This is a genomic window from Paenibacillus sp. MER 180 (genome assembly GCF_023713665.1).
Classification (GTDB): domain Bacteria; phylum Bacillota; class Bacilli; order Paenibacillales; family Paenibacillaceae; genus Paenibacillus_B; species Paenibacillus_B suaedae.
In genome coordinates this window covers 115,343-173,013 of the sequence record NZ_JAMAVT010000011.1, presented here as the reverse complement: position 1 = coordinate 173,013, position 57,671 = coordinate 115,343, and the positions used below count along the sequence as shown (strand labels likewise).

Annotated in this window: 51 protein-coding genes and 2 pseudogenes (2 of these 53 running past the window's edge); 14 read left to right on the top strand and 39 right to left on the bottom strand. The window is 46.9% G+C overall.

Features of this window, described 5'->3' with window-relative positions; genetic code table 11:
- From M3661_RS18870 to M3661_RS18860, 3 genes are all read left to right on the top strand, one after another.
- Positions 1-1,094 carry the 3' portion of an MFS transporter gene (locus tag M3661_RS18870; RefSeq protein ID WP_251487541.1) on the top strand. The gene continues 355 nt to the left of window position 1, outside the view, so only the last 1,094 of its 1,449 coding nucleotides appear in the window; the start codon falls outside the window, past its left edge; the stop codon is at positions 1,092-1,094.
- A 24-nt stretch (positions 1,095-1,118) separates the two neighbouring features.
- Positions 1,119-2,348 (top strand): macrolide family glycosyltransferase, encoded by a 1,230-nt coding sequence (locus M3661_RS18865; RefSeq protein WP_251487539.1) that lies wholly within the window; start codon positions 1,119-1,121, stop codon positions 2,346-2,348.
- A gap of 165 nt (positions 2,349-2,513) precedes the next feature.
- Positions 2,514-2,939, top strand: a complete 426-nt coding sequence (locus M3661_RS18860) for a MarR family winged helix-turn-helix transcriptional regulator (protein ID WP_028532002.1) — start codon at positions 2,514-2,516, stop codon at positions 2,937-2,939.
- A gap of 125 nt (positions 2,940-3,064) precedes the next feature.
- Here the strand turns inward: M3661_RS18860 and wsfD are convergent, their stop codons facing one another.
- The 5 genes from wsfD to M3661_RS18835 form a co-directional block, all read right to left on the bottom strand.
- Positions 3,065-4,486 carry a glycan biosynthesis hexose transferase WsfD gene (wsfD, locus tag M3661_RS18855; protein WP_251487537.1) on the bottom strand — a complete coding sequence of 474 codons (1,422 nt, stop codon included), beginning with the start codon at positions 4,484-4,486 and terminating at the stop codon, positions 3,065-3,067.
- 67 nt (positions 4,487-4,553) lie between these two features.
- Positions 4,554-5,081 (bottom strand): GtrA family protein, encoded by a 528-nt coding sequence (locus M3661_RS18850; RefSeq protein WP_142546296.1) that lies wholly within the window; start codon positions 5,079-5,081, stop codon positions 4,554-4,556.
- Positions 5,078-6,094, bottom strand: coding sequence for a glycosyltransferase family 2 protein (locus tag M3661_RS18845; RefSeq protein WP_021255317.1), 1,017 nt, complete (start codon positions 6,092-6,094; stop codon positions 5,078-5,080). Before M3661_RS18845 ends, M3661_RS18850 begins: the two co-directional genes overlap by 4 nt.
- Positions 6,095-6,319: 225 nt before the next feature.
- Positions 6,320-7,417, bottom strand: coding sequence for a serine hydrolase domain-containing protein (locus tag M3661_RS18840; RefSeq protein ID WP_251487534.1), 1,098 nt, complete (start codon positions 7,415-7,417; stop codon positions 6,320-6,322).
- A 105-nt stretch (positions 7,418-7,522) separates the two neighbouring features.
- On the bottom strand, positions 7,523-8,713 hold the full coding sequence (locus M3661_RS18835; RefSeq protein ID WP_251487531.1) for an anhydro-N-acetylmuramic acid kinase: 1,191 nt from the start codon (positions 8,711-8,713) through the stop codon (positions 7,523-7,525).
- Between the two features lie 397 nt (positions 8,714-9,110).
- Here M3661_RS18835 and M3661_RS18830 point away from each other — a divergent pair, with 397 nt between their 5' ends.
- The gene (locus tag M3661_RS18830) at positions 9,111-9,548 is read left to right on the top strand and encodes a hypothetical protein (RefSeq protein ID WP_065291835.1); all 438 of its coding nucleotides are present in this window, start codon (positions 9,111-9,113) and stop codon (positions 9,546-9,548) included.
- 78 nt (positions 9,549-9,626) lie between these two features.
- On the opposite strand, the gene M3661_RS18825 is transcribed toward M3661_RS18830, so the two are convergent.
- From M3661_RS18825 to M3661_RS18800, 6 genes and pseudogenes are all read right to left on the bottom strand, one after another.
- On the bottom strand, positions 9,627-10,814 hold the full coding sequence (locus tag M3661_RS18825; protein WP_065291834.1) for a trans-sulfuration enzyme family protein: 1,188 nt from the start codon (positions 10,812-10,814) through the stop codon (positions 9,627-9,629).
- Between the two features lie 160 nt (positions 10,815-10,974).
- Positions 10,975-11,649 (bottom strand): serine/threonine-protein kinase, encoded by a 675-nt coding sequence (locus tag M3661_RS18820; RefSeq protein WP_065291833.1) that lies wholly within the window; start codon positions 11,647-11,649, stop codon positions 10,975-10,977.
- 268 nt (positions 11,650-11,917) lie between these two features.
- A complete protein-coding gene (locus M3661_RS18815; RefSeq protein WP_065291832.1) occupies positions 11,918-12,190 on the bottom strand; it encodes a transcriptional repressor in 273 nt (90 codons plus the stop codon).
- 50 nt (positions 12,191-12,240) lie between these two features.
- Positions 12,241-13,711: pseudogene (locus M3661_RS18810) on the bottom strand (catalase).
- Between the two features lie 395 nt (positions 13,712-14,106).
- Positions 14,107-15,963: an ABC transporter ATP-binding protein gene (locus M3661_RS18805; protein WP_251487528.1), complete on the bottom strand. Its 1,857-nt coding sequence runs from the start codon at positions 15,961-15,963 to the stop codon at positions 14,107-14,109.
- On the bottom strand, positions 15,956-17,701 hold the full coding sequence (locus tag M3661_RS18800) for an ABC transporter ATP-binding protein (protein ID WP_251487526.1): 1,746 nt from the start codon (positions 17,699-17,701) through the stop codon (positions 15,956-15,958). Before M3661_RS18800 ends, M3661_RS18805 begins: the two co-directional genes overlap by 8 nt.
- Positions 17,702-18,201: 500 nt before the next feature.
- Here M3661_RS18800 and M3661_RS18795 point away from each other — a divergent pair.
- Positions 18,202-18,366, top strand: a pseudogene (locus M3661_RS18795) (DUF438 domain-containing protein); the annotation flags it as partial.
- Between the two features lie 175 nt (positions 18,367-18,541).
- Here M3661_RS18795 and M3661_RS18790 read toward each other — a convergent pair.
- Complete coding sequence (locus M3661_RS18790; protein ID WP_251487523.1) at positions 18,542-19,390, bottom strand: EcsC family protein; 849 nt, start codon at positions 19,388-19,390, stop codon at positions 18,542-18,544.
- A gap of 505 nt (positions 19,391-19,895) precedes the next feature.
- Between M3661_RS18790 and M3661_RS18785 the strand changes: the two genes are divergently transcribed.
- The gene (locus tag M3661_RS18785; RefSeq protein ID WP_028531994.1) at positions 19,896-20,834 is read left to right on the top strand and encodes a hypothetical protein; all 939 of its coding nucleotides are present in this window, start codon (positions 19,896-19,898) and stop codon (positions 20,832-20,834) included.
- Between the two features lie 66 nt (positions 20,835-20,900).
- Positions 20,901-21,143 carry an NHLP leader peptide family RiPP precursor gene (locus tag M3661_RS18780; RefSeq protein WP_021255329.1) on the top strand — a complete coding sequence of 81 codons (243 nt, stop codon included), beginning with the start codon at positions 20,901-20,903 and terminating at the stop codon, positions 21,141-21,143.
- Between the two features lie 79 nt (positions 21,144-21,222).
- Here the strand turns inward: M3661_RS18780 and M3661_RS18775 are convergent, their stop codons facing one another.
- The gene (locus tag M3661_RS18775) at positions 21,223-23,154 is read right to left on the bottom strand and encodes an ATP-binding protein (protein ID WP_251487520.1); all 1,932 of its coding nucleotides are present in this window, start codon (positions 23,152-23,154) and stop codon (positions 21,223-21,225) included.
- Between the two features lie 427 nt (positions 23,155-23,581).
- Here M3661_RS18775 and M3661_RS18770 point away from each other — a divergent pair, with 427 nt between their 5' ends.
- Positions 23,582-24,187: a pentapeptide repeat-containing protein gene (locus M3661_RS18770; protein WP_065291294.1), complete on the top strand. Its 606-nt coding sequence runs from the start codon at positions 23,582-23,584 to the stop codon at positions 24,185-24,187.
- Between the two features lie 68 nt (positions 24,188-24,255).
- Here the strand turns inward: M3661_RS18770 and M3661_RS18765 are convergent, their stop codons facing one another.
- Both M3661_RS18765 and M3661_RS18760 read right to left on the bottom strand, forming a co-directional pair.
- Entirely contained in the window at positions 24,256-25,395 is a 1,140-nt protein-coding gene (locus M3661_RS18765; RefSeq protein ID WP_285853103.1) for a phosphodiester glycosidase family protein, read from the bottom strand.
- Between the two features lie 198 nt (positions 25,396-25,593).
- Positions 25,594-26,349: an acyl-[acyl-carrier-protein] thioesterase gene (locus M3661_RS18760; protein ID WP_021255333.1), complete on the bottom strand. Its 756-nt coding sequence runs from the start codon at positions 26,347-26,349 to the stop codon at positions 25,594-25,596.
- Positions 26,350-26,725: 376 nt separating this feature from the next.
- On the opposite strand from M3661_RS18760, the gene M3661_RS18755 reads away from it, so the two are divergent.
- The 3 genes from M3661_RS18755 (at position 26,726) to M3661_RS18745 (ending at position 29,950) form a co-directional block, all read left to right on the top strand.
- Positions 26,726-27,451, top strand: a complete 726-nt coding sequence (locus M3661_RS18755; protein WP_397376532.1) for a futalosine hydrolase — start codon at positions 26,726-26,728, stop codon at positions 27,449-27,451.
- Between the two features lie 2 nt (positions 27,452-27,453).
- Positions 27,454-28,296, top strand: a complete 843-nt coding sequence (locus M3661_RS18750) for a 1,4-dihydroxy-6-naphtoate synthase (protein WP_251487511.1) — start codon at positions 27,454-27,456, stop codon at positions 28,294-28,296.
- A 442-nt stretch (positions 28,297-28,738) separates the two neighbouring features.
- Positions 28,739-29,950 carry an MFS transporter gene (locus M3661_RS18745; RefSeq protein WP_065291297.1) on the top strand — a complete coding sequence of 404 codons (1,212 nt, stop codon included), beginning with the start codon at positions 28,739-28,741 and terminating at the stop codon, positions 29,948-29,950.
- A 153-nt stretch (positions 29,951-30,103) separates the two neighbouring features.
- Here M3661_RS18745 and M3661_RS18740 read toward each other — a convergent pair whose 3' ends face one another.
- From M3661_RS18740 to M3661_RS18685, 12 genes are all read right to left on the bottom strand, one after another.
- Entirely contained in the window at positions 30,104-31,393 is a 1,290-nt protein-coding gene (locus M3661_RS18740; RefSeq protein ID WP_251487509.1) for a Gfo/Idh/MocA family protein, read from the bottom strand.
- A 303-nt stretch (positions 31,394-31,696) separates the two neighbouring features.
- Positions 31,697-32,608 carry an ABC transporter permease gene (locus M3661_RS18735; protein ID WP_251487506.1) on the bottom strand — a complete coding sequence of 304 codons (912 nt, stop codon included), beginning with the start codon at positions 32,606-32,608 and terminating at the stop codon, positions 31,697-31,699.
- A gap of 4 nt (positions 32,609-32,612) precedes the next feature.
- On the bottom strand, positions 32,613-33,524 hold the full coding sequence (locus tag M3661_RS18730) for an ABC transporter permease subunit (protein WP_251487503.1): 912 nt from the start codon (positions 33,522-33,524) through the stop codon (positions 32,613-32,615).
- A 259-nt stretch (positions 33,525-33,783) separates the two neighbouring features.
- Positions 33,784-34,851 (bottom strand): sensor histidine kinase, encoded by a 1,068-nt coding sequence (locus M3661_RS18725; protein WP_251487500.1) that lies wholly within the window; start codon positions 34,849-34,851, stop codon positions 33,784-33,786.
- Positions 34,844-35,554: a response regulator transcription factor gene (locus M3661_RS18720; RefSeq protein ID WP_065291301.1), complete on the bottom strand. Its 711-nt coding sequence runs from the start codon at positions 35,552-35,554 to the stop codon at positions 34,844-34,846. The genes M3661_RS18725 and M3661_RS18720 overlap by 8 nt, the downstream gene beginning before the upstream one ends.
- Positions 35,555-35,679: 125 nt before the next feature.
- Positions 35,680-36,258: a class I SAM-dependent methyltransferase gene (locus M3661_RS18715; RefSeq protein ID WP_175400500.1), complete on the bottom strand. Its 579-nt coding sequence runs from the start codon at positions 36,256-36,258 to the stop codon at positions 35,680-35,682.
- A gap of 240 nt (positions 36,259-36,498) precedes the next feature.
- The gene (locus M3661_RS18710) at positions 36,499-37,260 is read right to left on the bottom strand and encodes a restriction endonuclease (RefSeq protein ID WP_251487475.1); all 762 of its coding nucleotides are present in this window, start codon (positions 37,258-37,260) and stop codon (positions 36,499-36,501) included.
- A gap of 231 nt (positions 37,261-37,491) precedes the next feature.
- Positions 37,492-38,367: a radical SAM/SPASM domain-containing protein gene (locus M3661_RS18705; protein ID WP_065291302.1), complete on the bottom strand. Its 876-nt coding sequence runs from the start codon at positions 38,365-38,367 to the stop codon at positions 37,492-37,494.
- A 366-nt stretch (positions 38,368-38,733) separates the two neighbouring features.
- Complete coding sequence (locus tag M3661_RS18700) at positions 38,734-39,372, bottom strand: DUF1349 domain-containing protein (protein ID WP_251487464.1); 639 nt, start codon at positions 39,370-39,372, stop codon at positions 38,734-38,736.
- Between the two features lie 94 nt (positions 39,373-39,466).
- A complete protein-coding gene (locus M3661_RS18695) occupies positions 39,467-39,931 on the bottom strand; it encodes an OsmC family protein (protein ID WP_251487458.1) in 465 nt (154 codons plus the stop codon).
- A gap of 151 nt (positions 39,932-40,082) precedes the next feature.
- Positions 40,083-41,606, bottom strand: a complete 1,524-nt coding sequence (locus tag M3661_RS18690; protein ID WP_251487455.1) for an ABC-F family ATP-binding cassette domain-containing protein — start codon at positions 41,604-41,606, stop codon at positions 40,083-40,085.
- Between the two features lie 499 nt (positions 41,607-42,105).
- Entirely contained in the window at positions 42,106-42,903 is a 798-nt protein-coding gene (locus M3661_RS18685; RefSeq protein WP_251487451.1) for a DUF6612 family protein, read from the bottom strand.
- 463 nt (positions 42,904-43,366) lie between these two features.
- On the opposite strand from M3661_RS18685, the gene M3661_RS18680 reads away from it, so the two are divergent.
- Both M3661_RS18680 and M3661_RS18675 read left to right on the top strand, forming a co-directional pair.
- A complete protein-coding gene (locus M3661_RS18680; RefSeq protein ID WP_251487448.1) occupies positions 43,367-43,807 on the top strand; it encodes a helix-turn-helix domain-containing protein in 441 nt (146 codons plus the stop codon).
- Positions 43,804-44,985 carry a macrolide family glycosyltransferase gene (locus tag M3661_RS18675; RefSeq protein WP_251487444.1) on the top strand — a complete coding sequence of 394 codons (1,182 nt, stop codon included), beginning with the start codon at positions 43,804-43,806 and terminating at the stop codon, positions 44,983-44,985. Before M3661_RS18680 ends, M3661_RS18675 begins: the two co-directional genes overlap by 4 nt.
- A gap of 145 nt (positions 44,986-45,130) precedes the next feature.
- On the opposite strand, the gene M3661_RS18670 is transcribed toward M3661_RS18675, so the two are convergent.
- Positions 45,131-45,904: a DUF6612 family protein gene (locus tag M3661_RS18670; protein ID WP_251487441.1), complete on the bottom strand. Its 774-nt coding sequence runs from the start codon at positions 45,902-45,904 to the stop codon at positions 45,131-45,133.
- Positions 45,905-46,074: 170 nt separating this feature from the next.
- A complete protein-coding gene (locus M3661_RS18665) occupies positions 46,075-46,935 on the bottom strand; it encodes a DUF6612 family protein (protein WP_251487438.1) in 861 nt (286 codons plus the stop codon).
- 198 nt (positions 46,936-47,133) lie between these two features.
- Between M3661_RS18665 and M3661_RS18660 the strand changes: the two genes are divergently transcribed.
- A complete protein-coding gene (locus M3661_RS18660) occupies positions 47,134-47,694 on the top strand; it encodes an SLOG family protein (protein WP_251487435.1) in 561 nt (186 codons plus the stop codon).
- 185 nt (positions 47,695-47,879) lie between these two features.
- Here the strand turns inward: M3661_RS18660 and M3661_RS18655 are convergent, their stop codons facing one another.
- From M3661_RS18655 to M3661_RS18610, 10 genes are all read right to left on the bottom strand, one after another.
- Entirely contained in the window at positions 47,880-48,452 is a 573-nt protein-coding gene (locus M3661_RS18655; RefSeq protein WP_251487433.1) for a GNAT family N-acetyltransferase, read from the bottom strand.
- A gap of 221 nt (positions 48,453-48,673) precedes the next feature.
- On the bottom strand, positions 48,674-49,102 hold the full coding sequence (locus tag M3661_RS18650) for an NUDIX domain-containing protein (protein WP_251487430.1): 429 nt from the start codon (positions 49,100-49,102) through the stop codon (positions 48,674-48,676).
- Positions 49,103-49,221: 119 nt separating this feature from the next.
- Positions 49,222-49,821, bottom strand: coding sequence for a response regulator transcription factor (locus M3661_RS18645; protein ID WP_021261013.1), 600 nt, complete (start codon positions 49,819-49,821; stop codon positions 49,222-49,224).
- Positions 49,818-50,948, bottom strand: a complete 1,131-nt coding sequence (locus M3661_RS18640; RefSeq protein ID WP_065291312.1) for a sensor histidine kinase — start codon at positions 50,946-50,948, stop codon at positions 49,818-49,820. The genes M3661_RS18645 and M3661_RS18640 overlap by 4 nt, the downstream gene beginning before the upstream one ends.
- Before the next feature lie 68 nt (positions 50,949-51,016).
- Positions 51,017-52,075 carry a Delta(5) desaturase DesA gene (gene desA / locus M3661_RS18635; RefSeq protein WP_065291313.1) on the bottom strand — a complete coding sequence of 353 codons (1,059 nt, stop codon included), beginning with the start codon at positions 52,073-52,075 and terminating at the stop codon, positions 51,017-51,019.
- A gap of 228 nt (positions 52,076-52,303) precedes the next feature.
- The gene (locus tag M3661_RS18630; protein WP_065291314.1) at positions 52,304-53,125 is read right to left on the bottom strand and encodes an alpha/beta hydrolase; all 822 of its coding nucleotides are present in this window, start codon (positions 53,123-53,125) and stop codon (positions 52,304-52,306) included.
- A gap of 78 nt (positions 53,126-53,203) precedes the next feature.
- Positions 53,204-54,226, bottom strand: a complete 1,023-nt coding sequence (locus M3661_RS18625; protein ID WP_142546356.1) for a FecCD family ABC transporter permease — start codon at positions 54,224-54,226, stop codon at positions 53,204-53,206.
- On the bottom strand, positions 54,219-55,226 hold the full coding sequence (locus M3661_RS18620) for a FecCD family ABC transporter permease (RefSeq protein WP_142546358.1): 1,008 nt from the start codon (positions 55,224-55,226) through the stop codon (positions 54,219-54,221). Before M3661_RS18620 ends, M3661_RS18625 begins: the two co-directional genes overlap by 8 nt.
- Before the next feature lie 38 nt (positions 55,227-55,264).
- Positions 55,265-56,287, bottom strand: coding sequence for an ABC transporter substrate-binding protein (locus tag M3661_RS18615; RefSeq protein WP_065291316.1), 1,023 nt, complete (start codon positions 56,285-56,287; stop codon positions 55,265-55,267).
- Positions 56,288-56,388: 101 nt separating this feature from the next.
- Positions 56,389-57,671, bottom strand: the 3' portion of a protein-coding gene (locus tag M3661_RS18610) for an ABC transporter substrate-binding protein (RefSeq protein ID WP_251487426.1). Its footprint extends 349 nt past the window's final position; only the last 1,283 of its 1,632 coding nucleotides appear in the window; its start codon lies off the right edge, out of view; its stop codon occupies positions 56,389-56,391.

Genomic DNA, 57,671 nt, shown 5'->3' with positions numbered 1-57,671 from the left:
TGTATATGCTCATTGCAGGAAGAGCATTGCAGGGTTTTGGTGCTGGCTCCCTTGTCACCTGTGTTTATTACATTGTAACGGTTCGATACCCGGATTCGCTGCGCACCTCTATATTGGCAGCTTTCTCAGCTGCTTATGTTCTTCCTGCATTAATCGGACCTTATGTCGCAGGCCTCATCTCGATCTATTTATCGTGGCGATTCGTGTTTTGGCTCGTGCTCCCTCTTATCGTACTCGCACTCTGTATGACACTGCCTTCTTTCCGGAGCATACAGAAATCAAGCAGTTCTGAGGTCAGAGGCGGACGCAAAGAGTTATATGCGATACTGCTCGCTATCGGAACAGGATTGCTTCTGACTGGGTTAGGCCGAATTACGGATTGGTTGGGCGTAGTACTCACCGGAACTGGGATTGCCATTATGGTACATCCGCTCCGTCGTCTTCTGCCTCAGGGGACATTCACAGTAACGCGTGGTCTCCCTGCCATCATCGTAACACGAGCACTCTACATCGCCTGCTATTTCGCAACGGAGAGCTATGTCGTTCTCGGATTAACAAAGGTAAGAGGAATAACTGAGGATCTCGCGGGACTAATCGTAGCCGCTGGGGCATTAAGTTGGTCTGGCGCCGCATGGGTGCAAGCTCGCCTTGACCGGCGCGACCTAAGCAAAGGTCGACAAAGGAGAATCCGAGTTGGCTTATGCATCATGATTGTGGGTGTCTCGCTTGTGCTCACTTCCATTGCACTGTCAGGCGGCGGCGTTGCTCTCGCCTTGATCTCGCAGGTCATTACCGGATTCGGGGTCGGGCTAGCTACCCCAACAATTGGGGCAGTTGCTTTGCAACTGGCTGAGGAAGGCAAGGAGGGCGAGGTATCCGCCACACTCCAATTCATCGATTCTTTCAGCATAGCTATAAGCATAGGGATAAGTGGGGCTCTTGTAGCTCTAAGTGAAAGCCTGCAATTGGGAATCTTCACGGGTGTCATGATGGCATTGGTTCTACAACTCTGCTTCGTTGTTCTCAGTTTCGTTACGTCTTTCCGCATTACGATGAAAGCCCGCAGTATTGTACAGTCACATTCATCAATGTAGTATCCATTTTTGGAGGTGGACGATTTGGCACGTGCATTGGTTGTCATTACTCCTGCTGAAGGACATGTGAATCCATCGTTGGGTTTGGTTCAGCAGCTTGTAAAGTGTGGCGAGGAAGTCACTTATGTGTGCACCGAGGAATATCGCAAACGGATTGAAGCCACAGGTGCAAAGGTCATTACTTACACGTACGCTCGGGGATCATTTGCGGATGATCCGATATTGAAGCCGAAAATTTACAAGCATCATTACCAATTTATTCATTTCATCCTGCGCGGCATGATTGAACCTATCATTCCAGAGGTTCTTGCTCTCACTGAGCAGGGCTCTTACGACTATTTGATTTATGATTACTTATTAGGCGGCTGGGGCGGACAAATGATAGCAGAGCGTCTTGGCATCCCTGCTGTATGCTCCATCACTTCGTTCGTATTCGTGAAACCGCTCGGAGCAGAACAACTGATGACCGAGCAGGAGGAGCAGGAAATTCAGACAATCTATGATTCCTCGATGGAGATCGCAAGGCAATTAGCGGATCGCTATCAACTATCCGCCCCTGACATGTCTGATATTTTCAACGCATATGGAGAGCTGAAGGTCGTGCATCTCAGCCGTGATTTGCAGCCAAATGCAGAATTGCTGGACGACAGCTATGTGTTCACTGGCTCATCCATCGTACCGCGCATGGATGCCCCAACCTTTACATTGGATCGAAGCCAGCTTCCTCATGCACATACCGTCTATATCTCGTTAGGCAGCATTTTGAACAACAACATTGAATTTTACAAGCTATGCTTTGAGGCTTTTCGCAATGAAACCATTACATTCATTTTAGCCTGTGGCAAAGAGACAAATATGGAGCCGCTTGCTGACTTGATTCCAGACAATTTCATTATTAAACCCTACTTGCCGCAATTGGAAGTGCTGCAGCAAGTGGATGTCTTCATTACACATGCCGGCATGAACAGCACAAGTGAAGCCTTATACTACGATGTGCCGCTCGTCATGATCCCATTAACGTCCGATCAGCCTATGGTTGCAATGCAAGTGAAGAACCGGGGAGCTGGAGTTATCGTGGATCATCAAGGTCTCACGCCAGAAGTGCTGCGGAGCGCACTACTCGAAGTGCTGCATACCCCTTCCTATAAGCAGCAAGCCCATGCCATCGGCAAGTCTCTTCGCGAAGCAGGAGGATATGAACGGGCTGCCGAGATCGTCATGAGCGTTGTTGGGAAGGCAGCAGCACAGCCTTGAGGACACGGAAGTAACCCGGATTCGTCGCTCAATCGATAACTGTCCCGCTTCATTGACACGTTATTTGTCCTTACCTATAATGGTCATAACAACGATAGGGGCTGTTCAAAGCATGCGTATTTGAACAACTATAATAACGATGTGAATGAATCTGGGGGTCCGCATTTGGAATTAGAAAAGTATATCGGAGTCATTGTTCATCGGGCAGATTTGAAGCTTACGAATTATTATCAGAAGGTTGTAAATCCTTTCGACATCACTGTCGACCAATGGGAAATCTTAGTGGTGTTGTGGGAGCAGGAAGGAATCACACAGAAGGAACTCGCTGAGCGGCTGCATAAAGACCAGACGAATGTAGCTCGCATGCTGTTCAAGCTCGAGAAAAAAGGCTTTATCTATCGAGTAACGCATGAATCGGATCGCAGATCACTTCGTGTATACTTGACTGTCAAAGGCCGAGAAATCAAAGAAGACATACTTGCTCCATCCATTGAAGCTTACCAGAAAACGATTGAAGGATTAACAGAGGAAGAAGTGGAAACGTTCCGCAGAATCTTGTCCATTATGCATAACAATGTTAAGGATCTATAACAGATTAGGCAGTATAAAAATCCCCTCGGAGTTCCGTAGCTGCATCATCGATATCTTACGATGTGCAGCTGCGGCCCGAGGGGATTTCCCATATGCGCAGCTATATCATAGCTGTATTTCGCCCGCTATTCCAACTCCGGCGAACGGTCGAATATCCGGCGCACCTGTGACACGATCCAAATGACCGTAAATACGATCATAATATCGAAGCTCACATTGAACAGGAATAGATGCTTGCCCAAATCGGCTTCCCCATCGCCGACAAGTGGCACTGCGACGGAGATAATCGCTATTAAGGCTACGATGAGCGTGACATCCAGCATCTGACGCTTATATTTATTCCGAATATACTCCTTCAGCACGATGCCAATGTATAGTACAAAGAAGATGAAGAAAAAGGTAAAGTTCTTCGGAATTAGTTTCTTCTTGCCCTCACTCCAAGTACTGTAGGTATACGATAATGCACCGCGTGGCTCACCCAATTCCTTCTCATAGCTCCCTAGGTAATAAGGACGAATGAATGTCGCCTGCGAAGCGGCAGCCTCAAGTTTGTCAATGATCCGAACTGGATGACGCAAGTAGTAGCCAACAATGTCCATATGTCCAAGTCTGGAGTAAACATGTTCCGTAAGCTCAGGCGCATCCTGCTTAATCGGGACATCGGATTGAAAATAGTTCGTTCCAGCGAGAACCGCATATTTCTGAGGGATGCCTAGTGCATCCAAGTCCTCTGACACATGCGGAGAATCTTTTAAAATTCCGAAGAAGATCGTCTGATACAAATTGATTTGCTTCAGCTCTTTAGGCGCGAACACATAGATGAGCGCTGTTGTCGCGATCATGAAGGCTGCTCCCCCAGCTATCACCCGCTTCCAAGCTCGATCCGGCCGCTTTTTGTACAATCGAAGCCCATATAAAGCAAACACCAAGCCAACCGGCGCATTTTGAATCTTGGAGGCTGCCAATATAAACGCGCAGACAAACAATAGGACTAGCCAAGTGAGTGAAGGATGCTGCTGCCTTGCCAAAGTAACCGCAATCGCCGTGGACAACAATAGAAACAGCAGGGAAACCGACTCACCGAAAAAGGAATGAAAATAACCGACATATCCAATATCGAAAAACATGAACAGTACACAGAGCGCTGCTGTGATTTGCAGCCACCGCTTGCCTGCACAAGCGTAGCGGACAATGACAAACAGTGTGCTTAATAGCAGCAATGAATATACAATGCCCATTGCCTGCATCGGGAAATAGGATGGATTGAGCACCCGTCCAAGCAGCCCTGCAATGAAGACAAACAACACCTGCGAAGACGCATAATTGACGGCAAATGGGCCGTAATCATATTTGGAATGACTAAATCCGAAATATTTGTCCTCATATGTAAACGTGTCATTAAGCGGCGATATCCCCCCGCTCCGCACGATACGATCAAAGTCTCCGTTATCTGCTACTCCGATATAAGGCGAAGTAAACAAAATGCATGTTAAAATGATAGCACCGATTAGAACGGAACCCCAAGATACCCAATCTTTTCGTTTCATGCCAAGAATCACTCTCCTAACTAAAAAGAATAGCACTTCCCCGAGAGGGGGAAGCGCCTCATTTCATTTATTGGCGTTCAGCACTGCGGTAGTTGTCATAGTCCTCTCCGAGTTGTCCGTCGCTCGCTCGCGCCGCACGGGATGAAGGCTCAGATGCTGACGATGGTGCGGCGAAGGTAATCAGTCGATGGAGCACAAACGAAGTTACGGTGTAAGCACCCGCTTCGCATAACACAATCAGCGATTGCTGCCATGATTGCGGCAGCGAGCCTAGCAGCCCCGTAACCAGCGCCGAGAATGCAGGATGAAGCAGCACGTAGGCTGCTGCATAGCAGAGCAAGGAAATAACAAGGAACCGAATGAAGCTGCTGAGCTGCGCCCCCTCGTATTGGAACGTAAAGCGGCGATTGAGCACATAACTGCACAGCACCCCTATGGTGTTCCCGACAAATGTCGATGCGAAGTGATCCCATCCAGCAAGGTGCATCAGTGCATAAATAAGCCCAAGTCCAATGCATGTGTTAATCACGCCGACAACCGCATAGCGGCTGAACAATCCCAGCCAGCCCTTCCTAGCCGCTTGCTCACGGCTCATCGGTTCACCTCTGCACGCTGGGCACCCGGCCAGGAAGGCTGCGCCTCATTCTGTGCCACGTATGCGTCAGACAGCACCGTCTCCACAATATAGGGTGGTCTGCGTTTTACTTCATTATATATCTTCCCGATGTACTCTCCGATCACACCTAACGCCAGCAGCTGAATGCTGCCGATGAACCATAGCGAGAACATCAATGAAGCCCAGCCGGACACGGTATGTCCTGTCAGCTTGGAAATAAGCGTGTAGCCTCCGGCAATAATACTCGCTCCCAGGCTGATGAAGCCAAGCATTGTAACAAAGCGCATAGGTTTGATGCTGAACGACGTAATGCCATCCCATGCAAAAGACAGCATCTTGCGAAGCGGATACTTCGATTCACCTGCAACACGCTCCATACGGTCATAGGCAACTGTTGTAGAACGGAATCCGATCAGCGGTACGATTCCTCGCAAGAACAAGTTCACTTCATGGAATTCGCTCAAGTGTTCTACAGCCCTCCGGCTCATAAGGCGATAATCTGCATGGTTGTATACCAATGGGATACCCATCTTGCGCATCACTTTATAGAAGGATTCAGCACTCCAGCGCTTGAACCATGTATCTGTTGCTCTGCTGTTGCGAACACCGTATACGACCTCGTATCCCTCATGAAACTTGCGTACGAATTCTCGAATGGCTCCGGTATCGTCTTGAAGATCGGCGTCTAGCGACACGATGCAGTCCGCATGCTCCTTCGCGTACATAAGTCCGGCTAACAGCGCCTTCTGATGGCCGGCATTGCGAGCAAGCTTCAATCCGCAAATAACAGGGTGAGCAGCGCGGGCCTTCTCGATCTGCTGCCACGTTCCATCTCGGCTCCCATCATCTACAAGCACGATACGGCTGTCGGCTGATACGAGCTGATCCCGTTCGAGTCCCTTCAGCAATTCGATGAGTACGGGTGTCGTAATTGGCAAGGCCTCCTCCTCGTTATAACAAGGAATGACCATATAAAGAATCGGTAATGTCATCGTAGTACCCCTTTTACATTGAAAATACGACATATTTCCACATACAGCTGATTTCCATTATATCCTATATCATGAAATATGCATAACCAAAATGATAACTTGGCTCATCTATTATAGCGAAAGACAAAACCGCCTGCCGATCGCTCAAAGCGAACAGCAGGCGGTTTTAGACGAAAATCGTAATAAAGGGACGTGAATTCTCCGTTTCATGCCGACAAATCAACTTTATTCTGTGATTGCTGCTAGGACGGCTTCATGAAATTGGCGTCGCAGTTCTGATATACTCTTATCCCGTCCATAATGCACGCGATTGGTAAGCAGCACCACTACGATATCCCTTTCAGGATCGATCCATATGCTTGTACCCGTAAAGCCTGTATGACCGAAGCTGGAGGCTGACCATCCTGTTCCAGCAAAATCAGCGGTATCTCCTTGCAGCACCCAACCGAGTCCTCGCTTTGCATTGGGTATATTGGAAGTCTGACAACGGAGCGCCTCTTGAATGACGCGGTTAGACAGCAAATTGCCCTCCGCTCCATCCAGCTCAGCCTTGTTTACCCACAAGCGGGCATAGTGCGCCAGATCGCGTGCCGAAGCGAACAGCCCTGCGTTTCCGGCGACGCCGCCCAACGCAGCTGCATTCTCATCATGGACCCTTCCCCAGCAATGCTCCTCTAGCCGCGAATCATATTCCGTAGCCGCTATTCGTGAACGAGCCTCCTGCGGAGGATTGAAGCTGCTGTCCACCATGCCGAGCGGCTTCAGCAGCATGCGTTCCGCCGCTGTAGCCAGTGATTCTCCGCATACGCGCTCTATAAGTCTGCCGAGCACAATATAGCCGAGACAACTATACTGACAGCCTGCACCCGGCGGATACTCTACTTCCATTTGATCCAGATGGCGAGCAATCTCATCAGGTGACCATCCATGTGAATACAAATCCCGATGAGGAGGCAGGCCTGAAGTATGTGCAAGCAACTGTCGAATCGTAATCGAATCTTTTCCATTGCCGCTGAACTCGGGCATGTGCATGACCACAGGATCATCCAAGTTAAGCTTATTTGATTCAACAAGCATTAATAGTAACGGAAGTGTCACTACAACCTTCGTCAAGGAAGCACAATCGTATATGGTATCAACCGTGACTGGTATCCTATACATATCTGTATCCACTGCATGGCCCCTAGCATACTCGAACGCATGACCACCGTACCAAATAAGCGAGACGGCCCCTGGAATATCTCTGCTCGTTATTGCATCATCAATCAGCGCGCAAGCATCCTGAAGCCGTGCGTTGTTCGCAGCAAGACGACCTTCCGGCATCGCCCAATCCCCCCACAGCATTGTGATGAATCTTAGAACGCAATCGTAAGTCCTATTACCGAGAAATTCTCATCTACTTCATAGCAATCATAGCTATGGATTGGATTATGGCATGGCCAGCTTGCCCATAATGGTTGGACGCACAGCTCCGGTAACACGAGGCAAATTATTCGGAACCCCGTGTATAAAATCATTTGCAAGCAGGGCAAATGCGATCGCTTCCTTCGCATCTCCCGGCAATCCCATCTCATCAGAGGCTGTCACCTTCTGTTCCGGCAGCTCTTCCGCAAGCCAGCGCATCAGTGTTGCATTGCGTGCTCCCCCTCCGCTGACAATAACATCTCGTATGCGGTGTTGAGGAAATACAAACTGCCGATAGGCATCCGCAATCGTGCGGGCCGTCAATGCGGTGAATGTCGCAACGATATCCTCAGCCGACAGCCCCAGCATTCTGCCATGCTCGATCCAATGCAGCGCATAATCCGTACCGAACATCTCACGTCCAGTCGTCTTCACTGGCGGCTCGGCGTAGTATGGATGTGCAAGCAATTCATCCAGCAGCTTGGTATTCACCTGGCCGCGTGACGCCCATTCCCCATTGCGGTCATACCCATATGCCCCACCCGATAATTGATAGATGGCTTGATCGATCAGCATATTGCCGGGACCAGTATCGAAGGCGGTCACAGTACTCTGATCCCCGCCAGCAGGAAGAATCGTACAATTGCCAATTCCGCCAATGTTCTGCGCAATTCTGCCCACTTCCGAGTCTCGCAGCAACAGATAGTCCGCATACGGCGTTAATGGTGCTCCCTGTCCGCCAACTGCCATATCCGCCGGCCGATAATCTCCGATAACGGGGACACCCGTATGCTTGGCAATGATTGAGATATCCCCAATTTGTAGAGTGGAAGGAACCGCACATCGATCTGCCTTATCTACGACAGGCTGGTGCCAGATTGTCTGGCCGTGGGAGCTGATGAAATCGACGTCCTCCATCGAGATTCCAGCATTGCTTGCCGCCTCGCGCGCCGCCTGTGCCAGCATTTCCCCCATATAGGCATTCATGATACATATTTCTTCTGTACTCGTTCCGCCTCTTGTACACAATCTTTTCAGTCGCTCTCGAAGCTCATCATCATATTCCTTGCAATGAAAGGCGATCATATCTGCCCGAGACTCTACTCCCGCCCCCTGAATGGAAACGACTGCGGCGTCAATCCCGTCGAGTGAAGTACCTGACATTAGTCCGATGATAATATGTTCCGATTTTACAGCTAATGATCGTGTGCGCAACCTTTCTCCTCCTTAGAAACTCCAATTCACTACATGATATGTAAACGCCTTCATGAATAATTGCTGCTGAATCCATTAAGCCCTATTTTCTGCGAGAACATGTCATTTTTGTCCTCTAATCTTATTATACGCTTCTGAAATTTTATTTCAATTTATGATATAATAATAGAATTATCATTCCACACGAATCTCATAGGGATGGGCTCACGCAGTCGAAAAGAGCCATGTTGAAGAGTAATTTCAACAATTATTAAAACATTCTGCTTCAGCTCGTACATTTCTCATGTAACCAATTGCTCTTCGTAACACAATTGACACATTGTATTTCTGATCCTGACAGATTATAATCTATCCAAATCAATCCAAGAGATTTTTATCACACTAAGGAGCTGATTGTATGAATTTCCCTTCTCTTCAGGAAATTGAGTCCCTTGAGAGAGACGAACAAATTGATGCCATAAAGAAGCTGCGTCTAAGCAATCGTATTCATGAGATGGCAGAAGGCTTCGGGTTCAAGAGCTCTTCGATGTATTACAATTGGTTGAAGAAGCTGCAAATTTATGAGGATCTGTGCGGAAAAAAAAGTGTGTTCAATCCGATTGTGCCTCGATCATCCAACGAGTCGCTGCTTGCAAACGCAAGCTATACGCTCCGAGATGAATCGGGCAGCTTCTCTCCGGCTTCTCACCAAGTTGTACTATCACAAGAAGAGATGAAGTTCAAATATGACTTAGCAGCTTCAGGATCACAGGCCGCTGCCTTGCTGCGCAAGATTGCAGCCTACATCGAAGATGAGGAGAGTGAGTTCAGCATTACCCTCTGTATCGAAAAATAATGGCTGCAACGCAAAAATAACTGGACGCGTCTATCTGCGCAGCCAGTTCTTTTGTGTTTATCCTATATACCTCTAATTCTACGATAATCCCAATTGTTCGAAGGAGCGGCGCATATCCTGAATGAGCAGTTCAGGATCTTCAAGTCCTGCGTACAGCCGTACGAGGACAAGCTCTTTTCCCTCTTGCCCTGCTAGTGGGCGAACAACTTGCACTAAGCTCTCATAGCCACCCCAGCTGACCCCGATTCGGAACATTTGCAGCCGATCTGCCCATGTCAGCACCTGCTCAAGCGGAAGCGCCATCTCGAAGGAGAACAAACTCCCGTACCCGCTCATTTGCTGCTTCGCCAACTCATGCTGCGGATAAGTAGTCAGTCCGGGATGGTTCACTCGCGCAATGTACGGAAGCTCATCCAAATACGCAGCCACAGCAAGACCATTCTGCTGCAGCCGCTCCATACGCAGTGGGAGCGTGCGCAGTCCGCGCATCGCAAGACATGCTGTCTGCGGCGTCATGATTCCGCCGTATAACAGAAATTCTTGGCGTCCGATTTCTTGCAGCCGTTCATGTGAACCGATAATAACCCCAGCCATAATATCACTATGTCCGCCAATATATTTCGTCAAGGAATGAACCACCAAGTCAATACCGAGTTCCAGCGGATTCTGGAATATCGGAGTCGCCCACGTATTATCAATGATCGTTGTCGCTCCGATTCGCTTGGCGAGCTCCGCACATGCACGCAGATCCTGAAGTCGAATCGTCATGCTTGTCGGGCTCTCGAGATATAACATTGAAGTATTCGGCCGAACAGCGGCTTCTATACTCTCAATCGATTCCCCATTCACGAATGTCGTCTCAATCCCGAAGCGGTGCAGGTAATTGCCAAGCATTTCACGAGTTGGCCCATAGACATGATCCACACAGATGACGTGATCACCGGCCTTCACTGCTGACATAATGGCCGCAGAGATCGCCGCCATTCCTGAAGCGAAGCAGCGTGCTGCTTCCCCTCCCTCCAGCAGAGCCAACCGACGCTCTAATTCATTGACGCTCGGATTGTTGCCGCGCGAGTAGAGATGGTGCTCTAGCGGAGAATCCAGTGCCTCATAAAATTCCTTATGGCATGAAAAGGTAAACAGACTGTTCTGATACATCGGCATTGTAACTGCGCCGAAATGCCGTTCATCGTGACAATCATGCACGACTACTGTTTGCTTGTCCCACTTCTTGTCTGAAGACAGGCCTTGTCTCTCGGTTGACATGATCTTATCGTTCCCTTCGCGGCAATAATGACTATATTTATATTGCACCATACTGCGGCATGCCAGCCCTATCTGACACCGTGTATGGACATTGCTAAATATGAATCCCCTAGTACTATGACCTTCTACTGCCCATGTATTTTCCTTCCCGCTCGCATAGTCAGTTCTTATCGCAGCCCGTCGCAGCCGCGCGTCTACGGTAAATCTGGTAGCTTTTGCGAAGCAGCTCAAGCAGCCACTCCGGAACCGGCACTCCCCACTTCAAGCCTAGCGGTTTGTACAACAAGCGATATGCTCGCTTGAAGTCCCCCCACATGCGGTCAGGCTGCGGGATCAGAAAATCGGATACATCCACGACATACCCTTTGCCACAATCATTGGTGACATTTTTGCCATGGATGTCTCTTGGGGTCAACCCTCGTGCGGATGCATACTCCAGCGCTTCATCAATATCGTCCAATACCGATTGTGGTATCGATACCCCATGCCGGAGGCAGTGATACAGCGTTACCCCGGGTAGCCGCTTCAATATCAAATATCCTTGCCCGACGTAATAACATTCCGAATAGGCAGGATGCTTGCCCAGACGTCGATATACTTCCGCTTCGTCGTCCAAGCCCCTCCTACCTGCTGCATACACTTTTATCGCAACAGAGGCATATTGCTTATGGCTGAAGACGACTGCATAATTCCCTGCGCCAATAACCTCCCAATCCACCGGTATATTGGACACTTGAACGGGGTCGTCCCCATTCAGACTGCGAATGTCTGCTGCAGGCAGCAGAACAAGCTCAATCTGCTCTATTAGCGACTGAAGCTGCTCTGGATTAAGCATCAATACCCATTTCTCCTTCTAATCATTGACCATGTGGCAACCCAAGCGAAACGCATTTCTCCCCTTAATATACCATATCGCCGGTCTTCGAGCGCTATCATCAGATGCCCCAGATCCAAAAAATGAGAGCCTCTTTTTGCAATCTAATTGGGAGCAGCCAAGGAATACATCAGGGTATGGTCACGCAAAAAAGGATAGGGACTCAGATATAATCTGAGCCTCTATCCTTCCTCATGTAAATGATGAGATCCATCAAGGATTCAAGTACTTATTTGGCAATGCATTCATACCGCTTCGAGGTGTGATCTTCATTCAGTTCACGCACGATACCGTTCTTAACAAAATATTTCAAGCTGCAATATACCGTAGAGAGTGAAATGCGCTTCGTGGTCGCACGCATTCCAAGATAAATTTCAATCGCGGTTGCGGGGGACTCGGCTTGATTAACGAACGATAAGACCGCTTCTCTCTGCTGTGTTAAATGTACGGGTTCTCGCTTACTGTCAGATTGTACGAATGAGATCATCGAATTGCGATTCATGGGGGTCCCTGCCTTTCTTATCGTTGTTTTCATCGTTACTTAAGAGCATGTTATGAGTTCATATGCTTCGTGTGCGCACTTACGTCAATCCCAAGGCCAGCCGCAATTCGGGCACCATAGCCCGCATCGGCACGGAAGAAGTTGCACAATGCGCGCATTTGAACCTCAGGTCTAACCTGCTTGAGGTCGTTCACCAAGTTCGCAATCAATCGCGATTGCTCCTCTGGGGTTAAGCTGCGATACTTATCGCCAGCCTGCCCGAAGTCATTCGTCTTGCTAATCGTACGCCGCATCGTCGTGCCGTCGAGGAGCATTTCGCTCTCTGCGAACTGCCCTCCTGCTTCAACATATGCGCCGGGATGACTGTTCGGTTCATAGTTAATTGGAGACGGATCCTGATTCACATTCATGGCTCCATCGCGCTGATGGTTCCGAACTTGGGCAAACGGGCAATTGACTGGTATTTGCAAATAATTTGGCCCTAGACGGTGGCGCTGTGTATCCGGATACGAGAACAAGCGGCCTTGCAGCAGCTTATCTTCCGATGGCTCAATGCCAGGTACCAGTACGCTTGGCGAGAAGGCAGACTGTTCTACGCTCGCGAAGAAGTTCGCCGGGTTCTCGTTCAACGTCATCCGTCCTACCTTCATCATCGGCACTAGCTCTTCCGGCCATACCTTCGTAGGATCAAGCGGATCGAAATCAAAATCATCCCCTTGAGATGGCTCCATCATTTGCACATACAAGTCCCATTCTGGGAAGTCTTCTGCTTCGATCGATTCATATAGGTCACGAGTAGCGTGGTTGAAATCCTTCGCTTGAATATGCTCCGCTTCTTCTGCAGTCAGGCTGCGCACACCTTGAAGTGATTTCCATGTATATTTCACATAAACAACCTTGCCTTCATCATTCACCCATTTGAAGGCGTGTACGCTAAATCCGTCCATTTCTCGATAATTCGCCGGGATACCCAGGTCTGAGAATAACCATGTCAACATATTGGTCGATTCAGGAGACAGCGACATGAAGTCCCAGTAATGATCTGGTGTTTGGATATTCGTATGTGGAGCCGGCTTCAGCGAGTGCACCATATCCGGGAACTTAATCGCATCCCGAATAAAGAACACAGGCAGGTTATTGCCTACTAAGTCATAATTGCCTTCGGTTGTATAGAACTTCACAGCGAATCCGCGTGGATCGCGAAGCGTCTCAGGAGATGTCCCTCCATGGATGACCGTAGAGAAACGCACGAATACCTTCGTTTCAATGGAAGGATCCTGCAAGAAGGCTGCCTTTGTATATTTAGACATGCCTTTGATACGGACGAAACACACCGAACGCCCCTGCACCGCGAGCATGGACGACACGCTCAGGAATACGTTCTCGATCGAAATGCGCAAGCTTCTCAATGAGATGGTAATCCTCCAACAACACTGGACCGCGCTGTCCAGCTGTTTTCGAGTTTTGATTATCAGCTACTGGGGCGCCTTGATTCGTTGTCAATTTCGTCGGGTTACTCAATAATATCGCCTCCGCATGTTTTTATTTTATGTTTTAAATAATAATAATTATTATTAAGTGTGTTATTAATTTAGCACACTGAGATACATTTATCAATAATAATTATAATCTAATATTTAATTTAGATAAAATAACAGAGTAATTGTGAGTACCGGCACATGATATACGGCCAAGGATTGAATAGTGAATGAGAGGATAATACTGACGCTGGATATCGCGAGAGAACTGAAACTTGATGATATAAGCCATCCTGTGCTACTTCTTTGGCGGAAATTAGAATAAAGTCGCGGGTGCTAGAACTAGTGGATAAGCTGAAATGAAAATACACCTTACCTCCCATTCTAGCTCTGTACTGCTATTAGGAGATAAGATGCATTGTAGTAAGCAGATTATTGTTACTCGGCTGTTCTTGGGTACGAACGCGAATGATGGATCAGCTCTGCATAATATCCATTCTGTGCAATAAGGGACTCGTTCGTCCCTTCCTCTGCAACGCGGCCATGCCGCATGACGATAATACGATCAGCATGCTGAATGGTCGATAAACGGTGAGCAATCACGAGCGTCGTTCTACCCTCTGAGACCACTTCAAGCGCTTGCTGAATGAGCTGTTCGGTATGAGAATCCAAATGTGCCGTCGCCTCATCCAAGATGAGAATGCGGGGCTGGAACACGAGAATCCGAGCGAAAGAAATCAGCTGCCGCTCTCCCGCCGATAGACCGCTCCCGCGATCAGACAGCCTTGTATCATAGCCATGCTTCAAGCGCTTGATCAGGCCGTGCGCCCCAACCGCCTTGCAGGCCCAGATCACTTCTTCCCGCGATACGGTATCCTGGAATAGGCGAACATTATCAAGAATGGATCCCGAGTACAGAAATGGATCCTGCTGCACTAGTCCGACAATCTGATGCAGCGTATGCTGCGGCAGTCGGCGGATATCAACCCCATCAATCTCAACACTTCCCCGCTTGACGTCATAGAAGCGTGCGAGCAGGTTCACAAGTGAGCTCTTGCCAGCTCCCGTCGTGCCTACGATGCCTATGAACTCACCTGGCTTGATGTGCAAATCCAGATCATGCAGCACGTCGCGATCATCAACATAAGCGAAGCGAATATGATTGAAGTCGACTTGGCCCTGCACTTCAGAGGCAACTACATTATGCTCCTGCTCTGGCTTCGGATCCTGTACTTCAGGTTGAATGCGGAAGATGCGCCACAAGCGATCCATGGATACGATTGTGGATTGGAGTGTATTCCACTGCTGGGTAATATGGTTGATTGGCTGGAAAAACTGACGAATGTAATTGATGAATGCATACAGAACCCCGAACGCCAATGACGTATCCCATACAGCCATGCCGCCAAGCCACACGATGAATGCGACTGACACATTGCCGAGCACATCGAACGAGCGGTTGAACATGATGCTTGTTCGCACCTCGCGCAGATTCTCTTGCAAATACTTCCGATTCTGCGCCGTGAAGCGCTCTGTCTGCTCCTTTTCCTGATGGAACGCCTGGATGAGGCCCATACCCGACAGATTCTCCGCCAAAAATCCGATAAGCCTTGACAGCTCACCCCGTGCGCGCTGATAAGCAGATCGCAGCGCCTTCCGGAAAGCGACCGCAATCGCAAAAATAATTGGGAACAAGATAAGGCAGAACATCGCAAGCCTCGCATGGAGCGAAAACATAAACGCCACGACCAAGAGAAGCGACATGCCGTCCCTTACTACGCTTAACAGCACTTGAGTAAAGAACTGGTTGATCGTCTCGGTGTCACTGGACACATTCGTTACGAGGCTGCCCATTGAATGGCGATCGAAGAATGACATCGATTGCTTCGTTATATGACTGAACAGATCCTTCCGCAACTGGCCGACAATGCCCTGCCCCACCTTCTGAAGCAGGTTCGCCTGAATATAGGTGAACAGCAAGCTAAGCAGTGCGAGAAGCAAATAGCTGCCGCCAAGCAGAAATAATGTGTCCACGCCGTGCTTCCCGGCCAAAACATGATCGTCAATCGCGATCTTCACGAGATAAGGCTGCAGCAAATCCGCTCCAATTGCAAGGAATGTACATAAAAATATGGCGAGAAACGTCAAGCGATACGGCTTCGCATAAGCGAACATAGCGCGAAACGATTGCCTGCGCTCCTCGGGAGAAGCCCCTGCCATGCGTGAGCCTATCTCCTTGGACTGTGCAGGATGATGATTGTTCCTGCCCTTCACGTTCGCTGTCGGTTCAGGCATTTCTCTTCCCCTCCTCTTGAATCGTATTGAGCGAGGCATAATAGCCGCCTGATTGGATCAGTTCTTCATGTGTTCCACGTTCCACAATGCTCCCATGATCAAGGACAATAATTTCATCAGCGTGGCGTACAGCGCTTATCCGGTGTGCGATAATGATGTTCGTCTTGCCCTTTCGAACTTCCCGGAGATTGTTCAATATCGTCGTCTCTGTTACAACATCAACCGCACTTACACTATCATCCAAAATGAGAATGGGCGCGTTCTTAATCATTCCCCGTGCCAAGCTCGTTCGTTGACGCTGGCCGCCGGACAAGGTAAGGCCGCGCTCTCCCAGCTTCGTAAAGAACTGATCGGGAAATCCCATAATATTGTCCCATACGTCCGCTTGCTTCGCCGCCTCCTCAACCGCTTCGTCTGCAGCATTTCGGTTATAGAATGCAATATTATCTCGAATAGTCGTACTGAATAGGAATCCATCCTGCGGCACATACCCAATTTGGGTACGCAGGCTCTCTAGCGTAACTTCACAGATGTCTTGGCCTCCGATCCGAATTGTCCCCTTCGGAGGATCGTAGACGCGAAGCAGCAGCTTCACTAGTGTCGACTTGCCGCTGCCCGTCTTGCCAACAATGCCGAGCGTCTTGCCTGCTGATATCTGAATATTCACATCAGCTAATGATTCTCTACTTTCCTCTGGATAGGCAAATGTCAGGTTCCTGATCTCGATCACAGCATCGTCCGCCGAGATTGGCTGAGCACCCGCATATTCACGGATGTCCGGCTCTTCATTCAACAGCCGGTTCAAGCGATCAAGAGAAGCTCGTGAGCGGAGCATCACATTGATGACATTGCCGATTTGCTGCAGGGGTGTCATAATCATGCGCAAATACAGGGTTAACATAACGAAGCTTCCAAGGGATAATTGTCCCTGCATCGACAGCACACCCCCATACGTTATTGCGATAACGAGGGAAAGTGAGCCAGCAAACGGAATGAGCGCTTGGAAGAGAGATGTCATCCGCACAAGTCCTAATTGATTGCTGCAAATCTGATCCACTGTTGCGCCGAAGCGTTCTTCTGCCACATGCTCAACTGCGAATGTCTTCGTCACCTTCATGCCACCGAATTGCTCTTCTGCGGACTCCGTCATCGCCGCAAGGGAATCCTGCACTGCACGAGAACGAGTGCGAATGCGCGGGCCGAAATAAATGACAAACAGCGGAATCGTAAGCAGTGGAAGCACGCACACGAATACCAAATATAGCGGAATGCCACTTACCCCCATCATAATGATGACTGACAGGAGCAGGATCGTCGCATTCGTCGTCTGGTTCACTCCGTTGGCAATCGTTTCTCTAACCGAGGTAACATCATTCATGAAATAGCTGAGCAGCTTGCCTACACCGTGATTCGAATAATAGTGCTCACTTAATCTTGTAAATTGAGTAAACAGCTTCTGTCTCGTGTTGAATTCAAACTTACGTCCTAGGCGATGATTCAAATATTGTCCAATTCCAAACAAGGAGCCATATCCGATAGCAACTCCAAGCAGCCATAAGCTGTAATGAATCACGGACTCCTTCGTCAGCCCCCGCATCTGCAGCTCATCAGTGAAACGCCCTAGCAAGGTGGGGAATACGGAGTAAATGATATTGGCTAACGCCATGCAGCCTACAGCTGTCACATAGAGCGGCAGATGAGCACGGACATGACTAAACAGCAATGTCTTTCCCTTCATGAATAGCATCACATCCCGTCTCATATTCGTTTAACCAGCACCGTGCACTGGGCCATGTCGGCATCGACTGACTCTTCATCAGCCGCATGTGGGCCCGCCTGTCTACGGCACTCCTGTACCTTGATATCCACTTCATTTCTACATCGCACTGTGTATATCCGTACATAAATAGTAATTGAAATACCTGCCATTAACAAACCATATTTTTACATACATAACACCTATGCTTCCTCACTCTTCTTTACAAAATGGGAACACACCTATCCCCACACACAAATGAAGTGCCTAGCCAGCACAAATAAGCCGTACTGTTCCAAGATTGGGTACGGAAATGCAATTCGTTCAAAGAAATGCGTCAGAAATTATGCAAAGCAAAATGTGATCTCAATCAAATCGTCCCGTATTGTTCTTTGCTATCATCTAAGCATGCATTGAATTATTGATAATGAATCTCAATGACAAAGGAGACATACGATGAGCGAACTTATTAATAATCGCGAAAAAAAGATGTCGAGGATTTCTGGATCCCGTTCAAGGATAAGTTCGTCTATATTTGCTATTTCGCTGTTCGGGACGAGTCGGGGAAATATATGGGGACGTTAGAATTTACGCAAAATGTAAGCGAGATTCGAGCACTAGAGGGACAGAAGCGCATCATGTCCTAGAGCGTCTCCTGATCTCCATCATCGCCCTCTCTGGTACGCGGCCTGCTTAACGTGAATTGTGCCGCAGGCCGCTGCCGCTGGGCCGAACTCATTACATCTAACCACTGCCCCTTTGAGCCCCTTGCCATTCAAGGATCGGTTCGGAGGGGCAGCAAGCAATATCTGCAACTAGCGCTTAGCAGCAGTCATCCAGCGCATTGAGACGTTCCAGCACTGCCCGCTTGCGGTATAGCATCTGCGCTGTCTCTGCCATGTCATGAATCATAGAACGGTTCATAAACGAACCGAATATCATGCCGATAACCGGCACGGATTGGAACAGCTTCTTCCAGCCAAAATTATCGGTAAAGGACACCATCGTCTCCCGCCATCCCTGTACTTCAGACACCGAGTCTCGAAGTCTATTCGGGTTGTCGTAGTCGCCAATGTCTTGCAGCACTGCCTGCTTGCCTACTATGTCGGACATCGTAAACTGCATACACTTCACAATAAAGAGCCGCTCTCTGGGATCATCCGGATCGAAGCCGTAGCAGATCGCCGTCTCCTGAAGCACCTTAAGCGCGATCCCAAGAACCGCAGGTATATCCACCGCTAACGTAAATATGCCGCCAAATCCCGTCGTTGCCCCTTGAGCAAATGCTACCTTCTTATTGGATTCCCGCACCGAATCCGCAACTGTGTTGCTCAGAGCTAAAGGCATCTGCTTCACAGCCAGCAGATCCAGTGGATTCCCCTGCGCAGTAGAGGCCGCCAGGGAAACAGGATCTTCTTCTGCCCACTTTGCACGAAGCTTTTGTAATATGCTTTTCTTCTGGACGAGGTAGCTTCCTCCTGTATGGAGATAGCCTCCCAACTCATCTAGCAATTCAGCAATCTTATTCTGTATCCCCTTGGGAGTGAAGCGATCCAGCAGCGCGAATGGCAGCCGTCCTATCTTCTCGAATATGGATAAGTCCTTCTGCTCTCGTTCCCATTCCTCTATCGCTTGCAGCATCTGTTGAAGCTCGTCTCTCGATTCTCCCATTCCTCTTGATCTCTCCGTCTCCGCATTAGATTAAACCATGTATTTCTATACCAATACGGAATGGCTTCATGTAGGTTGCGTCCCTTTTCCCGGATTGAGATCCCGTTCCTTGATAGCTCTAAGAGAGCGACGAGGTAGAAACGAAATGAGCATAGCGAGATGTGACTTCTTTAGACAGACTTCTGTAGACAGACTTCTCCAGATGGACTTCTGCATGTAGTCAGCAATGTTCTTGTCGATTTAACCAATCTTCCTCTATACTGGTGGTAACTGACTTCAACTTCCTAGCTTCCTACTTCCTACTTCCTACTTCCTACTTCCTATTTCCTATTCAAGCTATCCTATCAACATCTGCATCTGTTTCGCACTCACACCTAGCTCTTATGCATTCATGCTGCTACCATCCTACTCACAAACGCTACACATGCCTGCCAGTTTTCTCATCATGTCCGAACATCATACATATCAGAATTGCAACATCAATCACATAGGAAGAAGGGATACTATGCATTGGTACGAACCGTTCCGCTCCGAGATTGAACAGGTCTTTCAAGATGCCGAGTGTATCATCGAGGCATTCCCAGCCCCGCTGAATGACGCAGGATTGCGCTATATAGAGAAATTCAATCCCAGTAACGATCGAAGCACAAATAATTATATATGCTACTGCCTCCCTTATTGGATGCAGGACATGACTGGACTCTCGACAGCGCATTGCCGCCGCCTGGCGCTTGCAAGCATATTCGGCATGCTCTATTACTTTATCCAAGATGATGTCATGGATAATGATTGCGATAATAAGGCCGAGCAGCTTGCCTTGGGTAATCTATGCTATATCGAATTGCTCGACATCTATAGACAGATGTTCCCTCCCCAGTCCCCGTTATGGGACAGCTTCAGGCAGTACACATGGGAGTGGGTTCATGGCGTCACAAGCGAGCGTGAGCAGGATGTATTTATGACGGATCGCCTCAAGGTCGCTCACAAGTCAGCCCTCGTCAAGCTGTCTAGTAGCGGCGCGCTCTTCTTAACGGGTATGGAGGATAAGCTCCCGCATGTAAACGAGGCCGTTGATACTGTGCTTGTTTGTTTGCAGATGACCGATGACTGGGCAGATTGGCAGACAGATCTACAAGATGGAAGCTATAATTGTCTGCTGGCGTGGATTCGTTCTATTCAACAGATTCCGACAGATAAACCACTTACCGAGGAACTCGTTCGACATGCCATTACCGTATCCGACATCCTCGCTTCCTTTGGTCAAGAAGCTTTGAAACTTCAAGCCAAGCTGGATGGCATGCCGGAAGCGTCCCCTCAACTTGTAGAGTTCAACCGTTCACTAGCAAACATTCTTGTCGAAGAAGCCGACCATATTCGACAGCAGCGTGAAGTGCTGATGATGGGCGGATTGTCGTATTGGTTGTCGAATTCGGTAACAAAGTAGTAGTTCAGAAAACAGGCAAAGTGTTACATTATCTGTGTAGTTCATTCCATATACGGAGGGGTGCACATGGTAACTACGGAGCAACTTTTCAAAAATCAAATCATTCACAAGGCCTGGGAAGATCCTTCATTTAAGGAGCGCTTGCTCAAAGATCCGAAGGCTGCCATTAAAGAAGTGCTAGGCATTTCGATTCCTGACCATGTTGAACTAACGACTCAGGAAGAAACAAAAGATCGCTTCGTCCTCGTCATACCTCCAAATCCAGCAGAGACACTCCCTGCAGAAGGCGTTCGCCGTTTCGTCTGGTAAATAATCTCCCTCTAAAAAGGGGCTTTCCCTCGTCAGGCTATGACTTGTGGAATGCCCCTTCTCACTATTGTATAATCGTCTAAGTACCACTATGAAGCGCAATAGGTGGCTGTTCCAGTGCAGAAGGAAAGCGCACTATCGCCTCTGTCCCTTTCCCCTTCACACTGTGAAAATGGATGCTTCCCTGCATAACTTCAACGATGCGGAAGGTGACCATCAACCCTAGTCCAGTTCCCTTCGTCTTATTCGAAAAATAAGGCTCGCCAAGTCGTGCTATCTCCTCCTGATCCATCCCTACACCATCATCCTGAACACAGATCATGATAGCCCCTCTTTCTTCATACCCTGCTATTCGGATCATACCGCCATCCTGCAGTGCTTCGATGCTATTCTTGATCAGATTGATAAATACTTGCTTGAACTTGGATGAGTTGCCGTAAATCAATAAATTTGACTCTACTTCCAATTCGATAACACCACCCTGCATATTTGCAAGCGGCATAAGTATCCCCTCAATCTGCCTAAGCTCCTCCCCAACATTTAGAATCACGACATCCTCGAGCTCCGGCTTCGCAAAAGTGAGGAAATCAGTAATAATTTCGGATGCGCGATCAAGCTCAGTTAATGCAAGCTTCACGTATTCCTTTTCTTTGTCATTCGAGTGATTCTTCATCAACTGGAGGAATCCTCTCGTTACCTGAAGCGGATTGCGCACCTCATGGGCTACAGAGGCTGCAAGTTCGCTGATGATGTGCATTTTTTCGGAATGCTGCAGCTTGCCGTTGTACATTTCAAGCTCCTTGGAATATTGAATAACCTGTTCATGCGTCGCAACGATTCTTCTGCCCATAATCATGATGAAGGCAATGATAAAGGCAATAACTCCCCATTTCCAAATGGTAAGTTCATACTGGCCAGAATGAAGCAGAAACCAAACTAATTCTCCTAATGTCACAATAGCAAAAACAGTAAAGCCAATTGCAAACAATATCGCGTCCACATTTTTTCGGATAGCGTATACGATAGAAAGCCCCGTCAGCAAGCACAATTGCCCGACAATTAGGACTGCATACACTTTGACGGTTATAAAGTAAAAAAAACCATAGAACTGATTATTAGATAGTATATTTATAAACAGGCACACAAGCATGAGTATAGAGTAAACAACTTGAAACTTCCTGATTTTCAATGTAATTGAGAATGGTCCGGGCCCAGTAATTTGCTCGAAATAATAAGTTAGTGCTGGGGAAAGGGCTTGCATGGCGATGTCAAATAAGATGACAGTCAGTTTCCCATATTCGCCGAAATAAGTATGAATAAACTTAGAGTTCGTAATCATGATAATACCAACAGCCATGATTACGATATTAAGAGATAACCAACTGGGCACGTCAATATTACGAAGGGAAAAGACGCAAATAAGCATTACAATGGAGATAAACACCAATGAACTACCTAGTAAAATATCTATGAGCCCTTGATTCGCATAATCTTGAATGATTTCTTGGTAATTGCCGATGATGATTGATTTCTGGATTCCAATTCGTTCTACCGTTGTAGCCGTATGGATATATACATGTTGACTATTAGAGGATGGTCTGATCGGCACAAGAATTTGATATACGTCAGATCCATAATCACGTGCAGAGTGGTACAGCTTTCTACCTTCATCCGAGTATACATCTACTTCAAATCCATATAACATACTTATGTATAACCCGGGTTGATCCCAATGTACAGGCGGGAGAGAAATTCGATACCATGCAGATTGGCTTCCTTGTGGCTTTAGGGGGACGCTTGATTGAAGATCAATTGTCTCCCATCCCTCTGTTCTCCTTACAATGTCCTTCCATGCACTTTGCTGCTTTTCCCATATTACATCCCATTGGGTAATCGTTATTTTAGTGGGTTCTGGTTGTGTGGATAATAGAGAAGGCGATGTTATAGCTCCAATAACCAATATAATGAGGCCTATGAAAATACCTCGCGTGAACCAGTTTTTAAATCCCATTTCACACCCCTGTATGTATTCAAGGATCATTCCATATCCAATATGGGCAATACTTCAACAAAAATATGTAAAATCCTGCTTAGAATCTGGAAATTGAACCATTTCTAATACGCGTCTCCATAAAATATAATAATCTTCATGGATCTTGTTGAAAATGCCGGTTCATTCCACTTCTGTGTCGATCTATGGCTGGGAAAAGACATAGAGAAAGTATATACAAACAATAGCGAGATGACTGTCGAAAAAAGAATGTCGAAATGTATTTTTTCATGGTTTTATCCGTTGAACCTATATTTACATGGATACGACCACACAATGATGTGTCCCCTCGTAATATTTGCATCATTGCAAACAGGTAGATTTCCTTGTTACGATAACTACTGGAATAGATGAACGATATCGTATGAAATCTACAAAGGAGTATCCTATGACAACTTATATAGAAGAACAGTACGACGGCAACGACTTTAGCTATGTCAATTGGAGCGAGTCTGAGCTACGCAATTGCACGTTTACCTCCTGCCGCTTTCGAGGTGCACAACTGGATGGAGCAGTGACAACAAGCTGTCAATTTATTGACTGTGATTTCACCGGAGTCGTGCTCAATGGCTCTACACACACGCACAGTGCATTTACGAATTGCCGGTTCACAGGAGTGAATTTATTCGCGGCCAAATTTGCAGAATGCAAAATGGTAGGGACGGATTTCACCAATGTATTATGGGATGGTATAACGATTATCGGAGGAGATTGGTCGTATACGAATATGCGCCATGCGAACTTAACGAGGCAGAACTTGCGTGGTGTTCGCTTCATGGAGGCAGACCTGACTGAAAGCAAGCTGGAGAAGGCTGACTTACGGGATGCCGATCTAACCCGTACAAATCTCACCAAAACCAAATTGGCTGGTGCAGATTTGCGGGGTGCTGAGATGAACGGAGTGAACTTCAAAGCACTGGAACTTACCAAAGTCCGAATTGATATGATTCAAGCCGTTGCATTTGCTAGAGCATACGGAGCCAAGGTAGATTGATTCGTAGATAGAGTAACAGCCGCAGTCTGCTAATATAGCAATTTTGCGGCTGTTTTTCAGTACTTCTTTTATTTAAAAATGAGCAGCGCATTGCTAATGTTCCGCCCAGGGTATGTCATATATCTTCCATTGTAATAAAGGCCACTTGATGCTCCGCCATCCAAATTCATCGCCTGATAAGCGCCAGCCTGCTTCATCACTTTAGCAAGCTCTGGAATCGTAGCGCTGGATGTAGTCAAGATCATTAGCTTGTAGTCCTTTGTTATACCAACCGCACTGCGTATGCTGCTGTGCTTCAATATTTTCGGATCTTTAAAGCCTTCGCCCTTCAGATTAACGGTAATCTTGCCGTCTGTAATAAGACGCGGCCCTACCTGCAAAGCTCCGTACACATCCCCTTCTTGGAATCGATCTATGAACGATGGCCCCGGGATCATCTCTACTTGATTATCTTTCGTGAACAGAAGCACACTTCGTTTATCGCCAGAGCCGTTATGTATCATTTTTCCGTTTCTAACTACATAGCCATACGGGACTTTCACCTTCGAATTGGAATAAGCATCAAAGTAGCCCCCATTTATCGCAGCGATTGCATAATTACGCTTTGCCATATGCTTGAGGTTATCGACCGAGCCCTCTCCTCCGTAACCCACTCCTACGCCGAGACGTATATGAGGATGCAGCAGATTTATGGTCAGCATCGTGGTCGTCACCCGCTTGTTCCCGACCTTGAATGCTCGCCAGCTCTTCTCAATTGACGATGTTTGGTTGATTCGCTGCTTCGAGACAATAGGCAAGCGAACATGACTGTCCCCATTCCAAAAATGGACAAGCGATCCGTTCTTGTCCCATTCCATAGACAGGTTCATTGCTTCGCTGACGAACCGAACTGGAACATAAGTCGTCCCCCCTGCTCGGAATGGGGCTGCTTCCAACTCCGTATTCATTCCGTTGACATATGCCTGCGTTGTACCTAATGTCATCTCCAGATAATTATCGTCGCTTACCACCTCTATGCGCTTACTCGTAGGCTCCCATGTCACTTGATAGTGCAGCTTATCGCTCAAATAGCGTATCGGGACGTAAGTACGGTATGCCTTCGTATCCATAACCCCATATGAACTTGCATCTGCGTGAGCTTGCCCATGTGGTGTAATGAATGTAAAAGTTAAGGCTATCCCTAGAACTGCTGTCATTATTTTTTTCAATTTCTGCACTCTCCCAGGCGAAAAAATCCATTTTCAGGAATATAGTATCATATCATCCTTTTGAAGACGATGTCTTTTTTCGACAATAATGTCAATTAGCCGACGTAATCCGATCATTCTGACGATTGATGTCATTGTCACAGAGAAGAGGAGCGCAACGTTAGCGCTCCCCAATCCCCGGCACCATCTATCCAGCAGCTATTCTTCTCGATAAACAACTTCAGCATCGAACAACGTACTGCCATCCGAAGCTTGTCCACGAATAAAGCAGCGGCGATCATCTGCATGCAGCGCTTCACCAGTAGAACGGTATACATCTACTTGATCCCCGAGAATGATTTCCTTATGGTACGTAATTCGGAAGCGCGACACACCTCGTTCCAATTCCTCTTGCGTCATCGCATCCAAGCATATATCAGCAAATCTGGCATTATTCAAATGGCCGTTCATATCAATACTGCTCTGTCTTACGTGGAGGGTATAAGCAAGGCGAAGAGAGGATTCTTCTGGTATGGCAACCTTCTCAGGCATCTCCCCCACAGAATCCTCATTATTGACAGGAACATCATAAGGAAATGCGGATGCCCGAAGAATACGCCGCTTATTCAGATCAACAAGTGCCCATGTCGTGCGGGATTGAGCAATTTGCTGATGCTCTGCATCGTAGACCACATAATCACGCAGCCATTGAACGCCTCTCGCTCCCTTATGCCATGTATCCAACTGAAGTACATCTCCGTACTTCGGCATTCTCATCAGTTCCAAATCCACGGTCAACAGCATCCAAGCCATGCCGCTGCCTACCAATTCGTCCATGGATACATCATGCGATGCAAGATGGGAATCACCTGCCCGCTGCATCCACTCCATTAATGTCGACAAGCGACAATCGCGCTTGTAATCACAGTTATCAGATGATACTTCATGTTGCTCACTCCAACGATTTGAGACCACTTCTAATCAACTCCTTCTGAACAATCATCTGCCTGCTTTTGAGTCCATCTATCTGCATCAGTCATTCCATGCCCAACAATATCATAACCGATATTGATCTGCTAAACCGCTGCTTCCACTGCGGAAACCTGTTCACGATCCTGAGCTCACTTGGTAATCGTAAATGCTTCTATTCATAAACCATCCTATGATATGTTAGTATAAACATAAGATAAGAAGCAAGCATAGATTATCCCCTTTACACAATAAATCCCCTCTTTACAGAAATTGAGGAAGAAGATAATTTGAAGGAAGTAAATCGATATATAATTTTTCCGATGCGATAGACGGTGTGTGTGAAACGCTTGTCTTGTATCATAAAGGAGCGACCAACATGATGAAGGAAATGAAGGATGCCTCAGCAGCGGTTTCAACTGTCTTTAGTGCAGCTGAAGCCGCCGAACAGCCAACAGAGGGCCGCATTCTAATTGTGACTTCTGTCGCAGCAGAGCGGGATGCCGTATTGCGCGGCCTTCAGCATCATCCTCAATATGACGTCATTCTCGGTGGCGTGGGTGTCGCAGCGGCCGCAGCCCGGACGGCTCGGAAGCTTGCAAATGAAGGTTCATCCAACTATCGACTTGTCATCTGTGCCGGTATCGGCGGGGGATTTCCCGGACAAGCTGAGATTGGATCATTGGTCGTCGCAAGCGACATCATTGCCGCTGATTTAGGTGCGGAGACCCCAGAGGGATTCTCCAGTCTGGACGAGCTTGGCTTCGGCTCTGCTCGCATTCCTGTCGATGCTGGGCTTGTCGCTCAAGTAGCGACAGCACTGCAAGCAGCGAATCTGCCAGCACGTTCCGGCCCCGTGCTCACGGTTGCAACCGTGACAGGCACAGCTGCAACCGCAGCCCAAATGGCAGAACGTGTGCCTGGAGCAGCCGTTGAAGCCATGGAAGGCTATGGCGTAGCAACCGCGGCGCAGGATTTCGGTCTGCCCGTACTGGAGCTACGCGCGATATCGAATGCCGTCGGCCCGCGCAATCGTGCCGCTTGGCGGATTCAAGAAGCGCTGGATGCATTGGAAGCTGCCAGCGCAGTTTTAGTGGAGGTGCTGTAATCATGAAAATCGCCTATTCCCCATGTCCGAACGATACGTTTGTCTTCCATGCTTGGGCACATGGACTTATACCGGGTGCCCCGGAGTTAGATGTAACATATGCAGATATTGATATCACGAACCACCTTGCAGCGAGCGGCAACGGGTTAGATGTGCTCAAGATTTCATTCGCAGCATTGCCTTGGGTACTGTCTGAGTATGCCCTGCTGCCATGTGGGGGAGCGCTTGGCCGTGGCTGCGGACCGCTTATATTGACGAAGGAATCGACTTCGACCCCAGCTGACCCATCCAGCTTGTCTGGCCGCCGTGTCGCAGTACCCAGTGAACGATCTACAGCCTATCTATTGTTCCGGTTGTGGGCTGCACAGAATGTGCCAGGCGGGGTCGGAGAGATTGTCGTCATGCCGTTCCATCAGATCATGCCGGCCGTTCGCGATGGCCACATTGATGCAGGGCTAGTTATTCATGAAGCTCGCTTCACATATCCGTCTTACGGTCTCACGATGCTTGCCGATCTGGGCAAGTGGTGGGAAGCGGATACCGGCCTACCGATTCCACTCGGTGCCATAATCGCTCGCCGCACGCTTGATGTGAACGCAATCGCCGGCTGGGCACGCGCATCAGTCGAATATGCATGGGCTCACCCGGAAGCATCACGTGAATACGTCCTAGCTCATGCACAGGAGATGTCGCCTGAAGTAACGGATGCCCATATTAACCTGTACGTGAATGAATTTACTAGAAACTTAGGTGAAGACGGCTATGCTGCAGTCGAAGCACTGCTTGGCCGCGCAGCGAAGGAAGGTCTCGTGCCTGCTTTCGATTTAGCCGCACTTCGCTTGTAGTCTATAGTGTGATTCGCGAACGCTAGGTATACTATACCATTACGAAGTAGAGCGCCCGCAAATTACGCGGGCGCTCTCTTTGCTTCTTTCGCTGCCGACAGTGATAGACACTTGGCTGATATATCGCTAGGCGCCTACGGGAGACAGCAGATGAATAAGTTCAAGTTAGGAAGACAATCTGTCCCTTCTATATACGCCCCCCTATTCAGTTGTCGACTCTTCGATCATATGCCCATTATGAAAGGATATGCTGTCCATTCGGCATGTCACCGCATACGATACAGCGAGTTTGCATATGCAAACGTTGGAAGCTTTTCATAGGCGGGTCGTGTATAATAGTTTATTGCTAAAGTAAGTAGGCAAATAGAAACGAGATTCTAGGAACAACACACTCCGAAGGAATCGCTCTCTTGCTGAAAACAACTACAGGAGTGAAAGTCCAATGGAAACATGGAAGAAAAATTTATGGATTCTATGGTTTGGTACATTCATCGTCTCATCAAGCTTTTCCATGGTCGTCCCATTCCTGCCGCTCTTCTTGATTCAAATTGGTGTAAAGGATCATATTGAGCTGTGGTCAGGGATTTTGTTCAGCAGCGTATTTTTCGCTGGTGCCATTTCTTCTCCGTTCTGGGGAGCGATTGGCGACAAGTATGGACGCAAGCCAATGATTATCCGGGCCGGAATTGTACTATTCGTAACTTATATTATGCTAGCCTTCGTTACGAATCAGTACCAGCTATTAACGATCCGTATATTGCAAGGCCTGTTGACAGGGTTCATCCCTGGATCGATTGCCCTTGTTGGCACCAGTACACCTGAAAAAAAGGTCGGCTATGCCTTGTCGATGATGGCAACCGCCACTGCAACCGGTACAATAATGGGACCGCTCCTCGGCGGCATCTTATCGAAGCTGTTCGACAGCCGTCTGACGTTCGCATGTGCAGGCATCTTGTGTTTGATTGCAACATTGCTCGTCATCTTCTGGGTAAAAGAAGAGAACTTCGTTCCAACGAAGGATAGCAGTTCGATCGTCAATACCATTCGGATCGCATCCGTAAATCGTCCGTTCATGATCGTACTTCTGCTGTCCCTATTGACCCAATTCTCGGTCATGACGATAGAGCCTGTTCTCCCCCTCTACATTGTAGAAATCGGGCATTCAGCGAAGGACGCCTCATTAGTAGCGGGGTTCGTATTCTCTCTTGTTGGCATAGCTAGTATTCTGTTCGCAGCAAGATGGGGTAAGCTTGCCGACCGCATCGGCTTCCAGAAGGTCCTTCTTATCGGCCTGCTCGCGGGCGGTATCGGTACGCTCGCTCAAATTCCGTTTCAAAATATATGGTGGTTCTCGATTATCCGCTTTACATATGGCATCTTCTTCTGCGCTGTGTTCCCAGCATTGAACGGACTCGTGGTGCGGACAACAGACAGTGATTTCCGTGGACGCGCCTTCAGCTTGAATCAGACCGCGAATCAATTTGGCGGAATGCTCGGCCCACTCGTTGGGGGAGCGATTAGTGGTGTGTTCTCCATCCACATGGTATTTTGGGTCACGGGTATATTGCTGCTTGCAACGATGGGGTTGGCGTTCTGGACGCAGCGTGGTGACCGCGTTCCAGTGAAGGCCGCAGGAACAAGCAAAGAGTTGTAATCATGTAATCCTCAGAAATTACAGGTTTACGTTGCGGAAGACTTATGAAGAGGTTACAATCATCGTTCTACAATAACAAGGGGCTGCATCGAACGTAATTTTTACATACGTCGGTGAGCCCCTTCTCTTTTTTATCGAGTGATCGTTGGAACATTACCGTTCTGAACATGTACCTACCAAGGGCTTGCTGACTACCTGCTGGTAATATCGCGTCAGCTGCTGAATATCCATAGGCATTCCGTCATGCAATCGGGAGCGTTCCGCAGCGAACGCCATCATGTGGCTCTGCACGGAGCCGCGCAGCACAACCGATAGGTCGCTCCTATTATGCGGCTGCGATACGAGACGGCAAAATTCATGCATCATGACCGTACAGCCTTCGCGCCCCTCATCATGGACATGCATCTCTTGTGAAGTATCATGAACAAAATCATATACTATGAATGTCTGCTTCTCTAGGTTACCGCGTATTTCCCCGCTCGTTCCTGATATTTGCACCATTCGCGAGCTGTCATGCGTGAAGGCTGACAAGGTAAAGGATGCCGTAGCTCCGTTGCGAAATTCCATATTGACCACCTGATGATCGACGACATCATTGTCACATTGGAAGACACACCGCCCATAAGGCGTCTCACGAATCACATCCCGAATATGCTCATCTGTTGGATCCTTCGTAAAATGCAGCGCACGACGACGACCTTCTCCCAAGTAATATCTCAAATCTGCATAACAGCATTCATTAACGTGCGGACAGCCATCTGTACAATAGAGCGGCGCATCTGCCGGCTTATTCTCCCGCCTGAAATGGAACAGCGAGCCGAAGGACGTCAGCCGCCTGCAATCCTGCTGCATGAGCCACAGAATAATATCTAAATCATGACATGACTTCGCTAAAATCATCGGACTAGACTCGCTCGTCTTACTCCAATGGCCACGTACATAACTGTGGGCCATGTGGGCGAAGCCGATATTTTCACATAACTGAATATTCACGATCCTCCCAATGCTGCCTGCATCGATCACCTGCTTGATAGAGGACCAGAATGGTGTGTAGCGCAGCACATAGCATACAAGAACGATCCGGTTGCACCGTCTCGCAGCTGCCTCAATCTCGACGCATTCCTCAGGCGAAGGCGAGATCGGCTTCTCCAACAACACGTGATAGCCCTGCTCCAGTGCCATCATCGTCGCTTCGTAATGCATGCGATCCTGCGTGCAGATCATCACCGCATCCGCATAGCGTGCCCCTTGCAGTGCTTCCTTCCAATCCGAAAATACATATTCCGCCTGAATATGATGCTCGCGCGCGAACACCGCCCGCCTCTCCTCGTCCGGTTCGGCAACCGCGACAATTTCTAATTCCTCTGGGAATTGCAAAGCATGCTGTGCGTATACATCTGCTCCTCGCACCCCTGCTCCTAGCAAGATGGCCTTCACACTCATCTCTCCGGCACCCTCCATTAAGCAATCATCTCGTTGTGATTGGGATATTTTTCTTTATCTATAATTCTATAATCTAAAGCAAATATCCAATCGGAGCAATGCATTTCCCCACTCTATTTATGAACATCGTATGTCATGAAGACATCCTGCTCTTCCCACTCTACGAAGAAGCTAAGCTTGCTATCCTTCTGCATAACGCCAAGCCAGATTTGTCTGTCTCCGCTCGATTCTCTGCCTGCTGGATTCTGTCTCTGTCGAACGTGATGATTTCAAAATTCGCATTGTATTGCGTCTCTCTGTCTTCTATAAATAGGAGCCCATGCGGCGGTTGAAGTGGCGTCGTAGGCCCTCTCCCAATAGATTGAAGGTGAGCACCGTGAACAGAATAGCGAGCGCGGGATAAAATACGAAAGTGAACTTGCTTAAATAAATATCCGCGCGCGTCTCTGCAAGCAAGGACACCCAGTTGGTGCTTGTATTCAAAAATTTCATGGTGAAGTAATCAACCTCGGCCCAATTGTGCGTCAAGAAAATACTCAACACACCTAATTGTCCAATAAGCAGCATGACCTTGCCCAAATCAATGCAAAAATTAATGACGATCTCTGGTACGAGCGACGGCATATAATAATTTCGAACCAGGCGCCATCCACTTAATCCAAGCGACTCTCCTGCTTCTACAAATAATTCGTGCGAGATATGGTTCGCTTGCTGCTGCACAATATGTGCCACTCGCCCCACCTCAAGCAAAGCGAGAATTGGGATTACCCATAGAATACGATTGCTCGAATATTGGATGAACGGCATACTCAGTAATAGAATAGCTGAGAAAATAACAGGCAGAAACGTGAATATCTGATTCAAGCTTGTTACCAGCCAATGAGCAACTCCCTTCTGCTTATACGCGAGCACGCCTAATGGCACTGCAATTATATAGCGCAGCAGAGCAATGAAGAAGACGATATAGATCGTCTCCTTGGTTCCAACCACGAGCTTGCTCAAGTTGTCGACGCCTTTCTTATCCGAGCCAAGCCAGTTCAGATCCGAAGCTTTGTAGGGAGGCAGCATGAGCTTGCCCTGCTCTGACCATCTATGCTTTTCGGGTGTAAGCGACTTGTCTATGAACGGCAATTCTGGGCCAAGGTACATCACAAATAAAACCAAGGCGAGCATTGCCCCACCGATCCATAGTGTGTAGTTTTTCAATGAGGGCACTCCTTTATCTCGATGTCGGCGTGATGGAACGCTTGGCCAGCAAGGCAATCCACTGAACTAGCACCACCATAATCGTAAAACAGCAAGCAATTCCGATAATGACACCCGGCTCATAATTCACTCCCGATCCGAAGCTAGTATCATAATCAATCGCTTGGAACAAACGGTGAGCTGCACCAGGATAACTCATTAAGTATTCGACCATTAGTAAATTAGACAGGGTGTATCCGAACAAGGAAGGCAGGTGGGATAAAATCGTTCCCATACTATTGCGGCCAACGTGCTTGTACAAAATCATTCGCTGCGCCACTCCCTTCGCTTTGGCAACCTGAATGTACATCTGTCCTTCCTGCGCCGCAATTGCAGCGCTCGTAATTCGTGCAATATACATAGCCGGATATACGGATACAAGTACAGATGGAATGAGGAAGGCATACCATTCTTTTTGCTCAAAGAAATGAATAAACGGCATGTATCGAATAACAAACCATTGAATGAGCAGCACGACCATGAAGTCGGGCACCGATTGAAACAACCAAGTCGTTCCGTTCCCGATCACATTCCACTTCGACTTGGACAGCTTATAGTCAACAATCCCTTTCAACAAGCCCAATATAAAACTTAATAGAAAGCCAATCACAATAATAGTTAGGCTGTTCCCCATCACTGTCAGCACCTCAGAACCTACAGCTTCCCCGTAACGAGTTACGCCTAAGGTATTGTCAACAAAGATACCGCGTATAAATCCTGTGATGTTCTCGGCATACTGCGACCAGCTGAAATGATACTTCGCTGTCATCTTGTAGCCTTCCATGCCGATGTCCAGCTTGCGTGGAAATAGGACAACGAGCATTATCATGATCAATGCAAAAAAGCTGAGGCATAGTGACTTCACCATATGCAGTACTAGATTCATAATTTCCTCCTGAGTGATTCTCTCGCGATCCATATGCTAGTGATACCATATCATTCCTGCAATGTGAAGACGATGCAATTCTTTTATGGTTATTTTATCCATCAAATAGATTGCTTCTATGATTGTTGCTTGCTTGGGTGATCATCTTCCCCTTCACATCATAAAAAAGCACATTCCCAAATGAACTGGAAATGTACTCTCTTCTACTAGTTCTATTCTATTGACCTCATGGTATAGGGGGGGCCAGACTTATTCATTGTTACTGTTCGTCCAGCGGGAGCTCCAGACGGAACGTGAATTTCCCCTCCTCATGCGTCATGCTGAGCTGACCACGATGCAGTCTTGCAATATGATAGGCAATAGATAGGCCGAGACCCGCCCCGGGGCTATCGTGTTGATCGTTACGAGAGGCTTCCGCCTTATAGAACCGCTCGAACAATCGCTGCTCCTGTTCCTTCGTAATAGGCTGCCCCCAGTTCTCTATTTCCAGCCATACTGTATCATTCTGCTCCCAGAGCCGCACCGTAATTTCTCCGGGCCTTACTGAGAACTTGTACGCATTCATTAGCAAGTTATCCATTGCTCGAACAAGCAGCTCTGCATCTGCCATTATCATTATCGCACGTTGGGAGGCATGGACAAGCCGAATCGTGAGCGACGCCTCTCTTGCCAACGGTTCAAATTCAACAAGCAATTGGCGCAACAGTCCGCTCAAATCAAGACGAGAGCGCTCGGTCTCCACTCGATTGTCAGCTAGTCTTGTATATTCGAACAAATCATTGATCAGCTGGCTAAGCTGTTCTGTCTTCCGGCATGCATTGTGAAGGTAGCGCAGCTGCTCTTCCTTGCTTGCTGCCTCCTCTTGTTGCAACAAGTTCAAGTATCCAATCAGACTCGTCAGCGGTGTGCGTAAATCATGCGAGACATTTGTAATAAGCTCCATCTTCATCTGCTCGGTAAGACGCTCCTTCTCTATCATCCGCTGCAACTGTCCCGCCATATGGTTAATAGAATCTGCGATAATACCGAGTTCATCCTGTCTATCCAAGGTTACACGGGATTGCAGATCCCCCTCGGCAATAGACATAATCCCCTCTGTCAATCTCTTCAAATCTCGTAGTAAACCGCGTGTAAAGAGAAAGAAGTATGCAAGGTATAGAAATAGAAACACTAATGGACTGACACCGTGACCTATTAAATAGGACGATACCGTATCCATGAGCGCCATTGTAATAAAGGTACAAAACAAACTGAGAAGCGCAAACCAGAACAAACGTCCTCGGATGTTATGCTTCCCATGCAGCATCGACCATATCCTTCTACTCAATCCGATACCCCACTCCCCATACGGTCTTAATATATTGAGGCTCTCTAGGATTCTCTTCGATTTTTTCTCGAATATTGCGGATGTGCACCATCACCGTATTGTCTGTGATAAATTTGTCTTCCTTCCAGACCAGTTCAATAAGCTTATCAATGCTGAATACATGTCCCCGCCGCCGTGCCAGCCGCTCCAATATCGAGAATTCAGTAGGGGTGAGCAGCACTTCCTTCCCTCGGACAATAACGAGATGCCGTTCCGGATATATGCATAAATCCTTTATTTCGATAAACGTTTCATCTGAAATCGGGGGCACCTGCATGATGCGTTCTTCTTGTCCCGCGAAGGATTGTCTGCGCAATTGAGCCTTTACCCTCGCCAGAAGCTCCATCGGATGAAATGGCTTGGCGATATAATCATCCGCGCCTGTATGAAGTCCCGTGATCTTATCCAGACTCTCTCCTTTGGCGGAGAGCATGATAATCGGCACCTTCGTATGTTGACGAATAGCCATGCATGCCTGCATACCATCCATATTCGGCATCATCACGTCAAGAATTATAAGATCAATGGTTTCTTGCTGTATCAGCTCCAATGCTTGAACTCCATCTACTGCCTCGAACACGGTATAGCCTTCATTGTGCAAGTAAATGCGGAGCACATCTCGTATGTCCGTATCATCATCTGTTACTAATATCCGTTGACTCATCCCATCCTTACTCTCCTTTCTGTAGAGCAAGTATATAGCTTAAGAGAAGTGTATGAACAATCCAATTAAAAAAGAAATGATATTCAACTGCTAAAGGGATCGAGAGTCGAAGGCCGAATACCCGATTACTGTAACCCGCTCCCTTTCCGGCATACATATACAAAGGCTGGTGGAACATTCAGAAACACAAAATGAATATTCTCGATATCAAAATAGCGAGCCAAATGCGGCTTCATTTGTTGAGAGTATTGAAAGGCAACGAATAAACCTCCCGGCTTAAGCGATGCGAAAATTTCCTCGATCAGATGATCACGCAACTGTTGCGGAAAGTTGAAGAATGGCAGCCCGCTCAGCACACAATCCAACTGCTCCCTACTTTCATCCCCCAATATCTTGCCTAGCTCACCAGCATCCGGATAAGCAGCGTATTCGGGATAGTTATCCTGCAAACGCGCCAGCAACAATGGATCCTTCTCGAACAAGATCACTCTGGCCGTATCCCGCTTAACCGTATCGATAAATCTGGTAATGGCCCCTGTTCCCGCGCCTAATTCGGCAACATGCTGCACCTCTTGCCAGTCCACAGCATCCATCATGCGCTGCGCGAGAAATCGTGAGCTTGGCGTAATGCTCCCTATCTGTTTGGGCGTTCGAAAAAATGTATTTAAGAACAGTAGCTTTTCCCGAAACATGTTCACACTCATTTGACGTCTCCCTTTCGCTCGTAACCTTGGTTGTTATTATCATATCCAACATGTCTTGGGATCATAGGGAGTTTGCTCTGAATGAGTTCTTAATGAGTTCTGAAGAATTTCTGAAGGGATAGATTCCGCGGATAAAAAAGTGTGGGTAGGTCAAAACCGCTTAACGTCAACTATGATTATATGATTGATCATCCAGCGGTTTCGTAATTTAGTTATATGTGTTCTGTTCCTAGAGTACCATTATACCGATCGGGTATGCCTGCACTTCGGATAGGTTGAGCATCCCCAGAATGCTTGTCCTTGCTTGCTTTTTCTTCTCACCATTGGCGAGCCACATGTACAAGTCTTTGATGCGGATGCTGCGCTTTCCTTACTACCTTGCTTCAACTCTGCTTTTGCTACTTCCATTTCTCGACTACTTTTCTTCGATGTCCTTTTTCCAGGATTCCACTTCCCCCATGAACGCAGCTTGTGTTCAATGAGTGCACCATGCCAATAATCCACTTTGAATTGTTCCGCTTCTTTCTTAGCTGGCCCTGTCAAATCTGATGTCGTAATCAACAAGGACAAAATACAATCGTGATTCCGCTTAGCACCAACAAGTTCACGAACCGTCTGCACAGGAACCTTATGGTGACTTGCATAGCATTTTGCCTGAACAGCGGTCTTCTCTCCCCGGCGATCCGTAATCACAAGATCCACGCCCCCGTCGCTGCCGCCGACTCCAACCTCTGTGACTCCATAACCTTGATCTCTGAAATAAAGGGCCCACAGGCGCTCGAACTCAGCACCCGTCAAGTCTTCCAACTTACTTGATAAGATCGCTTCATCTTCACGACAACGTGTTGAGGCTCTATTTGTAGTACCTCGCTTTGCCCGGTTTTGCGGTAATCTTCCATTCTTCTTCGATGGCTTCTTTCCTTGAATCGCAACCAAGATCGAAGCTCCAAGCAACATGGCTATCATAACAGCTGCGATTAACATCCATTCACTGCTTCCCATGTACATATCTCTCCTGTTGTTTATATATCAACATTTTACAACCTGGAAACATTTTGATAAACCCTTGAAATATATTCCTCCTTAATTAGAGCATCGCAACAATACTAAAACAAATAAGCCCTTATCACCCTCGCGAGGATGGTAAGGACTTCAACTTTCAACTTATTTCGAGAGAAGGGCATGAACTTCCTACCTTCATGCGCTGCTGTCGCTCAGATTTATATCATTCAGCTATGTGCCGAACCGCTTGCGATACCCGCACTTGCGGCACAGCTCCTCCACAGCTTCTCTGCGGGAGAATCCGTAGAACAAGTTGTTCGCTCGCTCGCTTTCTACAATATCCGAGAATGAGTCACGGTTCACATTGCCGAGATTAATAACCCCTTCGCCATCCAAGCAGCACGGTACAACGGTTCCGTCCACGAGTATCGCAGCTTGGGAACGAAGCGCATGGCAGAAGCCTTTGCCCTCATCCTCCGGAGCGCTCAAGCTTGGCCATTCAAATTCATGGTCTTGATTCAAATAAACACGATCCGCAATCTTAACACCGCTGCCCGGAACGATCTTCTCTTCAATTCGATAGTCCAAATTGAATTCTTTTTCAATAATTTCAAGCGTCTCGCGGTTGCGATTACGCTCCATGTTCGTTTTATTATCCTGCGTCAAATTCCATAGTCGGAACGAGAAGATAACCTTATGCTCTTCAGCTTCACGCACGAACTCCAAAATATCAGCAAGATACTTATCACGGTTCTCCGAGCCAATATGACCATCGAAGCTATGAAGCGAGAAGTTCATCTGACGCAACGCTGGCTTGCCCAGCAGCTTATGCTTGTTCTTGCGTATAAGTGTACCGTTCGTTGTAATGTTGACCTTGAAGCCCTTCTCATGGGCTGCATCTAATAATTCATCGATCTTCGGATGGAGCAAGGGCTCCCCTTTGACATGCAAATAAATATGATTCGTATGCGGCTTAATCTCATCTAGAATATGATTGAATGCATCCAGCTTCATGAAGTTTGCCTTGCGTTCTGTCGGCGGACAGAACGTACAAGCCAAGTTGCATACACTGGTCAGCTCTATATATACTTTTTTGAACGTTTTCAAGATTGTTCCCCATTCTATTGTAGTAGTTCCGTACTGTCCTCACCCTCTACTATGCACGAAAACGTCCCTGCATTCAACTTAATCTGGGGCGGAACATACAGGAACTAGTACGGCAGAGCAGAATTCCATCACCGAAAACGATGGATTGTAGCGAAGAATAGGGGGTAACATACACACGTCACATGTGAATATCGATTGCTTGATGGGTTGATCGGAGTGCATCCTTTTGCCGAACTTGAGATAGTTCCTAGGTTCGAGAAGTATCCAAAATGCGCAAACGCTAAAGAGGCCCTTATTGAGAAGGGCCCCACATTGACCATTTAAAGGTCGAGTTTCAAGATAAACTCTGTTTCTGAAGCAATCCCATTACTTATACACTTGAGTTCGATCATCCGATAGTTCTTCAATCGTTATGTAATCAAAATGTGCCTCATACCCTTCACCCTGCGGACTGCATGCATAGATGCCCACTTGAATTGGCTTCGACTCCTGCTCGAACAAATGGGTCATGCGAAGCTGCTTCCAAGCGGAACCATCCAGCGAGTAATCGACATAAAAGTCGTTGCCAATTCGGGAAATACGGAAGTAGACCGGAGCATCCCCATTATCCACTTCTTGTGTCGACCAGTCAGAATACCCATGGTTCGTGACGACTGCGCCGAGCTTATTGCTGGCATCCGGAATATATTCTACAGATGTTTTGAGCCAAGTGTCTGGCGAATAGCGAACCATTAGCCCTGCTTGGTCATAACGGTGAACAGGATAGGAATATACCTTGGTCGTCAGCCTGAAGTTCCCCTCAATTTCTGTATATAGAAAATGTCCATTATCGACTTCAAAGCCATAATGTGTCTTTTGCCAGTAATCGGTTTCTTTGGCGGTGCGAACAATGAGTTTTGCAGATTCTTGATTGGTCTCCCACGCTCGAGGCGGCGAGTACCACATCAAGTTCGTGTTCAATTGTTCATGTTCAAAATTTTCATGCAGTCGAATTGAATTGCTCATCTGAATTGCCTCCATGTCGTAGTCTCTCTTCCATCATAGGAGGAATCATCTCTACTGTACAGGGCGCAATTAAGATTACGGCGCATCTCCTACATTATGTTGTGACCTGCGGAGAGTCCTGTTCCAAAATAATGCCATTCAATACAAGTCGAACAGGAGCACTAATCGTATCCCCAACCGGACATGTACGCTCAATGAACTGCACGAATTGTTCGATCTGCTCATAGGAAGCATTGCTCTTCACATGGATGTTGTAGCGAATTTCAGAATAGCCTCGGCGCACGTCAGATTTGTTCATGAAGCCATCTGTATCCAAATCCCCCTCAAGCTCCACCCAAAATTGCTCCAGCTCAATATTGAATTTACGGGCATATGCTCTTGCCACGATGGACTGGCAGGCGCCTAACGCACACAGTACGACTTCAACCGGATTCATTGCCGTATCCGTACCGCCTAGCGATTTTGGCTCGTCAATCGTAATCTCGAAATTCCGTGATCTTGCCTTTACAACCATTCCCTTTTGCAAATGTGCAGAAGCAGTAAATGTTTCAAGTGGCATTCACATAACCTCGCCTTCCTATTTTAACCAACATTATATCACAGTTATAAATATGAATAGTATGAATGTTATCTTGCTTTCCAGAAGGGAAAGGGAGATTGCAACTTTCTGCAATCTCCCTACTATGGTCGAGCCGCAAACGAAGCAGCCTTTATTTCAACGACCACACCTGTGTGACCCAATCTGCATAAAAGTCAGGCTCATGAGATACCAGCAGCACTGAACCATTGTAGCTGCGCAGTGCCTCTATAAGGGCCTCCTTCGCCCGAGTATCCAAGTGATTCGTCGGTTCATCCAACACGAGCACATTGCTGTCCGTCAGCATCAATTCGCATAATCGTACCTTAGCCTGCTCTCCGCCGCTTAGCGAGCTGAGCGGCTGCCGAATATGCTCCTCCGTCAACCCAGTCATCGCAAGCAGCTTGCGTATCTGCTGATGTGTCATGTCTGTACGGAATGCGCATAATTGATCAAGCGCGGAATCGTCGGATACGAACAGCTCTTGGGCAAAATAAGCGACCTTCACCCGCTCTCCTTGACGAACATTGCCATGCAATGGGGGTAATTCTCCAAGCAGCGTCTTAAGCAGCGTTGTCTTGCCCACCCCATTATGACCGACAATCGCAATCTTCTCTCCTCGTTTCATCAACAGATTCAGAGGCGAGCATAGCGGCTTCGCATAGCCGATTTGTAGCTGTTCAGCCCTCATAATTCTACCTTCAGGCTCCACATGAACTTGGAAAGAAAATCGCGGCTTCGCACCAGAAGTTGGTCGATCAATCCGCGTCATGCGTTCCAGCATCTTCTCGCGGCTCTTGGCCTGCTTCGCCTTGCGAATCTTATTTTTCTGGACAAAATCTTCGAGTCTGGCAATTTCCTTCTGTTGTCGGCTATACGCTTCGTGCTGCTGCAAATTATTAAGCTCGTATACGCTGCGGAATGCCTCGTAGTTGCCTACATAACGCTTAATATTCTGGTGCTCGACATGAAAGATCGACGTGGCAATTTCATTTAAGAAAGAATTATCATGGGAAATGACCAAGAAGGCTTGCTTATACCCCTTCAAATAGCCCTTCAGCCAATCAATGTGCACCTCATCCAAATAGTTCGTCGGTTCATCCAGCAGGAGAACATGGGGCTCTTCCAAGAGCAATCTTCCTAGAAGCAGCTTCGTGCGTTGACCTCCGCTCAGCTTCTCGACATCCCGATCCAGACCAATATCAAGCAGCCCTAAGCCTGCGGCGATCTGTTCCAGCTTCACTTCAATCTCATAAAATCCCGAATGCTCCAGTCGATGCTGAAGCTCCCCATACTTGGCAAGCCATAACTCCAGATTGTCAGCATCTTCGGCCATCTTGTGTGCCAGCTCCATCAAATTCTGTTCCATGGCATAGAGGTGACCAAATGCCCCGCGCAAATAATCGAGCACGGTCATTCCAGGCTGCAGATCAATATGCTGCTGCAAATAACCTACCTTCACATGAGGCAGCCACTCCACCTTCCCTGCATCCGGCAATAGCTCACCGGACAGGATGCGCAGCAATGTTGACTTGCCCGCTCCGTTGCTGCCTACAATTCCGGCATGCTCTCCCGGAAGCAAGCGAAAGCTAATATCGAGAAATACTTGTTTATCTCCATAAAAATGGGTTACTTCTTCTACAGATAACATACTCATGTCATTCTCTCCTTTGTATGTGCGTAAATGATGCTCAACGCCAAGCGAGAGAACAGCTTCATAAAGAAAGTATTTGCTTGTGTGTATGCAAAAAAGGGCAAGGCGAACGAATCGCCTTGCCCTATACAAATAGCCCATAATAGGTAGTTCAATTTATCCTTAGTGCTGCTGACCAATACGAACAGACCGTGTCTGTTGGTTCCGCTTGGTTCTGCACCCAAAGTTCATGAACGCGTACTTGTATATGAAAAAAGGAATAGGTTCTTTATCCACTGTTCTTCGATTGGCGTTAAGCTAAAAATGGGCAGACTTCTCCCGTCTTAAGCCAATTTCCGTTGAAGAACAGTTGACAATACCGCCATCCCCTTTCTAATCCTCATCATCATAAAATGGTATTACGAGGAAAATGATACACGATCATGGCTTGTCCTGTCAAGAATATGCAAAAACCGCCGCATTCAAAAGATGCGGCGGAATCAACCAGTAGAAAAATAACTTCTTATTGAGCGCTGTTTATAATATGCTGTGGCACTTTAATCTGAGGAACCACATTGTGTCTAGTGTATGTTGAGTTACTTACAAAATGATCCTCAATTTTTCGTCCGGACTCTTCTCCTGACTTGGTATATTCAAAAGTGATACTAATAAGAAAATAATTATCCTTGTTTATCCGATATTTCATTACTATGTTTTTCATGTCGAGCATGATTTGCTTATTACCCTTTTGCTCTGATGTTTTCTTTTCTAAATTATCCTCTTCCTGGCTTGGTGACTCCGACCACAAAAAATGTTCAGCTTCCTTAGCTTTTTCATTTTCCAAATTCACTGTCACGATATAATCATTGCCTTCTGAAATAATGTTCGCTTCATTTGCATACATCTTGATCTGTCTAAAGAGCTCATTCAAATCCATATCCTTCTGTATTTGAGTTGGATTCATCGAATCATCTGGCAACTTCCTCCATTGACCATCATATCCAAGAAAATATGTTCCTTCATTCGTTCTGTACATTTTTTTCGTTAGGTTCACTTCATCAGAATATATCGAACTTTCGAAATATGAACCTATCGGTTCCTTGGTATAGTCATATCTCATTGTAGTTACCTTTGATTCTTGTGTTTTATGGTCTGCTGTCAATGTTTGTGTTTGAACGATATCCAAGGAAAAGCTCTTTACACGTTTATCAGCCTCAATTGCTTTCTGCAATACTTCATCTACAGTGGGCATCGTATTGCCGCATGCCGTTATCCCTAGTAATGATAAGATTGCTAGTAGTATAGTTATCCTCTTTTTCAAAATAACAGCCCCCTAAAATAATCTGCTTTACCCATGTTAGCCAATTTATAAAGAAGGGAACAGTAAGTTAAAACCTATTACTTCAATAAAATAGAAGCATTTAGACATCATCGATACATCTAATGGATACAGCAAGACTGTCGACAGTCTTGTTCTTTAACAGAACACCTCAGTTTGTATTCTCTATTAATTTGGTATGATATGGACAAATAACAGTGCACAAGTATTGGATATATTGCGAAAAATGTGTTGCAAAGGACGTCTTGCCCAAACCTCCATGTTCTCCTTCGACGAGCTTGTACCTAAGGATCTTTTGGTTCGCAAAATCGAATACGGCGCTATCGACGTTAGCTTCATCTATGACCTGTTCTTCGCCACAATTCTTAACATAAAATGTTGCGAACTGTTGATAGATTTTCACCTTGCAACTTCTATATATTTAACGTATACGGAGATGAAAAATATGATTGGTATGAATATTCGTGTGTTGCGTAAAAAGCAAAAATGGAGTCAGGAACAATTAGCTGAGAAGGTAAACGTATCACGACAGACCGTAGCAAAGTGGGAAAACGGGGATGCCTTGCCCGATATTTTTAAATGCAAGATACTCGCTGAACTTTTTCAAGTAACCCTGGATCAATTATCCCGTGATATGAGTGAAGAAGCGGCGAATCAGCTCGTTCCCACGGGGAAGCAGTTCTTTGGTGTTGTGAAGGTAGGAGATCGGGGACAGATTGTAATTCCCAAACAGGCACGCGAAATGTATCAGATACAAGCTGGTGATAAGCTGATTGTCTTGGGGGAAGATGCGACAAAAGGGATTGCCCTCTTAAAAAGCAATCATTTCATGGAATTTGTAGAGATGATCCAAAAAGCTGAGCGGGAGGTAGATGAATCAGAATGAGCAAAATTGTATTTTTTTCGATACCCGCATATGGTCACACCAATCCAACCATTCCGGTGGTAGCCGAATTAGTCAATAGAGGCCATCAAGTTTGGTACTATTCCTTTCTAGAATTTCAGGGGAAAATAGAAGGTGCTGGTGCTGCATTCATTGCTTGTGATGAGTTCTTGCCCCAGCTTTCACAAAAGGAATCGGATCGCAAGGTTGGCAAAGATTTTACAGCATTAATTGAGATGGTTGCCGATACGACCATTGCTTTGGATGAGAAGGTATGTCAGGAATTAAGGGAAATTCAGCCGGATTGTATTGTATCTGACTCTATATGCTTTTGGGGAAAATTATTTGCTAAAAAACTAGAAATTCCATATGTTTGTTCGACTACTACCTTTGCTTTTAATCAGTACACCGCGAAACTGATGAAGCGTGGTTTCATCGATTTATGGAGAATGATCGTGGGTTTGCCCCGAATGAACAGAAAAATTCAGTTGTTAAAGAATCATGGGTATGAAATAGAGAATGTTGTATCGATTGTTCAAAATAATAATGAAACAGACACCATTGTCTATACCTCGAAAGAATTCCAGCCGATGGCGGATACGTTTTCTGAGCGATATGCTTTTGTCGGACCATCCATCAGACAGTCTCCGTCGATACAGATTAATAAAAAAGATAGAAAACTAATCTACATTTCACTTGGGACTATACTGAATCAAAATCAAGATTTTTACCAAAAAGTTATTCAGGCATTTGCAGATACGGACTATGATGTTGTGATGTCAGTTGGTGAAAAAACGGAGATTGCTTCTCTTGGCAACATACCAAGAAATCTTACAGTGAATAACGTCGTGGATCAAATATCGGTATTGCAAACAGCCGATGTATTTATTACCCATTGCGGCATGAATAGTGTGAATGAAAGCCTGTATTTTGAAGTTCCAATGGTTTTATTTCCGCAACATAGCGAACAAGGATTAGTGGCTGATCGGGTTGCAGAACTGGGTGCAGGTTTAAAATTGAAAGGAAAGAAGCCAAAATATTTGGCAGCAGCGGTATCTGAGGTGTTGACGAATCGGACATATCAGGAAAATGCGCAAAAACTGTCAGAAACTTTTCAGAATGCTGGTGGTGCAGTAGAAGCGGCCAATGTGATTCTAACTAAAATTCGAGCGCAGTCTTAATGGTATCTGATAATTTCGTATTGAACTATGGACAAAAAACATAAAGAACTCCCGCGGTATAGATATCACGGGAGTTTGTCTTCAATCTAACTGAATCCAATGGAAATAGCCTTAGAAATATGGTCTCGACAATCGAAATCGTATCCTATTGAGCGTTGTCGATAACATCCTTCGGCACTTTGATTTCGGCCACTTCGTTATGCTTCGTAATTGTGCTCGTCACCTTCATGCTGATCGAAACCTTCTGTCCGTTCTCTTCCCCTTCGAGCACAAGTGTAAAGCCGCTCTTCGTCGGGAAGTAGGTTTCCTTATTCACGCCATATGTCATGGTAAGCGTCTTAACATTCATCTTGCCAAGCGCTTCCGCAGCTTCTTCACCGGATGACTCGGACAACAGCGTCTTCGCCAACTCCTTGCCTTTATCGCCAGACATATCCGTAGTCATGATGTATTCGTTACCTTCCACGGTAATCTTCGAATCTTTCTCTAACGGCTTGAATTTATCGAGATTTTGCGTCAAGCTCATTTGGCTTTTAATGTTCGTTTCCCACTGGCTCTTCAACTCATCCGGAACTTTCGCCCATTCGCCATTGACCTGAGAGTATGCTCCTTCTTTGGTGAAGTATTGTTTAATCGTTTGGTTCGTTTGGTCTGACACAATTGACGTATCTTGATAGAAACCAAGCGGTTCCTTTGTAAAGTCAGTTTTGATTTTAATATCCGATTTTTCTTCTTTGCTGCTGTCGCCTTGAATCCCATTCACTTGCTCAACATGGACATCCATTGAATAGCTCTTCAATGTTTTATCCGCATCCGTAGCCTTTTGAATCAATTCTCCTGCCGTAGGTGTTGCGTTGCCGCATGCTGTAATGCCTAGTACTACCATGATCGCTACGAGTGCTGCCGTCCACTTCTTCAAAACCGTCTGCCTCCCAAAATTAGTATGCTCCCTCATAGTAATCAATATCGATAGACAGACAAAGTGAACGTAGCCCTATTCCGAAACAGAAATTAGTAGAATAGAACTATTAATGCCATAAAAAAAACCGCCAAATCCGTAGATTCGACGGTCTAGGCTATACATTGCGATTACTTAGCGCTGTCCAATACTTCTTGTGGCACCTTGATTTCGCCAATCTCGTTATGCTTCGAGAATGTGCTTGTCATAACCATATTGAGTTCAACTTTCTGACCTTGCTCTTCGACTTCCATAGACATGTCCACATCGGATATTGTTGGTTGGTATGACTCCTTGTTGACACCAAACTTCATCTTAATGCTTTTAATCTTCATTTGCTCAATCATTGCTTCCATTTGAGGATTACTGTTAGAACCAGATTGGGTCATCAACGACTTCGCCAGTTCCTTCATCCCGTCACCGGACAAGTCCGCCGTCAAGATATAGTTAGTACCTTCTTCGGATACCTTCGAATCTTTCGCTATCGATTTGAAGCGTTCCAGGGACTGCTCTGGGCTTGCCCCTTTCTCCGCACCTTCAAGAATTTGTGCCTTCATGTCATCCGGCATCTTCGTCCATTGCCCGTTCACTTGTGAATAAATGCCTTCCTTCGAAATATACTGAACGACTTTTTGCTCACCTTGACCCGCTACGTTCATTGTCATTTCTTGATACAGATTGAAAGGCTCTTTAGTCATGTCGCTTTTCAGTTTTATTTCCGTATTTTGCTCTTGCTTCTGTTCACCTTGGCTAATTGTAAGATCCTGTTTCACTTGGCTGTCCATAGAGAAATTCTTGAGCGACTTGCTTGCATCAATTGATTTTTGAATAAGTTCATCGACAGATGGAACCTGAGCATCCTTTTTCTCTGTCTCAGTTGTCGTCTGTGCTGTAGAAGAGCTGTTTGCTCCAGCAGCGTCTTTTTTATCTCCACAAGCCGTCATGCTTACTACTAATATTGCCCCCAACAATAGTGCAACCCATTTTTTCAAAATTTTTTCCCCCTAAATGTTAGTATACTTACTCATATTAACCAATTCATACGTCTCTGTAACAGGGATTTTAGAACTAAAACATGTGTCAAATTGATGAAGGAACTAGATATTTAGTCCCATTCTCTGTATATTTATCATTTTTAGTTCTACCGTCTATAATCATATATATAGATACATTCTCGGAGGAATCATACATTGAAAAATCTACTCGTTACCGGCTACCGAGCTCACGAACTCGGCATTTATAACAATAAGCATCAGGGAGTTCCTTATATACGCAAAGCGATAGAATCTCGCCTTATTCCGCTAATTGAAGAAGGATTAGAATGGGTCATCACACCTGGCCAGTATGGAGTCGATTTATGGGCTTGCGAAGCTGCTATCTCGCTGAAACAACAATATCCGCAGTTGAAATGTTCCATTATTACGGCGTACGCCAATCCTGAAGCACAGTGGAGCGAGGAGAAGCAAACCTATTTCGAAGAAATTATGCACGGAATCGATTACTATGGCACGGTGAGTAATGCTCCCTACAGTGGCAAATGGCAATTCATCGCAAGGGACGAGCTGCTGTTCCGCAAGACAGATGGCATTCTGCTCGTCTATGATGAGGATTCGGGAGAGGCAAGTCCGAAGTTTACGAAGGAACGCGCCTTGAAGAAGCAAGAGGAAGAAGGCTATATCTATATCAATATCGGAGCAGAGGAAATTCAAGCGATTGCAGATGAGGAGCAAAGCAGCATGTTCTTCGAGTGAAAAATTGTTTTGAATAAAATTCGCTTGGTCTAGTGAAAACGGATATGTATCAAGTATGTAAGGGAGCAGGGGCTTCAGTTAATCCTTCCAAAAAAGTAATCGGTTGACTCTATAAAACCAGCGGCAGCTTTGTGTTGTAAAATAGTACACTGCCGCTGGTTCATTGAATGAATACAGCCATTAGTTCAATCATTTTGCATCATAAATTCCTCTAATGTTATCCTCATTAGTTGAGTATCTTTATATTCTCCATCAAACAATTCTCTTTCATGTAGTACTTTTATCTTGTTAAATCCACATTTTTCATAGCTCTTGATTGCTCTGACATTCACGATTTGTGGATCTATGTAAATATCCTCAACTCCTCGCTCGGTAAATAAATACCGAATGATAAGTTTCAATGCCAGAGTTCCGATTCCCTTATCCCAAAAATCAGTCTCTCCTATAAATATATCTAGTCCGAATTGCGGTTGATCAGGCTTTGCTCCATATTCATGAATTTCATCCTGTTGTAACGGATAGAACTGTAAATATCCTATAGAAGCATTATTAAATTCAATAATACACGGGGTGACATAATGCTCTCCTCTTGCCCGTGGCCCATATTTTCCTATAATCTGTTCCCATGTAAATCTGGTACTTGGACCTTCAATAAAACTTAGGATTTTTTTATCATTCAGCCATTTATATAACAAAGCAAAGTCTTCATCAGCATAAGACATTTTTCTAATCGATACCTGACCATCCGAAGCAAGCATTACGTCTTCCCCCTCTAATGGTTTATTTTGTTAAATCCCATCAGCTAACATCTTGCGATATCTTTTTCATCTCAGTAATTTTGAGGAATAGCAGAATACAAGAACCCTGTTGCTGAAAGTAGTTTTGTTCTGTTTTTGTCGCTCCGCCACATTATTTCCCGGAAAATGTTGCACCCCGCTCATTCCCACACGTTCCACTTAAACCAAACTAGATTCAAGCCTCAAGCTTTTCCCAATATTCGATCTATTGCTGGCTTCGTAAAGCAGGCCAATTGCTCGGGCAGCTCGTCTAGGGAAAACCAACGCATATCTTCAATTGCACCATCTGCCTCATTATTGCGTGCTTCTCCTCCCTGTACTGTCGTATCGTAGATGAGGGACACCCAGTGTTCATCATTTTCGGGACGGATCGTTTCCGCTGTACATATCAATTGGGTCACCGTTATATCAAGGTTAACTTCCTCTTTCACCTCACGGATAACGCATTCCTCTAACGATTCGTACATATCCAGCTTGCCGCCAGGAATGCTCCATGTTCCTTTTTCCGGATTCCGGTTGCGCTTGACCAACAGAATTTCGTCATTGTGATTGCGAATTACCGCTCCAACACCTAATTTCGGGATTGCTATTGTATGATTTGTAACTGTCATTGCCAATCACTCCTTAATCGAATATTCACCATCATTAGACTATTTAGGTCATGTAATGGTTTCACAAAAAGAGGAGTCGCGCATTGAGCGCACTCCTCCATTTCTATCGATATCCAGCCTTACTTGAACCAGCCCTTCTCCTTAAACCGCGTAATCGCCTCGATGCGATTGCCAACATTAAGCTTGTCGAGAATAACTGAAATATAGTTGCGCACGGTTCCTGTCGTGATATACAGCTCAGAGGCAATTTCCTTCGTATTCTTGCCGTCTGCAATCAGACAAAGCACTTCCTTCTCCCGCTCTGTCAGCGGATTCTCCTCCGAGTATGCTTCATCTACCAGTTCAGAAGCATAGATCCGTCTGCCTGCCATAATGCTTCGGATTGAATCTGCCAGTTCCTCGCTCGGGCTGTCCTTGAGCAGATATCCATTCGCGCCTGCCTTCACGGCTCTCTCGAAATATCCCGGACGGGCAAAGGTCGTCAGGATCACAACCTTGCAGCCTGCGCCCTTCAGTTCCTCAGCAGCATCCAGCCCGCTCTTCCCTGGCATCTCAATATCCATCAGGCATATATCTGGATTGTGCTCATGAACGAGCTTTACAGCCTCATCCCCATTGCTTGCCCGCCCGACAACACTCATATCCTCTTCCAAATCCAGCAGAGACGCCAGCGCTCCAAGCAGCATCCGCTGATCTTCCGCAATGACAATACGTATCACGTCCCCACCTCCTTAATTGGCTGCTTCGTCACGATCGGCACTTGTATGATGATGGCCGTACCTTGATCACATACAATGTCCATACTTGCGTTAATGAACTCAAGCCGTTCCTTCATTCCAAGCAAGCCATTGCCTGTCGACTGAAGGCTGGTGTCCATTCCAACACCGTTATCCTGCACCTTAACCTTAAGTTCTGCTTGCGAAGATTCAAATTGAATCGAACAGGACGTCGCATTGCTATGCTTCACAATGTTTGTAACCGCTTCTTTTAGACACATACTGAGCACATTCTCATAAAGAAGCGAGATATTCGCAGGCTTGCCGCCTTCTAGGCTAAACTCAATTTGAGCCGCCTTCAAAATTTGCTTGATGCGAAACAGCTCATCCTCCAGCCGCGTTCCCCTCATTTGTGTCACCAGTTCCCGCACTTCCTTCAAGGCCGTTCTCGCTGTCTGCCGCACATCATTGATTTCTGCTTGGGCACGTCCGGGATTCTTATGAATAAGCTTGCCTGCAAGATCACTCTTCAGGCCGATGAGCGACAACTTCTGACCAAGCGTATCATGCAAATCACGGGCAATGCGGTGTCGCTCCTGCAGCTTCACCAGATCCGCAATCCGCTTGTTGGCATCCTCCAGCTCTCCTTGCAGCTTATCTCGCTTGTTGCGATTATAAGTCGTTACTGGGAGCAGGATAACTCCGATCATGCTGACAAGAACGAATGGCAGCTGCGTGATGAGCACCGGATTCTTCGTTACAAATCCATAGTTGATCGTCACAATCGTACTAATCAAGTGGATGGTATATAACGTAATAAAGCCGATTTTGTGCTGAATATTACCGATAAAGAACGCCAGAAACAATGCAAAGTATACATATCCGAACAGTACCGTCATTGTAATGGAAATAATCACTTGGAAGGAGGTCCAAAAGTAGACCCACCATCCCTTCGATACAAACGACAACACATAGCAGCCGAAAAACGCCAGTATCATGACTACGCCAATACCAACTTCGTATGGCGAAGAGGCCCGAAATATAAAGTAAAAAGGAAGGATATAAAAGACAACCCACACGTACGGGCTCAATCCCGTACTCCTGTGAAATATGTGATACCACTTCTGCATGGTTGTCTTCCTCCTTCCTCTTGCCATATTTAATTGTATCTTACCATAATGATGCCAAGCCGTGCTCATTATTCCCCTTGAATCCCCGCTCTTGGCGGCTTGTAAGAGCTTCTAATGCGGCCTGACTTCTGCAGCAGCATCTGCTTGTGTTCCTTGAAGCTAACAAATACCTTTCTCTCTTCATCCCATAGTCGGAATCGGAGCGATTTCAGGCTCGTACGCAAGGTGATCGTCGTTGCCTTCTGCAGCGGAATGGACGCATCATGCGCCTTCTCCAAATTGTAGTTCGGCACCTTCGGACTAAGATGATGCACATGATGGAAGCCGATATTGCCGGTAATCCACTGCAGCAACTTCGGCAGCTTGTAATAGGAGCTTCCTTCTACCGCCGCCTTCACGTAGCTCCATTCATCCTCATGCTCGAAGTACGTCTCCTCGAATTGATGCTGCACATAGAACAGCCAGATGCCGAGCATGCCCGACAATAAGAAGATTGGCCCTTGGATCATCAGAAATGCCTGCCAACCAATGGCCCAACACAGCAATGCATATAACACTACAATTCCAATATTCGTAATGTGCGTATTCACTCGTTCCTTACGCTTCGCACCTTTAACATTGAAGCGATACGTAATAAGGAAGATGGCGATCGGCCCGATACAGAGCATGACCACTGGATTGCGGTATACACGATAAGCTAGACGTGTCCACCAGGAAGCCTCCTCGTATTCCTCAACCGTCAGCACCCACATGTCGCCAATTCCCCGCTTGTCTAGGTTGCTGCTTGTGGCATGATGGATAGAGTGACTGTTCTTCCATTGCTGGTAAGGTACAAGGGTGATCACCCCTGTAATCGTTCCCAGAATATCGTTTGCCTTCCGGCTCTTAAAAAAGGATTGGTGACAGCAGTCATGAAATATAATAAATGTCCGAATGACGAAGCCGGACGCCATGACCATGAACACGAGTGATAGCCAATAGGATACCGTAAGACTCGCATAAGCGGCATACCACAGAACCAAAAGCGGTAAAATCGTATTGCATATTTGTCGAATGCTCGATCGCATATCGATCTGTTCATAAGGCGCTACTTCCTTCTTCAAGCTAGTAAGCTTCGAATCGGCCATCTTGTCAGTTCCCCCTAAATTGTTAACGAACATAGGTGATATCGCATGAACCCATACTTAATTATCTTAAGTATAGAGAATCCGTGTCATCCGCAGTAGTCATAAACGTCAGATAAGGGACATGATAAATGTCATATATGTCACGTTAAAACAGGCAAACATAGGCGCGCCGATCCGCAAACAAATAAGCAGCCTGCTGAAATAGGTCAGCAGGCTGCTTGTTACTTCTTATTTATGAAGCGCGAATCGGATTGCGCGTCCGATCAAGCCGGGAAGCACCGATAAATGCCCTTCGCCGGGGAAGACGTGAAAATCCACGGACAAGCCGTTCTCCTCCAGCTGCTTCAAGCGCTGGTACATCTCCTCCGCATTATGCAGCATCCGATTCGGGTGTGAGGCTTCCTCTTCCCCGACGGTCATGAGCAGCCGCACTGGGGTTGGATCAGGCTCTACAGTTCGGTTCGCCGTAAATGCCTTCTCCGCCTCCAGCACGCAGCGATTGCTCCACCAGATGGAGGGGCTGCCCGCAATATAAGTCTGGAACAGATCAGGCTTCGTGAACATCGTATTCAGCGTGAATAAGCCACCGAGTGAATGACCGAACAAAGCCTGCTTCGAACGATCTATCGGATACGCCTCTTCGATTGCTGGCTTCAGCTCTTCCTCGATGAAGCGAAGGAAGTTGTCGCCGCCTCCAGTTGGCGGCCATTCCTCCCCGCCCGGTCTTGGCGGCAAGGATGCACGATCCGTTGGAGGTGTCAGTTCATAGAAGCGATCCACAGGAAAGTTTCCTTCCGTCAAATAACCAATCCCTACAACAACCAGAGGGCCGAAGCCGCGAATGCCTCGCCCCTTCAACACGCGAGCCGACTCCGCGCAAAGAGGAAATAACGCGTTGCCGTCGAGCACATACAGAACCGGGTACCCCTCCGAAGGAGCTTCGCCCTCGGGAACACTAACACTAATTCGATAATCTCGGTTCGTATGCGTGGATACCGTATTGTAAACCGTAGAACGCGGCAGCGTAATCGGTTGTTCTGTTACTTTCATGCTGGTTCCTCCCCTATTGTGCGGAATGAATTCCGATGACTCTGCCGATGTCAATGTTATGTCTTTCGAACATCGGACCTATTTCGGAGCTCGATAGAGCAAGTAGATAAAATACGGAACGCCGAGCAGCGCCACAACGACACCTGCCGGCAATGATATCGGCGCAAAAATCGTTCTGCCGATATAATCGGAGACGACAACGATAACCATCCCGATTATTCCGCACACGGGCAGCATGCGATGATGACTCACACCGACCAGCTTCCGTGCAATATGCGGTGCGATCAAGCCGACGAAGCCAATGCTGCCGGATACGGATACACAAGCACTGACAAGTCCAATGCTGGCTATAAGCAGTAAATTTGTCTCCCGATTGACTGCCACGCCAAGACTCATCGCACTGTCTCGCTCGAATTGCAGCAAGTCCAGCTTCCGTGACTTGAACCAAATGAATGGGACGCAAATGATGAGCCATGGCAATGCGGCCACAACGTAATGCCAGTTCGCATTCCACACGCTGCCTGACATCCACACCGTTGCCATCTCGAAGTCCTGCGGATTCATCTTCAATGAAATATACATAGACAATGCCCCGAGACCAGAAGCTACCGCAATACCAACTAAGATCAAGCGCTGCGGATCAAGCCTGCCTCGATGCCATGAGAACGCAAAAATAAAGATAGCTGCCAGCAAGCCACCGACAAGTCCAAACAAAGGCATAGCCATTACTGCAAACCAATCTGTGCCGACGATCTTCCCTTGGAAGAAAAACATAAACAGTACGACTGCAGCTCCGGCACCAGAGTTAATACCCAAAATCCCTGGATCGGCAAGGCCATTCCGCGTAATGCCTTGAATAACAGCACCTGCTATGCCAAGACCCAAACCTACCATCGCAGACAGCACAATGCGCGGCAGTCTGAACTCGAAGATAACAAGCTCATGATCCGGCTGCGGATCAATGCCCAGGATGGTATTGATGACATCCTTCACCGTCATATCGAAGACGCCATTTGTCACGCTTATATAGACCGCCGTACAGAACAATGCGAGCCCAACGCCAAATACAATCCACCAACGAAGCAATGAATCTCTATGCACGTCCTCCCCCTCCTTTTTTGCGAATGAGATAGAGGAAGAATGGAACCCCAATTAAGGCTGTTACTACACCGACCGGAGTTTCGAACGGATGGTTGATGAATCTGCTGAGTACATCAGCAAGGCCAAGGAACAAGGCCCCCAGCAAGCCTGCACAAGGCACCGTCCACCGGTAATCGAGTCCAACCAGCATGCGTGCAATATGAGGAACAATTAAACCAACGAAGCCAATCTTGCCTGCCAGCGCTACCGAAATACCGGTCAAAATGACGACTGAAGCGGTTGCAAGTAGCTTAATAAAGAACGTCTTCTGCCCTAAGCCAGCCGCAACATCTTCGCCGAGCGAGAGTGTCGTAATTGATCTGGTGACAGACATCGCCAGAATAAATCCAACGATAGCAAATGGAATAACAAGCTTAATTAACTGGGGATCCAATTGATGGAGCCTAGCGTTATACCAGAAGCTGATATTCTGCGAAATTTGAAAATAAACGGCGATCGCAGATGAAATGCTGCTGAGCAGGGTTCCGATAACCGTTCCGACAATCGCCATCTTCACTGGCGACAACCCACCCGGAATTGTGGAGGCCAATCCCCACACGACAACAACGCCAAACAATGAACCTAATAACGAAAAGAAAATCATTTCGATGGATGACGCAGAAGGAACCAAAATCGTGCACAGCGTAATGACGAAGGCCGAACCATCAGATACCCCCATAATAGAAGGGGATGCAAGATAGTTTCTTGTCATCCCCTGCATCATGGCTCCTGATACGGCTAGGAACGCCCCGATCAAGAGCGCCCCTATTGCCCTCGGCATGCGCGAGTGCATAATAATTTGGTGATCTACATTGTCCGGATTGAAGTGGAATACAGCATTCCATACGGTATTCGCATCAATGTTCTTGGCTCCATAGAGCACGGATAATACGATGACCGCCACCATGGCAATTGGTGACAATATCATGATTGCAATCGCCAATGCCTTCTTATTATGCATATCGTACCAACCTGTTGTTTATTATTTGAACATCTGAATTATTGGGACAGTTTATCTACTGCTGCTTCAAGGAACAAGAATTTGCTGAGCGCTGTGCCGCCTTGTGCTAGCGGGTCTACAACATTGACGAACACCTTGCCGTTCTTCACCGCATTAACGCTCTTCCAGATAGGATTGTTCTCCAAATCCTCCAGTGCTTTCGGTGTATTCTTGTTCTCATCTGGAGAGAACTGAACGAATAGATAGTCAGGGTTGATTTCCGAGAATTTCTCCAGCGAGATCAATTCTTGCGCCTTCGCTGCTTTCACTTCTGCGGGAGCCGTCAGACCCAAATCGTTATAGAGGGAAGCATTAAAGAAGACTCCCTCAGGATAGATCGCCAGATCGCCCTTACGAACACGAACCGCCAATACCTTCTTGTCCTTCAGCTTATCGCCGAACTTCGCTTTCGTCGCATCCAAGTCGGCTTTATACTTGTTCAAAGCCTCTTCCGCTTCTTTCTCCTTGCCTGTCAGTTCTGCCAAGAGCTTCAGATTGGCTTCCCAGTTCGTAGACACGTGAGATACCGGAATGGTGGTCGTAATTTTTTTGAAGTTCTCGATAGCCTCTGGCTTGAACTTCGTAGAAGCGAGAATGACGTCAGGCTTCAGCTTCAAGATGCCTTCGTAATCCGGCTCCATCTTCTCTCCGACCGATACGGCTTCCGTTGTCGCTTTCTTGAACAAGTCAGGGAATTGCCCGCTTACACTAATTGCACCAACTGGCTTCGCGTCAAGTACAACCGCATCTTCCATGGATTCCATAGAACCAGAGATTACAATGCGTAGCTCTTTTTTAGCAGGGATCGTATATGTTTGATCCAAATACGTAATTGTTTTTGTTTCGCCGGATGGTGCCGACTCTTTATCTTTATTGTCTGTGTTAGACGCTGCAGGTGCAGTCGTTTCCGTGCTGGAACCGTTCTTCGCATCAACGCCTTCTTTCGCGCCACCAGCACCGCATGCTGTCAATGCCAGTGAAAGTGAAAGCAATAATAACCCCTTAACCATCCATTTGTTCATTTATTTCTGAACTCCCTTCGAACGCTTCAATTGATAATGATTATCACTATTAAATGATAGAACGTTTGCCCCGAATCTCCAATGGATAAATTCCTGAATTGTTATGGACAATTTCCGGATAGTAATTGAAGCATCGTATCCATCATTCGTTCCATCGCGATCGGAGAATACTCGACCCATGGATCTGTATGTATCAGATGAACACGTTGTCGACGCACAGCGCTAAGCTGCTGCCATCGCCAGCTTTCATGCAGCTGCTCCCAAGCGGCTAGCGTCTCACTCTCTTGGCAGACGTTAACGAGCAGGCGATCTGGATTGATTAGGGCAAGCTGCTCCAATGACAGCTCCATGTTATAGACTTGCTCTGGCCATTGGAATGCCTGTTGGAGCTGCAGATTATCGAATACAACCTCTGCAATACCACGATTGCAATATGCATAGATCTGCTTTCTCAAAATTCTAACGAAGAGGAAGGTCTCATCCTTCACGCCAGATGGAAGTTGTTCTCTCACCCAATCCACTCTGCGATCATACTGAGCAAGCCAATTCGCAGCCTCCGTCTCTTCCCCAAGCAGCTTCGCTGTATGCACCAGCTGCTCTCGCCAATTCCTCGTACTTGGAACTTGACAGACATTGCCTACCTGACCAAGCTGCTCTTGCTCCTCCTCGGCAAGCCCATCTATGCTGACGATTACATCCGGCGCCGCCTCGTGCAGCTTCATGATGTTCGCTTCCCAGTGCTCATTGACACGGTACGCACTGAGATGAACAGGAATATCATAGCGATATTGATCGTAATAGTATTTCGTCCATTTCGGGTGCAGGGGCGCAGCATAGGGAATAATATTGAGCGCCAGCAGATAGCCCGCTACTCCAGTTCCGTATGCAGCAATTCTCTTCCTGCGACTTTTCATATAAACCGAAGGGGAAACACCAACCATCTGCTTGAACTTCCGGCTGAAATAAAACTCATCCTGATATCCAACCTGATGCGCAATATCTCGGAGCTTCACATCAGATCGATTCAGGAATTGCTTCGCCTTATTCATTCGCAACTCTGTCAAATAATCGTTTGAGCTGAGGCCAAATGTTTTTTTGAATAAATCAACGAAATACTTCGGACTCACTCCTGCAATGGCTCCCAATTGCTCGATCGACAAGCTGTCACTATAGTGCAATTCCATATATGCCTTCGCTCTCTCAATTGAAGAACTTCCATGATCAGTGAGGGACGGCTTCTTATTCAGCAGCGTATAGATAAGCTCCTGGAAGGCATATTGAGCACGGAATCGTTCCTGACCACTCTCGCTGCCATGCATGCGAACGACTGCATCGCACAGAAGTGTCAGTTCTCCTGCTGAAGTCACCGCAATTGTCTCCTGGT

Coding starts and splice junctions, on each gene's coding strand:
- wsfD (WP_251487537.1), bottom strand. CDS start 4,486: ATGAAACGAAAAGATTGGGTATCTTGGGGTTCCGTTCTAATCGGTGCT.
- M3661_RS18850 (WP_142546296.1), bottom strand. CDS start 5,081: ATGAGCCGTGAGCAAGCGGCTAGGAAGGGCTGGCTGGGATTGTTCAGC.
- M3661_RS18845 (WP_021255317.1), bottom strand. CDS start 6,094: ATGACATTACCGATTCTTTATATGGTCATTCCTTGTTATAACGAGGAG.
- M3661_RS18840 (WP_251487534.1), bottom strand. CDS start 7,417: ATGCCGGAAGGTCGTCTTGCTGCGAACAACGCACGGCTTCAGGATGCT.
- M3661_RS18830 (WP_065291835.1), top strand. CDS start 9,111: ATGAATTTCCCTTCTCTTCAGGAAATTGAGTCCCTTGAGAGAGACGAA.
- M3661_RS18825 (WP_065291834.1), bottom strand. CDS start 10,814: ATGTCAACCGAGAGACAAGGCCTGTCTTCAGACAAGAAGTGGGACAAG.
- M3661_RS18820 (WP_065291833.1), bottom strand. CDS start 11,649: ATGCTTAATCCAGAGCAGCTTCAGTCGCTAATAGAGCAGATTGAGCTT.
- M3661_RS18815 (WP_065291832.1), bottom strand. CDS start 12,190: ATGAATCGCAATTCGATGATCTCATTCGTACAATCTGACAGTAAGCGA.
- M3661_RS18805 (WP_251487528.1), bottom strand. CDS start 15,963: ATGCCTGAACCGACAGCGAACGTGAAGGGCAGGAACAATCATCATCCT.
- M3661_RS18800 (WP_251487526.1), bottom strand. CDS start 17,701: ATGAAGGGAAAGACATTGCTGTTTAGTCATGTCCGTGCTCATCTGCCG.
- M3661_RS18790 (WP_251487523.1), bottom strand. CDS start 19,390: ATGGGAGAATCGAGAGACGAGCTTCAACAGATGCTGCAAGCGATAGAG.
- M3661_RS18785 (WP_028531994.1), top strand. CDS start 19,896: ATGCATTGGTACGAACCGTTCCGCTCCGAGATTGAACAGGTCTTTCAA.
- M3661_RS18780 (WP_021255329.1), top strand. CDS start 20,901: ATGGTAACTACGGAGCAACTTTTCAAAAATCAAATCATTCACAAGGCC.
- M3661_RS18775 (WP_251487520.1), bottom strand. CDS start 23,154: ATGGGATTTAAAAACTGGTTCACGCGAGGTATTTTCATAGGCCTCATT.
- M3661_RS18770 (WP_065291294.1), top strand. CDS start 23,582: ATGACAACTTATATAGAAGAACAGTACGACGGCAACGACTTTAGCTAT.
- M3661_RS18755 (WP_397376532.1), top strand. CDS start 26,726: ATGAAGGAAATGAAGGATGCCTCAGCAGCGGTTTCAACTGTCTTTAGT.
- M3661_RS18750 (WP_251487511.1), top strand. CDS start 27,454: ATGAAAATCGCCTATTCCCCATGTCCGAACGATACGTTTGTCTTCCAT.
- M3661_RS18745 (WP_065291297.1), top strand. CDS start 28,739: ATGGAAACATGGAAGAAAAATTTATGGATTCTATGGTTTGGTACATTC.
- M3661_RS18740 (WP_251487509.1), bottom strand. CDS start 31,393: ATGAGTGTGAAGGCCATCTTGCTAGGAGCAGGGGTGCGAGGAGCAGAT.
- M3661_RS18730 (WP_251487503.1), bottom strand. CDS start 33,524: ATGAATCTAGTACTGCATATGGTGAAGTCACTATGCCTCAGCTTTTTT.
- M3661_RS18720 (WP_065291301.1), bottom strand. CDS start 35,554: ATGAGTCAACGGATATTAGTAACAGATGATGATACGGACATACGAGAT.
- M3661_RS18715 (WP_175400500.1), bottom strand. CDS start 36,258: ATGAGTGTGAACATGTTTCGGGAAAAGCTACTGTTCTTAAATACATTT.
- M3661_RS18710 (WP_251487475.1), bottom strand. CDS start 37,260: ATGGGAAGCAGTGAATGGATGTTAATCGCAGCTGTTATGATAGCCATG.
- M3661_RS18700 (WP_251487464.1), bottom strand. CDS start 39,372: ATGAGCAATTCAATTCGACTGCATGAAAATTTTGAACATGAACAATTG.
- M3661_RS18695 (WP_251487458.1), bottom strand. CDS start 39,931: ATGCCACTTGAAACATTTACTGCTTCTGCACATTTGCAAAAGGGAATG.
- M3661_RS18690 (WP_251487455.1), bottom strand. CDS start 41,606: ATGAGTATGTTATCTGTAGAAGAAGTAACCCATTTTTATGGAGATAAA.
- M3661_RS18680 (WP_251487448.1), top strand. CDS start 43,367: ATGATTGGTATGAATATTCGTGTGTTGCGTAAAAAGCAAAAATGGAGT.
- M3661_RS18675 (WP_251487444.1), top strand. CDS start 43,804: ATGAGCAAAATTGTATTTTTTTCGATACCCGCATATGGTCACACCAAT.
- M3661_RS18655 (WP_251487433.1), bottom strand. CDS start 48,452: ATGCTTGCTTCGGATGGTCAGGTATCGATTAGAAAAATGTCTTATGCT.
- M3661_RS18650 (WP_251487430.1), bottom strand. CDS start 49,102: ATGACAGTTACAAATCATACAATAGCAATCCCGAAATTAGGTGTTGGA.
- M3661_RS18640 (WP_065291312.1), bottom strand. CDS start 50,948: ATGCAGAAGTGGTATCACATATTTCACAGGAGTACGGGATTGAGCCCG.
- desA (WP_065291313.1), bottom strand. CDS start 52,075: ATGGCCGATTCGAAGCTTACTAGCTTGAAGAAGGAAGTAGCGCCTTAT.
- M3661_RS18630 (WP_065291314.1), bottom strand. CDS start 53,125: ATGAAAGTAACAGAACAACCGATTACGCTGCCGCGTTCTACGGTTTAC.
- M3661_RS18620 (WP_142546358.1), bottom strand. CDS start 55,226: ATGCATAATAAGAAGGCATTGGCGATTGCAATCATGATATTGTCACCA.
- M3661_RS18615 (WP_065291316.1), bottom strand. CDS start 56,287: ATGAACAAATGGATGGTTAAGGGGTTATTATTGCTTTCACTTTCACTG.